The organism is Rhodobacter sp. Har01, assembly GCF_020564565.1.
Lineage (GTDB): Bacteria > Pseudomonadota > Alphaproteobacteria > Rhodobacterales > Rhodobacteraceae > Pseudogemmobacter.
This window is the reverse complement of record NZ_JAJCTD010000001.1, coordinates 1,110,339-1,165,006: the sequence shown is the minus strand read 5'-3', so window position 1 is coordinate 1,165,006 and position 54,668 is coordinate 1,110,339. Positions and strand designations below refer to the sequence as shown.

53 protein-coding genes, 1 tRNA gene and 1 pseudogene (2 of these 55 cut by a window edge) are annotated in these 54,668 nt (G+C 68.8%); 26 read left to right on the top strand and 29 right to left on the bottom strand.

Features of this window, described 5'->3' with window-relative positions; all coding sequences use genetic code 11:
* Both LHP98_RS05675 and LHP98_RS05670 read right to left on the bottom strand, forming a co-directional pair.
* Window positions 1–91, bottom strand: partial view of a hypothetical protein gene (locus tag LHP98_RS05675; RefSeq protein WP_227251495.1) — the 5' portion only. The gene continues 350 nt to the left of window position 1, outside the view; only the first 91 of its 441 coding nucleotides appear in the window; it begins with the start codon at window positions 89–91; its stop codon lies off the left edge, out of view.
* A pseudogene (locus LHP98_RS05670) lies at window positions 88–639 on the bottom strand (DNA-methyltransferase); the annotation flags it as partial. The pseudogene LHP98_RS05670 and the gene LHP98_RS05675, both read right to left, overlap by 4 nt.
* Window positions 640–680: 41 nt before the next feature.
* Between LHP98_RS05670 and LHP98_RS05665 the strand changes: the two are divergent.
* Together LHP98_RS05665 and LHP98_RS05660 are read left to right on the top strand one after the other, a co-directional pair.
* Entirely contained in the window at window positions 681–2,510 is a 1,830-nt protein-coding gene (locus LHP98_RS05665) for an ATP-dependent nuclease (protein ID WP_227251494.1), read from the top strand.
* A 17-nt stretch (window positions 2,511–2,527) separates the two neighbouring features.
* Entirely contained in the window at window positions 2,528–3,238 is a 711-nt protein-coding gene (locus LHP98_RS05660; RefSeq protein WP_227251493.1) for a competence protein CoiA, read from the top strand.
* A 474-nt stretch (window positions 3,239–3,712) separates the two neighbouring features.
* On the opposite strand, the gene LHP98_RS05655 is transcribed toward LHP98_RS05660, so the two are convergent.
* Window positions 3,713–3,802: transfer RNA gene (locus tag LHP98_RS05655), tRNA-Ser, on the bottom strand.
* Window positions 3,803–4,022: 220 nt separating this feature from the next.
* On the opposite strand from LHP98_RS05655, the gene LHP98_RS05650 reads away from it, so the two are divergent.
* From LHP98_RS05650 to LHP98_RS05615, 8 genes are all read left to right on the top strand, one after another.
* Window positions 4,023–4,895, top strand: coding sequence for a DUF2059 domain-containing protein (locus tag LHP98_RS05650; RefSeq protein WP_227251492.1), 873 nt, complete (start codon window positions 4,023–4,025; stop codon window positions 4,893–4,895).
* Between the two features lie 220 nt (window positions 4,896–5,115).
* On the top strand, window positions 5,116–5,622 hold the full coding sequence (gene rplU, locus LHP98_RS05645; protein ID WP_264473582.1) for a 50S ribosomal protein L21: 507 nt from the start codon (window positions 5,116–5,118) through the stop codon (window positions 5,620–5,622).
* A 6-nt stretch (window positions 5,623–5,628) separates the two neighbouring features.
* Window positions 5,629–5,898, top strand: a complete 270-nt coding sequence (rpmA, locus tag LHP98_RS05640) for a 50S ribosomal protein L27 (protein ID WP_227251491.1) — start codon at window positions 5,629–5,631, stop codon at window positions 5,896–5,898.
* A gap of 126 nt (window positions 5,899–6,024) precedes the next feature.
* Window positions 6,025–6,582 carry a GNAT family N-acetyltransferase gene (locus LHP98_RS05635; protein WP_227251490.1) on the top strand — a complete coding sequence of 186 codons (558 nt, stop codon included), beginning with the start codon at window positions 6,025–6,027 and terminating at the stop codon, window positions 6,580–6,582.
* Window positions 6,583–6,738: 156 nt separating this feature from the next.
* A complete protein-coding gene (gene obgE / locus LHP98_RS05630) occupies window positions 6,739–7,764 on the top strand; it encodes a GTPase ObgE (protein ID WP_227251489.1) in 1,026 nt (341 codons plus the stop codon).
* Entirely contained in the window at window positions 7,752–8,894 is a 1,143-nt protein-coding gene (proB, locus tag LHP98_RS05625) for a glutamate 5-kinase (RefSeq protein ID WP_227251488.1), read from the top strand. Before obgE ends, proB begins: the two co-directional genes overlap by 13 nt.
* Window positions 8,895–8,953: 59 nt before the next feature.
* Window positions 8,954–10,213, top strand: coding sequence for a glutamate-5-semialdehyde dehydrogenase (locus LHP98_RS05620; protein ID WP_227251487.1), 1,260 nt, complete (start codon window positions 8,954–8,956; stop codon window positions 10,211–10,213).
* 195 nt (window positions 10,214–10,408) lie between these two features.
* Window positions 10,409–11,701 (top strand): DUF3422 family protein, encoded by a 1,293-nt coding sequence (locus LHP98_RS05615; RefSeq protein WP_227251486.1) that lies wholly within the window; start codon window positions 10,409–10,411, stop codon window positions 11,699–11,701.
* A gap of 3 nt (window positions 11,702–11,704) precedes the next feature.
* Here LHP98_RS05615 and LHP98_RS05610 read toward each other — a convergent pair whose 3' ends face one another.
* From LHP98_RS05610 to LHP98_RS05590, 5 genes are all read right to left on the bottom strand, one after another.
* Window positions 11,705–12,628 (bottom strand): ABC transporter permease, encoded by a 924-nt coding sequence (locus LHP98_RS05610; protein ID WP_227251485.1) that lies wholly within the window; start codon window positions 12,626–12,628, stop codon window positions 11,705–11,707.
* Window positions 12,621–13,628 carry an ABC transporter permease gene (locus tag LHP98_RS05605; protein WP_227251484.1) on the bottom strand — a complete coding sequence of 336 codons (1,008 nt, stop codon included), beginning with the start codon at window positions 13,626–13,628 and terminating at the stop codon, window positions 12,621–12,623. Before LHP98_RS05605 ends, LHP98_RS05610 begins: the two co-directional genes overlap by 8 nt.
* A gap of 99 nt (window positions 13,629–13,727) precedes the next feature.
* Window positions 13,728–15,431 carry a peptide ABC transporter substrate-binding protein gene (locus LHP98_RS05600; RefSeq protein WP_227251483.1) on the bottom strand — a complete coding sequence of 568 codons (1,704 nt, stop codon included), beginning with the start codon at window positions 15,429–15,431 and terminating at the stop codon, window positions 13,728–13,730.
* Window positions 15,428–16,483 carry an ABC transporter ATP-binding protein gene (locus LHP98_RS05595; protein ID WP_227251482.1) on the bottom strand — a complete coding sequence of 352 codons (1,056 nt, stop codon included), beginning with the start codon at window positions 16,481–16,483 and terminating at the stop codon, window positions 15,428–15,430. The genes LHP98_RS05600 and LHP98_RS05595 overlap by 4 nt, the downstream gene beginning before the upstream one ends.
* A 98-nt stretch (window positions 16,484–16,581) precedes the next feature.
* Window positions 16,582–17,613: an ABC transporter ATP-binding protein gene (locus LHP98_RS05590; RefSeq protein ID WP_227251481.1), complete on the bottom strand. Its 1,032-nt coding sequence runs from the start codon at window positions 17,611–17,613 to the stop codon at window positions 16,582–16,584.
* Between the two features lie 241 nt (window positions 17,614–17,854).
* Between LHP98_RS05590 and argE the strand changes: the two genes are divergently transcribed.
* From argE to LHP98_RS05560, 6 genes are all read left to right on the top strand, one after another.
* Window positions 17,855–19,012, top strand: coding sequence for an acetylornithine deacetylase (gene argE, locus LHP98_RS05585; RefSeq protein WP_227251480.1), 1,158 nt, complete (start codon window positions 17,855–17,857; stop codon window positions 19,010–19,012).
* Window positions 19,009–20,352: an NAD(P)/FAD-dependent oxidoreductase gene (locus tag LHP98_RS05580; protein WP_227251479.1), complete on the top strand. Its 1,344-nt coding sequence runs from the start codon at window positions 19,009–19,011 to the stop codon at window positions 20,350–20,352. The genes argE and LHP98_RS05580 overlap by 4 nt, the downstream gene beginning before the upstream one ends.
* Before the next feature lie 153 nt (window positions 20,353–20,505).
* Window positions 20,506–20,685: a hypothetical protein gene (locus LHP98_RS05575; protein WP_227251478.1), complete on the top strand. Its 180-nt coding sequence runs from the start codon at window positions 20,506–20,508 to the stop codon at window positions 20,683–20,685.
* Window positions 20,686–20,831: 146 nt separating this feature from the next.
* On the top strand, window positions 20,832–21,635 hold the full coding sequence (locus LHP98_RS05570; RefSeq protein ID WP_227251477.1) for a class I SAM-dependent methyltransferase: 804 nt from the start codon (window positions 20,832–20,834) through the stop codon (window positions 21,633–21,635).
* Window positions 21,632–23,332, top strand: a complete 1,701-nt coding sequence (locus LHP98_RS05565) for a glycosyltransferase family 4 protein (RefSeq protein ID WP_227251476.1) — start codon at window positions 21,632–21,634, stop codon at window positions 23,330–23,332. Before LHP98_RS05570 ends, LHP98_RS05565 begins: the two co-directional genes overlap by 4 nt.
* On the top strand, window positions 23,329–24,063 hold the full coding sequence (locus LHP98_RS05560) for an SDR family oxidoreductase (RefSeq protein ID WP_227251475.1): 735 nt from the start codon (window positions 23,329–23,331) through the stop codon (window positions 24,061–24,063). The genes LHP98_RS05565 and LHP98_RS05560 overlap by 4 nt, the downstream gene beginning before the upstream one ends.
* Window positions 24,064–24,084: 21 nt before the next feature.
* On the opposite strand, the gene LHP98_RS05555 is transcribed toward LHP98_RS05560, so the two are convergent.
* Entirely contained in the window at window positions 24,085–24,438 is a 354-nt protein-coding gene (locus LHP98_RS05555) for an ArsR/SmtB family transcription factor (RefSeq protein ID WP_227251474.1), read from the bottom strand.
* Between the two features lie 127 nt (window positions 24,439–24,565).
* Here LHP98_RS05555 and LHP98_RS05550 point away from each other — a divergent pair, with 127 nt between their 5' ends.
* Complete coding sequence (locus LHP98_RS05550; protein ID WP_227251473.1) at window positions 24,566–25,516, top strand: PHP domain-containing protein; 951 nt, start codon at window positions 24,566–24,568, stop codon at window positions 25,514–25,516.
* A gap of 73 nt (window positions 25,517–25,589) precedes the next feature.
* On the opposite strand, the gene LHP98_RS05545 is transcribed toward LHP98_RS05550, so the two are convergent.
* The 4 genes from LHP98_RS05545 to hutI all read right to left on the bottom strand — a co-directional run bounded on the left by LHP98_RS05545 (window position 25,590) and on the right by hutI (window position 30,758).
* Entirely contained in the window at window positions 25,590–26,243 is a 654-nt protein-coding gene (locus tag LHP98_RS05545; RefSeq protein WP_227251472.1) for a flavin reductase family protein, read from the bottom strand.
* Between the two features lie 72 nt (window positions 26,244–26,315).
* Window positions 26,316–27,980 carry a urocanate hydratase gene (gene hutU / locus LHP98_RS05540; protein WP_227251471.1) on the bottom strand — a complete coding sequence of 555 codons (1,665 nt, stop codon included), beginning with the start codon at window positions 27,978–27,980 and terminating at the stop codon, window positions 26,316–26,318.
* Between the two features lie 59 nt (window positions 27,981–28,039).
* A complete protein-coding gene (gene hutH, locus LHP98_RS05535; RefSeq protein ID WP_227251470.1) occupies window positions 28,040–29,569 on the bottom strand; it encodes a histidine ammonia-lyase in 1,530 nt (509 codons plus the stop codon).
* Window positions 29,559–30,758: an imidazolonepropionase gene (hutI, locus tag LHP98_RS05530; RefSeq protein ID WP_227251469.1), complete on the bottom strand. Its 1,200-nt coding sequence runs from the start codon at window positions 30,756–30,758 to the stop codon at window positions 29,559–29,561. Before hutI ends, hutH begins: the two co-directional genes overlap by 11 nt.
* Window positions 30,759–30,831: 73 nt before the next feature.
* Between hutI and LHP98_RS05525 the strand changes: the two genes are divergently transcribed.
* A complete protein-coding gene (locus LHP98_RS05525; protein WP_227251468.1) occupies window positions 30,832–32,184 on the top strand; it encodes a formimidoylglutamate deiminase in 1,353 nt (450 codons plus the stop codon).
* A complete protein-coding gene (locus LHP98_RS05520) occupies window positions 32,181–32,867 on the top strand; it encodes a GntR family transcriptional regulator (RefSeq protein ID WP_227251467.1) in 687 nt (228 codons plus the stop codon). The genes LHP98_RS05525 and LHP98_RS05520 overlap by 4 nt, the downstream gene beginning before the upstream one ends.
* Window positions 32,868–32,880: 13 nt before the next feature.
* Here LHP98_RS05520 and LHP98_RS05515 read toward each other — a convergent pair whose 3' ends face one another.
* From LHP98_RS05515 to ssb, 9 genes are all read right to left on the bottom strand, one after another.
* Window positions 32,881–34,062, bottom strand: a complete 1,182-nt coding sequence (locus tag LHP98_RS05515; protein ID WP_227251466.1) for a cytochrome P450 — start codon at window positions 34,060–34,062, stop codon at window positions 32,881–32,883.
* Window positions 34,059–34,979: a DMT family transporter gene (locus LHP98_RS05510; RefSeq protein ID WP_227251465.1), complete on the bottom strand. Its 921-nt coding sequence runs from the start codon at window positions 34,977–34,979 to the stop codon at window positions 34,059–34,061. Before LHP98_RS05510 ends, LHP98_RS05515 begins: the two co-directional genes overlap by 4 nt.
* Before the next feature lie 60 nt (window positions 34,980–35,039).
* On the bottom strand, window positions 35,040–35,783 hold the full coding sequence (tpiA, locus tag LHP98_RS05505; protein ID WP_227251464.1) for a triose-phosphate isomerase: 744 nt from the start codon (window positions 35,781–35,783) through the stop codon (window positions 35,040–35,042).
* A gap of 149 nt (window positions 35,784–35,932) precedes the next feature.
* On the bottom strand, window positions 35,933–36,292 hold the full coding sequence (locus tag LHP98_RS05500) for a HesB/IscA family protein (protein WP_227251463.1): 360 nt from the start codon (window positions 36,290–36,292) through the stop codon (window positions 35,933–35,935).
* Window positions 36,293–36,341: 49 nt separating this feature from the next.
* Window positions 36,342–37,487, bottom strand: a complete 1,146-nt coding sequence (locus LHP98_RS05495; RefSeq protein ID WP_227251462.1) for a DUF1501 domain-containing protein — start codon at window positions 37,485–37,487, stop codon at window positions 36,342–36,344.
* 9 nt (window positions 37,488–37,496) lie between these two features.
* Window positions 37,497–39,131, bottom strand: coding sequence for a DUF1800 domain-containing protein (locus tag LHP98_RS05490; RefSeq protein ID WP_227251461.1), 1,635 nt, complete (start codon window positions 39,129–39,131; stop codon window positions 37,497–37,499).
* Between the two features lie 243 nt (window positions 39,132–39,374).
* Window positions 39,375–39,728, bottom strand: coding sequence for an SUF system Fe-S cluster assembly protein (locus tag LHP98_RS05485; RefSeq protein WP_227251460.1), 354 nt, complete (start codon window positions 39,726–39,728; stop codon window positions 39,375–39,377).
* Between the two features lie 76 nt (window positions 39,729–39,804).
* Window positions 39,805–40,752, bottom strand: a complete 948-nt coding sequence (locus LHP98_RS05480; protein WP_227251459.1) for an acyltransferase family protein — start codon at window positions 40,750–40,752, stop codon at window positions 39,805–39,807.
* 47 nt (window positions 40,753–40,799) lie between these two features.
* The gene (ssb, locus tag LHP98_RS05475; protein WP_227251458.1) at window positions 40,800–41,345 is read right to left on the bottom strand and encodes a single-stranded DNA-binding protein; all 546 of its coding nucleotides are present in this window, start codon (window positions 41,343–41,345) and stop codon (window positions 40,800–40,802) included.
* Window positions 41,346–41,579: 234 nt separating this feature from the next.
* On the opposite strand from ssb, the gene LHP98_RS05470 reads away from it, so the two are divergent.
* Window positions 41,580–42,197, top strand: a complete 618-nt coding sequence (locus tag LHP98_RS05470) for a lytic transglycosylase domain-containing protein (RefSeq protein WP_413687445.1) — start codon at window positions 41,580–41,582, stop codon at window positions 42,195–42,197.
* Window positions 42,198–42,234: 37 nt separating this feature from the next.
* On the opposite strand, the gene accC is transcribed toward LHP98_RS05470, so the two are convergent.
* Both accC and accB read right to left on the bottom strand, forming a co-directional pair.
* On the bottom strand, window positions 42,235–43,581 hold the full coding sequence (accC, locus tag LHP98_RS05465; RefSeq protein WP_227251457.1) for an acetyl-CoA carboxylase biotin carboxylase subunit: 1,347 nt from the start codon (window positions 43,579–43,581) through the stop codon (window positions 42,235–42,237).
* Between the two features lie 11 nt (window positions 43,582–43,592).
* Complete coding sequence (accB, locus tag LHP98_RS05460; protein ID WP_227251456.1) at window positions 43,593–44,084, bottom strand: acetyl-CoA carboxylase biotin carboxyl carrier protein; 492 nt, start codon at window positions 44,082–44,084, stop codon at window positions 43,593–43,595.
* Between the two features lie 302 nt (window positions 44,085–44,386).
* On the opposite strand from accB, the gene LHP98_RS05455 reads away from it, so the two are divergent.
* From LHP98_RS05455 to LHP98_RS05440, 4 genes are all read left to right on the top strand, one after another.
* Window positions 44,387–45,694, top strand: coding sequence for an NAD(P)-dependent oxidoreductase (locus tag LHP98_RS05455; protein WP_227251455.1), 1,308 nt, complete (start codon window positions 44,387–44,389; stop codon window positions 45,692–45,694).
* Window positions 45,695–45,760: 66 nt separating this feature from the next.
* Window positions 45,761–46,294 (top strand): DedA family protein, encoded by a 534-nt coding sequence (locus LHP98_RS05450; RefSeq protein WP_227251454.1) that lies wholly within the window; start codon window positions 45,761–45,763, stop codon window positions 46,292–46,294.
* Between the two features lie 63 nt (window positions 46,295–46,357).
* Window positions 46,358–47,656, top strand: a complete 1,299-nt coding sequence (gene preA / locus LHP98_RS05445; protein WP_227251453.1) for an NAD-dependent dihydropyrimidine dehydrogenase subunit PreA — start codon at window positions 46,358–46,360, stop codon at window positions 47,654–47,656.
* Between the two features lie 384 nt (window positions 47,657–48,040).
* A complete protein-coding gene (locus LHP98_RS05440; RefSeq protein ID WP_227251452.1) occupies window positions 48,041–50,251 on the top strand; it encodes a tetratricopeptide repeat protein in 2,211 nt (736 codons plus the stop codon).
* 81 nt (window positions 50,252–50,332) lie between these two features.
* On the opposite strand, the gene LHP98_RS05435 is transcribed toward LHP98_RS05440, so the two are convergent.
* Window positions 50,333–50,638, bottom strand: a complete 306-nt coding sequence (locus LHP98_RS05435; protein WP_227251451.1) for a hypothetical protein — start codon at window positions 50,636–50,638, stop codon at window positions 50,333–50,335.
* Between the two features lie 84 nt (window positions 50,639–50,722).
* Window positions 50,723–51,337 (bottom strand): TetR family transcriptional regulator C-terminal domain-containing protein, encoded by a 615-nt coding sequence (locus LHP98_RS05430; protein ID WP_227251450.1) that lies wholly within the window; start codon window positions 51,335–51,337, stop codon window positions 50,723–50,725.
* Window positions 51,338–51,446: 109 nt separating this feature from the next.
* Here LHP98_RS05430 and LHP98_RS05425 point away from each other — a divergent pair, with 109 nt between their 5' ends.
* Window positions 51,447–51,749, top strand: coding sequence for a cupin domain-containing protein (locus tag LHP98_RS05425; RefSeq protein ID WP_227251449.1), 303 nt, complete (start codon window positions 51,447–51,449; stop codon window positions 51,747–51,749).
* A 76-nt stretch (window positions 51,750–51,825) separates the two neighbouring features.
* On the opposite strand, the gene LHP98_RS05420 is transcribed toward LHP98_RS05425, so the two are convergent.
* The 3 genes from LHP98_RS05420 to LHP98_RS05410 form a co-directional block, all read right to left on the bottom strand.
* Window positions 51,826–52,302, bottom strand: coding sequence for a heme-degrading domain-containing protein (locus LHP98_RS05420; protein WP_227251448.1), 477 nt, complete (start codon window positions 52,300–52,302; stop codon window positions 51,826–51,828).
* An 8-nt stretch (window positions 52,303–52,310) separates the two neighbouring features.
* Entirely contained in the window at window positions 52,311–52,877 is a 567-nt protein-coding gene (locus tag LHP98_RS05415; RefSeq protein WP_227251447.1) for a hypothetical protein, read from the bottom strand.
* 108 nt (window positions 52,878–52,985) lie between these two features.
* Complete coding sequence (locus LHP98_RS05410) at window positions 52,986–53,684, bottom strand: TetR/AcrR family transcriptional regulator (protein ID WP_227251446.1); 699 nt, start codon at window positions 53,682–53,684, stop codon at window positions 52,986–52,988.
* A 146-nt stretch (window positions 53,685–53,830) separates the two neighbouring features.
* Between LHP98_RS05410 and LHP98_RS05405 the strand changes: the two genes are divergently transcribed.
* Window positions 53,831–54,668 carry the 5' portion of a Zn-dependent hydrolase gene (locus tag LHP98_RS05405; RefSeq protein ID WP_227251445.1) on the top strand. The gene runs 413 nt beyond the window's last position, so 838 of the gene's 1,251 nt are visible here — the first part of the coding sequence; its start codon is at window positions 53,831–53,833; its stop codon lies beyond the right edge, outside the window.

Sequence of the window (54,668 nt, the reverse complement as noted above, 5' to 3'; positions counted from 1 at the left end):
CGGCGATCTGCTCGGCGTTGAGGACCGCGGCGAGGGTCTCCACCTCCGTCCGCTGGGCATCGGTGAGAATGACTGCAGGCCGGCCCGTCATGCTGCCGCCTCCGTCAGGCGTTCGCCCCGGACTTCGACGAAGCTGCGGCCGTCGCCCTCCAGCACCGCCACGCCGCCCGCGAAGGCCTGCCAGCGTTCCACCGCGACATCGACATAGGCCGGGTCCAGTTCCAGCGCGAGGCAGACCCGCCCCGTGGCTTCGGCGGCGATGATACACGTCCCCGATCCGGAGAAGGGTTCATAGATCGCCTGGCCCGGGGCGGAGTTGTTGAGGATCGGCCGGCGCATGCATTCGACCGGCTTCTGCGTGCCGTGCACGGTGGCGGCGTCCTGGTCGCGGCTCGGGATCGACCAAAGCGTGGTCTGCTTGCGGTCGCCGCACCAGTGGCTCTTTCCCTTGGCCCGTACCGCATACCAGCAGGGCTCGTGCTGCCAATGGAAGTCGCCGCGGCCCAGCACCAGGCGTTCCTTGGCCCAGACGATCTGCGCCCGGATGTCGAAGCCGCTGGCCTTGAGGCTCTCGGCCACCGTCGTGGCATGCAGGGCGCCGTGCCAGACATAAGCGACCTCGCCGGGGAACAGCGCCCAACCGTGTATGAGATTGGAAGTATTCAATCCCGAGGCAGGCCATGAAGCTCAGCAGATTTCGCATAAGCAATTATCGCAATGTCATCGACAGCGGCTGGATCGAAACGACCAGCGTCACCGCATTCGTGGGGCAGAACGAGGCCGGCAAAAGTAATCTCTTCGAGGCGCTACACCGCCTGCATCCCTACGACGACGCCGACCATGACCCCGACGAGGACTGGCCAGTTGATGACTGGAAAGGACGAAAGAACGCAAAGGGCAATGTGGTTAGTCGGGCGCTTTACGCCTTCGAGGACGACGAGGCGACCGAGCTCTTCGAGTTCGCCACAGTGCCGCCTGAAGGCGGGGCCGACGGCGAGGGAGGCGAAGGCGTCGTTGTTGCTGCAGTGCCGGAAGGAGCGCAACTCTTTGCGCAACATCGTTATGGATATGCTTCCGCGTTTTACGTCGCGGACAGTTCTGGCGAGATTTTGGAGCACGAGAAGCTCAATCTTTCGACGGAAAAGGTGAGAGAGTGGTCACTGGAAAACGTGCCGAAGTTTGTCTTGATCCAAGACTACGAATTTTCCGGTGCGCAGGTGGAGCTAGACCAACTCAAGGCCCGATGGGACAAAGTGGGCCGCGACAACCGCCATAAGCTGTCTTCTGCGGATCAGACGATCCTTATCGTTCTCGACCTCGCCGAGATCGACATCGACGACGTGGTCGAGAAAGGCAGCACATCGGACGGTCGGACGCTGCGGCAATTCGATACGCGCGCCGCCTCTGCATACCTGTCGAAGCAATTCCGCAAGCTTTGGCGGCAGAAAAAGGTGAGCTTCGACATCGCGGTTGATGGGACCACGCTGAACATCTTCACGGTCGATGACGCGATTGGCTTTCCTGTCCGACTAAACCGCCGGTCCACCGGCTTCCGTTGGTATGTGTCCTTTGCTTGGAAATTCACCCATGCGTCAGAGGGTGACTTCCAGAATTGCATTCTTCTGCTGGAGGAGCCTGGCATACACCTGCACTACAGCGGGCAGCGCGATCTGCTGGGGGTGTTTGAGCACCTCTCCGAGATGAATGGCATCCTCTACACTACCCATCTCTCCTCGATGGTCGATCAGGCCAATCCTGAGCGTGTGCGGATAATCGAAACGGACGAGGAGCACCATCTCAAGGTGACGCATGGGGTCGTGAGCAGCCAATCCGCGCCCATGGCAGTCATCGAAAGTGCGCTCGGCCTCACATCGGACCTGTCCGGTATGCTCGGCAACCGGAAGGTGCTGATCGTAGAGGGAGGCACCGATGCGCTTATCCTGAGCAAGCTGTCTGGTCTGCTGGCGAAGGAAGGCAAGGAAGGTCTTTCGGACCAAGTTTATATGTGGCCAGCGGAGACCTCCACGAAGGCGCCGATGTATGCCGCGTTCGCCATCGGTCAACGGTGGGACGCTGGTGTGCTTCTCGACACGGACGAAGCGGGAAATCAGGCGCACGAAAAGATCAAGAAGATGGACCTAAAGGAATACTCAGACGAGACGGGTCACGAGTTCCGGGTCCTAATGATCGGTCAGGCGTCCGGTGTTAAAAAGACCGATGTCGCCATCGAAGACCTGTTTCCCGATGACTGGTTTCTCGACTGCGCAAACCGTGCCTACGGCGTTGCTTTGACGCTTGCCGATCTACCTGAAGACGGCACCACGCTGATTGCAAAGCGGGTAGAAGCCGCGCTTACGATGAAGCACTCTCGAGAACTGAAAAAGAAAGACGTTCTCACTGAGATGCTCCGCGACTTCGACAGCTGGAAGAAGGTCAGCGACCTGCCGAAGGGCACAGCGGCAAATGCCGAGCGGCTGTTCAAGAAGATCAATGGCGCGTTCGGCGTATAGCTTAGCGGATCACTGGGATGAAGTTCGCAGCCGCAGACGGAGAACGGATCGAGGCAACCCCGGGGGCAAAGGGCGAATGTCCCGGCTGCGGCGCGGAAATGGTTGCGCGCTGCGGCACGCAGAGGGTGTGGCACTGGGCGCACCGTGGGCGACGGCATTGCGACCACTGGTGGGAGAACGAAACCCAGTGGCACCGCGATTGGAAGAACCACTTCCCGGCAGACTGGCAGGAGATCACGGCGCGCGACGAGCACGGCGAGCTGCACATCGCCGACATCAAGACCGACAAAGATCTGGTGGTGGAGTTCCAGCATTCCTTCCTCAACCGGGAGGAGGCACAGAAGCGGACGCAGTTTCACAACCCGATGTTCTGGGTCGTGGATGCGACCCGGAGGGCGACCGACGCTCCCAACTTCATCGAAGCCCTAGAATACGCTCGGCACCATCCGACACCGGACGGAATGGTCTACGAGGTGAACATGCGCGCTGCGCGGCTGCTGAAGGAGTGGGTTACGGTCGGCGTGATCGTCGCGTTCGACTTCGGGACGGATGACGTCTGGGTCCTGCGGCGCGTTCACGGAGACTGGGTTCTCGGCTTCTTCTATCCGAAGGCCAAGGTCGTGGCGCACATAAGCGAGGGCACAGTGCTGCCGGACATCCTCTATGGCAAGCTGCCGGTTCGCCGACCGCTAGCTCGCGGCTGGAAGCGCGTTGGACAGAGATTTTGAACTACGGGCCGCTACCCGGTGTTCTCGCTTCTCCTATTGCGGCATCCACCTCCGGTCATTGACAGCGCATCATTGCCACTTCGGAGGTGGTGGTGAACGGCAACTTTGCACAAATTGCTGCTGATGCGATGCCGCAGCCTCACAGGCCGCTTCCCGCCCTTCGCGTATGCGCGGGCTCAGCAATCACACCTGCAGAGCCCCTTTGGCGAAAGTTCGTTTTCCGTTCCATCTCAGCAAACGCCCCCGACGTCGAAGTGTTCAGCTTACCGTTCTTGAAAGCAGCATGCTTTCAATGACATATAGGCTGATCACCAAATTGACGCAGTCATCAGGTCCGGAGAACCTGCGCCCCGAGAGAACGCTTCGGGGCCTCCTGGCGACGGGGCCGGTGCTCAGCCCGTCCCGCATAACCCTTGAAAGCAACGGAAAAATTCGGCCGCTGCCGGATGGGGAGAACGCTTTCGCGAGGGCAAGTGGCGGAGAGGGTGGGATTCGAACCCACGGTGGGCGCAAACCCACAACGGTTTTCGAGACCGCCCCGATCGACCACTCCGGCACCTCTCCGCGCTTGTCCGCTGGTCGTCGTGAGCGGGGCATTTAGCCGCCCGCGCGGGCAAGCGCAACCCCGTTTCTTGCGGCCGCGCCGCCTTGGCTGCGCCGGGATTGCGCGGGTGTGATGCGGGTGTGATGCAGGTGTGATGCGGGCGTGATCCGGACGGGGCTTGGCGGCGGGCGTCCGGGCACCTAGGCTTTGCCGCATCCATCCCCGGGGCCGGAGACCGAGATGCGCCATTCCATCCGCCTGCTCGCCCTTTGCGCCCTGGTACTGGCCCTGCCGACGCAGGTCGGGTCTGAAACGGCCTCTCCAGCGCCCGCGGAAGCTGCGGCCGCGGCCACCGATGCGGCCGGACTGGCGGCGCTCCTGCAACTGGACCCGACCTTCGCCGTGCTGATCGACGAGGCCGGTCCGCAGGCCGCCGATCTTGAGGCGCAGTTCTTTCCGGGCCGGGGTGGCGCCGAATGGACCGAGGCGGTCCTCGCGCTGTATGACCCCACGGCACTGCGGGTGCGTTTCGACACCGCCTTTGCCGAGGCCCTGCAGGGGCAGGAGGCGACGATCCCCGCCGCCGCCGCCTTCTTTGCCTCGGAGCTTGGGCAGCGCATCCTCGCCCTGGAAATCGACGCCCGCCGTGCCCTGATCGACGTGGCCGTGGAAGAGGCGGCCGAGGTTGCAGCGCAGAACCTGCGCGACCGCCGCGACCCGCGGCTGCGGCTGATCCGCGACCTGATCGCCGCCGGCGATCTGGTCGAGACCGGTGTCGCGGGCACGCTCACGGCTCAGCTGGCCTTTTCCGACGGCCTGGCCGAGGGCAGCCCGCCGGGCCTGGTCCGGCCGCGCCAGGACCGCATCCAGGACATCTGGTCGGACGAGGCCGCGGTACGGGGCGAAACCGGGGCCTGGCTGATCCGCTTCATGGTGCAGGCCTATGCGCCGCTCAGCGAAGAGGACCTGCGCGCCTACGTCCGCTTCAGCGAAACGCCCGAAGGCCGCGCCGTGACCGCCGCCCTGAGCCGGGCGATGGAGGCTGCACTGGTGCCAGTGTCGCACGATCTCGGGCGGCTGACCGCGCGCTTCGCCTCCAGCCGGCAGATCTGAGGCCGGTCCGAAGCGCAGGGCCTGGCGGTCGGCCACAGGCGCTTGACTTCGCCGAAGCCTGGCCCGATAAGCCCGCATCTTGCCCGGGGTGCGAATCCCGGGCGGGTTACGTTTTGACACTCGCCCCTTGCAGGGGCGCGCTGTCCGAAGGCGGGGCGAAAGCCCCCGGGAACGCCGGAAACGGGGCCGCAGGACGCGAAGGAATGGAAGGGAACGACCCATGTTTGCGGTCCTCAAGACCGGCGGCAAGCAATACAAGGTGCAGGCGGGTGACGTGCTGCGCGTGGAAAAGCTTGACGCTGCCGCTGGCGACAAGATCCAGTTCAACGATATCCTGATGGTGGGATCCACCGTCGGCGCGCCCCTGGTGGCCGGTGCGGCCGTGCAGGCCGAGGTGATCGACCAGATCAAGGGCGAAAAGACCATCCACTACGTCAAGCGCCGCCGCAAGCATTCGTCGCAGCGCACCAAGGGCCACCGCCAGCACCTGACGCTGGTCCGCGTGACCGACGTGCTGGAAGCCGGCGCCGATGCCTCGGGCGTCAAGGCCGCGACCGGCACCGCCGACGCCCGCCGCACCGCGCATGAAGCGCCCGGCGCGGCCAAGGTCGCCAAGCCCGCCAAGGCCCCGAAGGCCGCCGAAGCCGTGGTCGAGGCCGCTCCGGCCGCCGAGGCCCCCGCCGAGAAACCGAAGCGCGCCCGCAAGGCCGCGGAAGCGAAGGAGTAATCTGCCATGGCACACAAGAAGGCAGGCGGTTCTTCCCGCAACGGTCGCGACAGCGCCGGTCGTCGCCTGGGCGTCAAGCTCTACGGCGGCCAGGCCGCCATTCCGGGCAACATCATCGTCCGTCAGCGCGGCACGACGTTCTTTCCGGGGCAGGGCGTGGGCATGGGCACCGACCATACCATCTTCGCCACCGTCGAGGGCAAGGTGACCTTCAAGAAGGGGCTCAAGGGCCGCACCTTCATTTCGGTCCTCCCTGTCGTCGTGGCCGCCGAGTAAGCCGAACCGTTACCTGCGGAATGTAGGGGGGATCGGCCGGAAGGCCGGTCCCCTTCCTCATTTCCGCCACTTCGCTGTGGCAAGTCGGCGGTCCGGCCCCCACATGCGCTTCAAAGGAGGGAAGCCATGGTTCTTGATACTGTACCGGCCGCCAAGGGCCAGATCGCCGCGGGCCGTTTCGTGCTGCGCCCGGTGCGGGCCTCGGATGCCGGCCTGATCGCCCATCACGCCGGCGACCGCCGCGTGGCCGAGGCGACGCAGAACATTCCCCACCCGTTTCCCCCCGGCGCGGCCGAGGCCTATGTGGCCCGGGCGATCACCCATGAACGGCCAGGCTCGGTCTGGGTGATGGACGGCACGGCGACGGGGCTGAGCGAGGTGCTGGGGGTGATCAGCCTCAAGCCGATGGAGGCCGCAAAGGGCAAGGGCGGACAAAGCGAGGTGGCCTACTGGGTGGCGCCGGCGTTCTGGAACACCGGCATCGCCTCCGAGACCGTGCGCGCGCTGATCGCGGCCAACCCCTTGCAGGACTGCACCTATTTCGCCGAAGTGTTCCAGGACAACCCCGGCAGTGCCCGGGTGCTGACCAATGCGGGCTTCCAGTATCTGGGCGATGCCGAGGCCTTCTCGGTGGCCCGCAACGCCCGTGTGCCGACCTGGACCTACGTTCGCAAGCTGGGCTGAAGGCGCGCCCGGCCGGGGCAGGGGCCGGAATTCGAATTCGAATTCCGTCCACGATTTCCGACTTCGGAAATCGCCTTGCCTGCCGCCGTCGCGAAGCTTGAGCCTGCCCTTGCGATCCTGTATCGCCCTTGCATCCCAGCGAAAGCCCGTGCCCCGATGAAATTCCTCGATCTTGCCAAGGTCTATATCCGCTCGGGCGGCGGCGGGGCCGGCTGCTCCAGCTTCCGGCGCGAGAAGTTCATTGAATTCGGCGGGCCGGATGGCGGCGACGGCGGCCATGGCGGCGCCGTCTGGGCCGAGGCGGTGGAAGGGTTGAACACCCTGATCGACTATCGCTACCAGCAACATTTCTTTGCCAAGAGCGGCCAACCCGGCATGGGCAGCCAGAAGACCGGCCGCTCGGGCGAGGACGTCGTGCTGAAGGTGCCGCTGGGGACCGAGATCCTGGACGAGGACGAGGAGACTGTGCTGGCCGACCTGACCGTCGTGGGCCAGCGCGTCTGCCTGGCCGAGGGCGGCAATGGCGGCTGGGGCAACCTGCGCTTCAAATCCTCGACCAACCGCGCGCCGGCGCGGGCCAACCCCGGCCAGCCGGGGATCGAGCGCACCATCTGGCTGCGGCTCAAGCTGATCGCCGATGCGGGCCTTGTCGGCCTGCCGAATGCCGGCAAGAGCACCTTCCTGGCCGCGGTGTCGAACGCCCGGCCCAAGATCGCCGACTATCCCTTCACCACGCTGGTCCCGAACCTGGGCGTCGTCGGCATCGACGGACATGAATTCGTCATGGCCGACATCCCCGGCCTGATCGAAGGCGCCTCCGAGGGGCGGGGCCTGGGGATGCAGTTCCTGGCCCATGTCGAGCGCTGCAAGGTCCTGCTCCATCTGGTGGATGGCACGTCTTCGACAATCACCAAGGATTTCAAGACCATCGTGACCGAACTTGAGGCCTATTCCGAGGTGCTGGGCGACAAGGCCCGGATCGTGGCCCTGAACAAGACCGACGCGATGGATGCCAAGCAGATCAGCGACCGCCGGCGGGCACTGGAAAAGGCCTCCGGCGGCCCGGTGCATGTGATCTCGGGCGTGTCGGGCAAGGGCCTGCCCGAGGTGCTGCGCGCGCTTTACGCCCAGATCGTGCGCGAAGAGCCCAAGCTGGCAGAGGCGCGGCCATGGCAGCCCTGACCGAAAACCGCGCCCCCGACATCCGCGCGCCCGACATCCGCGCCGCCAAGCGTCTGGTGGTCAAGATCGGCTCGGCCCTGCTGGTCGACCGCAAGGCGGGGCTGAGACAGGCCTGGCTTTCCGCACTGGCGATGGACGTGGCCGAGGCCAAGGTGCGTGGAACCGATGTGGTGCTGGTCTCGTCGGGCTCGATCGCGCTGGGGCGAAAGGTTCTGGGCCTGGGCGATGGCGTGCTGACGCTGGAGCAGTCGCAGGCGGCGGCGGCCGTGGGCCAGATTCGTCTGGCCCGCGCCTATGAGGAAGTGCTTGCCCCGCACGGCATCACCACCGCGCAGGTTCTGGTGACGCTTGAAGATACCGAGGACCGCCGCCGCTACCTGAACAGCCGCGCGACCATGGAAACCCTGCTTGCCTTGGGCGTGGTTCCCATCGTGAACGAGAACGACACTGTCGCGACGGACGAGATACGGTTCGGCGACAACGACCGGCTCGCTGCGCAGATCGCGGTGACGGTGGGGGCGGACCAGTTGGTCCTGCTCAGTGACGTGGACGGGTTCTACACCGCCAACCCCAAGGAAGACGCCACTGCCACCCGCTTCGACCTGGTGGAAACCATCACCCCCGAGATCGAGGCGATGGCGGGCGACCCGATCAGCGGCCTGTCCAAGGGCGGCATGAAGACCAAGCTGCTGGCCGCCAAGACCGCCGTTGCCGGCGGCTGCGCCATGGCGATCATGGAAGGCAGCACCCTGCGGCCGCTGACCGCCCTGGCCCAAGGCGCGCCCCGCACCTGGTTCGTGGCGCATTCCGACCCGCACCTGGCCCGCAAGCGCTGGATCAACGCGATGAAGCCCAAGGGCGAATTGCTGCTGGACGCCGGCGCCGTCTCCGCCCTGCGCGCCGGCAAGAGCCTGCTGCCCGCCGGCGTGACCCGCGTCACCGGCACCTTCGGCCGGGGCGAGCCAGTGGCGATCCTGTCGCCGGAAGGGGCGGTTCTGGGCAAGGGCCTGGTGCGCTATACCAGCGTAGAGGCCAAGCTGATTGCAGGGCACCGCTCCGGCGAGATTGCCGCGATCCTGGGCTATGAGGGGCGCGCGGCACTGGTGCATCGCGACGACATGGTGGTCTGAGGCGGCGGCCCCGGGGCGCTGCCCCGGACCCCGGGATATTTTCGCAGAGAGGAAGGACCATGGACGGACAATTCTCTGATCTCATGGCCGGGATCGGCACCAAGGCGCGGGCGGCGGCGTCCGAACTGGCCTGTGCCTCGTCCGAACGCAAGGCGGCGGCGCTGGTCTCGGCCGCGGCAGCGGTGCGCGCGCGCGAGCAGGAGATCCTCGACGCCAACTGCCTCGACCTGGACTTCGGCCGCGACGAGGGCCTGTCGCCCGCCATGATGGACCGACTTCGGCTGGACAGCCACCGGCTGCGCGGCATTGTCGATGGCCTGCTGGCGGTGGCCCAGCAGAAAGACCCGGTCGGGCGGGTGCTGGCCGAATGGGACCGGCCGAACGGCCTGCACATAGCGCGCGTCGCTACCCCTCTGGGCGTGGTCGGCGTGATCTATGAAAGCCGTCCCAATGTCACCGCAGACGCCGGCGCCCTGTGCCTGAAGTCCGGCAATGCGGTCATCCTGCGCGGTGGCAGCGAGAGCTTCGAGACCTCAAGCGTGATCCACGACTGCATGGTGCAGGGCCTGCGCGAGGCCGGCCTGCCGGACACCGCCATCCAGCTGGTCCCCACCCGCGACCGCGAGATGGTGACGGCGATGCTGCGCGCGACCGAATTCATCGACGTGATCGTGCCGCGCGGCGGCAAGGGCCTGGTGGGTCTGGTACAGCGCGAGGCCCGGGTGCCGGTCTTTGCCCATCTGGAGGGCATCTGCCACGTCTACGCCGACCGCGACGCCGATCTGGAAAAGGCCCGCCGGGTGGTGCTGAACGCCAAGACCCGCCGCACCGGCATCTGCGGTGCCGCCGAATGCCTGCTGATCGACTGGCAGTTCTACACCAAACACGGGCCCGTGCTGATCGAAGACCTGCTGAAGGCCGGGGTCGAGGTGCGCACCGAGGGCGAGTTGCTGAAAATCCCCGGCACCACCCGCGCCGCGCCCGACGATTTCGGCCGCGAATTCCTGGACATGATCATCGCCGCGAGGCTGGTCGATGGCGTCGACGAGGCCATCGCCCATATCCGCCGCTATGGCTCAAGCCACACCGAAGCGATCCTGACCGAGAACGACGCCACCGCCGCGCGGTTCTTCGAACGGCTCGACAGCGCGATCCTGATGCGCAACGCCAGCACCCAGTTCGCCGATGGCGGCGAGTTCGGCATGGGCGCCGAGATCGGCATCGCCACCGGCAAGCTGCACGCCCGCGGCCCGGTGGGGGCCGAGCAGTTGTGCAGCTTCAAATACCTGGTCACCGGCGACGGCACGATCCGGCCGTGAACCGGGGCCGTGAACCGGCGCCAGAACCGGGGGCGAGAACCGGGGCCAGTGTCGGGGCAGGGGGCAGGTCAGCGGCCGAGGCCGGCTTTGCATTCTGGCAACACCCTTGCGGCATACCCGCGCATCGAAAGAAAAAACTGGCCGGGACCGAATCCCGATCCTACCTCCGACGCATAGCCGCTCAGGAACCCGCCCATGCCGCCGATCGAGGACCATCCGAAACGCTATGCCACCGTGAACGAGCTGCATGCGCGGCCGTTCCCGTCGTTGCCGGTGCCCTGCACCGCTGTCTTCCTGGCGATCAAGGAACCGGTCGATGCCGCCTCGCGCGACCGCGCGCTGGACCGGACGCATCTCTTGGATCTGCTGACCCGTGAGGGCGGCCAGCATCCCGCCCCCGAGGCCACGCATTTCTTCGGACCCTTCGGCCGCGGCACGCTGAAATGGGAAAGCCATACCGAGTTCGTCACCTACACGGCCTTCACGCCCGGCGTCTCGGCCCGGCCGTTCGATCCGGCCGAAGCCCTGGTCTTCCCCGAGGACTGGATGGCCCAGGCACCGGGCAAGCGGCTGACCTCGGCGCTCATCCGGGTCGAGACGATGCCCGAGGACGAAGCCGAAATGCTGCGCAAGGCCGACGAGTGGTTCGTGCCGGAAAGCCTGGCGATGTCCTGGGTGGTGGATCGCGGCGCCGTGGTGGCCTGCGATTTCCGCATCGACGCCAGCGGGCAGATGCGCCTTGCCGTCTTCGTCAGGCCCGGGATCAGCGGCCGGCGGGTGGGCCGGATCGTCCAGCGTCTGTGCGAGATCGAGATCTACCGGGCGATGTCGATGCTGGGCCTGCTGCGTGCCCAAAACCTGACCACGTTGCTGAACCAGCTGGACCCGCGATTGACCGGCCTGGTCTCGGACCTTGACCACCGCGAGCCCTCGCCCGAGGTGGCGCTGCATGCGCTGTTGGGGATCTCGGCGGAACTGGAAAGCATGTCGGTCAAGTATACCTTCCGCTTCGGGGCAACGGCGGCCTATGAGGCGATCCTGACCCAGCGGATCGAGGCGCTGCGAGAAGAGCGGATTGAGGGCCGGCAGACCTTTGCCGAGTTCATGATGCGCCGCTATGACCCGGCGATGCGGACGGTGAAATCCACCGACAAACGGCTGCACGAAATGGCCGAACGGGCGCAGCGCGCGGCCGAGTTGCTGCGTACCCGGGTGGATGTGGAACGCAGCGCGCAGAACCAGAAGCTGCTGGAAAGCATGGACCGCCGGGCCGATCTGCAGCTGCGGCTGCAGCGCACCGTGGAAGGGCTTTCGGTGGTGGCGATCAGCTACTACGCGGTCAGCCTGGCGGCCTATGTGGCCACGCCCTTGGGCACTCTGGCGGGCCTGTCCAAGGAAAGCATGACGGCGGCCCTGGTGCTGCCGGTGGTGCTGCTGGTCTGGCTGATGGTCCGCCGGGTCAAGGACCACCTGCACGACGGCGAATAGACCTCAGCGGCCGCGGATGCGCGGGTCCAGCGCGTCGCGCAGCCCGTCGCCGATGTAGTTCACGCTCAGCACCGTCAGCGAGATCGCGATGCCCGGAAAGATCACCCGGCTGGGGTAGGTGGTCAGGTTGACATAGCCCTCGTTCAACAGGCCGCCCCAGGTGGGGAAATCGGGTGGAAAGCCCAGGCCCAGGAAGGACAGCACGGATTCGGTGATGATCGCGCCGGCGATCCCCAGCGTCGCGGCCACCATCACGGCCGATACCACATTCGGCAGGATGTGCCGGGTGATGATCCGCCGCGACGGCGTGCCGATCGAGCGCGCCGCCAGCACGAATTCGCGTTCCTTCAGCGCCAGCACGTTGCCCCGCACGATCCGGGCCGAGTGCATCCAGCTGGTGACCCCGATCCCCAGCACCACCAAGAGGAAGGTGCCCAGTTCCGGGCCGAAGACGCCCTTCACCCTTTCGCCGTAAAGGAACATCAGCACCAGCAGCAAGGGCAGCAGCGGCAGCGACAGGAACAGGTCGGTCAGCCGCATCAGCACGCCGTCCATCCGCCGGAAATAGCCCGACAGCACGCCCACCGTGGTGCCGATGAAGATCGACACCAGCATCGCCACCAGACCCACCGCCAGGCTGACCTTTCCGCCCAGCATCATCCGCGCCAGCATGTCGCGGCCGACCTGGTCGGTGCCCAGCGGGTGCGCCCAGGACGGGGGCTTGTTGCGGCCCAGGATCATCTTCGCCGCGTCGGGGTCGATGTAGGTGCCGTCAACCCGCCAGACCAGCGGGCCGATCACCACAAAGGCCACGATCAGCGTCAGCACGAACAGCCCTGTCATCGCCCCCTTGTGGTGGCGGAACTGGTCCCAGACGTCGCGCCACTGGCTGCGCGGGGCCTCGATGGATTGCACCACGTCAGTCATAGCGGATCCGCGGGTCCAGGATGCCGTACAGGATGTCGGCGATCAGGTTGAAGGTCACGATCAGGATCGCGGTGATGAAGGTGATGGTCTGCACCATCGGCAGGTCGTTGGCGTGGATCGCACCGATCAGTGCCGCACCTATGCCGTTGATCTTGAACACCTGCTCGGTCACGATGGCGCCGCCGAACACGCCCGGCAACCCCAGCGCGATGATCGTCACCACCGGGATCATCGAATTGCGCGCGACGTGCTTCAGCACCACCACCCGCTCTCCCATGCCCTTGGCACGGGCGGTGCGCACATAGTCCTGGCCCAGGTTCTCCAGCATCGACGACCTTGTGTAGCGGCTGATCTCGGCCGCGTTGTAAAGGCCCAGCACGGCCACCGGCAGGATCATCTGATGCACCTGCGCCCACAGGCTGCCCCAGTCGGTGATCTTCAGCGTGGTGTCGTAGATCGACGGGAACCACTGCAGCTTGACCGCGAAGATCACGATCAGCACCACGCCGGTAAAGAAGGTCGGCACCGAATAGCCCACCATCGACACGAAGGTGCCCAGCTGATCGACCCAGGAATACTGCCGGTAGGCCGAATAGATTCCGATCGGCAGCGCGATCAGGATCGCCACCGCATAGGCCGTGCCGATCACCGTCAGGGTCTGCGGCAGCCGTTCGGCGATGATGCTGAACACCGGCGAGCGCGAGGAATAGCTGATGATCCGCTGCGCACCCTGCGCCAGATCGGTGCCGAACAGGTGGTCGATGGCATATTGCGGCTCGATCCAGAAGAACTGCTTCAGCCACAGGAAATAGCGTTCGTGCAGCGGGGCGTTGACGCCCAGCGATTCCAGGATCTTCGCCCGCGTCGCGGCATCCACCGTCAGCGGGATTTCCGAAGCCGGAGACCCCGGCGCCAGATCGACAAGGAAGAAGATCACCAGACTGATCAGCAGAAGCGTCGGAATCGCGATCAATAGCCGTCTGAGCACATATGTCAGCATGGGCGGCGCCTCGGGTCAGCAGTCGGGTCTGGGCAAGCGGGGATGCAAGACGGGGTGCAGGGGAACCTCCCCCGCACCCCGCAACGTCACGGTGTCAGATCACTTGATCCGGAACCAGTCCTGGGCGTTCCACAATTCGGTGTCCCAGGTGTTCAGAACCACGCCGCCCAGCGTGTTCGAGGCCGCCGACAGACGGCCGCGGTCAACCAGCGGCACCACGACATAGCTGTCCTTGGTCAGCATCTCGTTCAGCTTCTTGGCGATCTCGGCGCGCTTGGCCATGTCGGCCGTCTTCGCCAGATCCGCCACCAGCGCGTCATAGGCCGGGTCGCAGAAGCGGTTGATGTTCTCGCCCTGCCACTGGTTTTCCGGGCCCGGGATCTTGTCGCACAGGTATTGCGCCAGGTAGGGCTCGGGATCGGTGCCGTCGAAGTTGTTGGCGTACATCTCGACGTCGGCATAGAACTTCTGGAAGGTGTCGGGGCTGCCCGCGTCACCGCCGAAGAACACCGAGGCGTCGACCGTCTTCAACTCGACTTCCACGCCGATGGCTTCCCACCACGACTTGATGACGGCCTGGAAGTCCTGCCGCACCGGGTTGACGCTGGTCTGGTACAGCAGGTGCAGCTTCTTGCCATCCTTGTCGCGGATGCCGTCGCCATCGGTGTCGGTCCAGCCGGCCTCGTCCAGCAGCGCCTTGGCGCCTTCCACGTCCTGCTTCAGGCAGTCGGTGTTGTCGGACGCGAACATTTCCGGCGCCGGCACCAGGTTGCAGGTCGCCCGGCCCGCCGCGCCATAGCCGATGTCGACCAGGGTCTGCCGGTCGATCGCCATCGACAGCGCCTTGCGCACCCGGATGTCGCTCAGGAACGGATGCGGATGCTTCACGGTCGAGCGCTCACCCTCGGCCAGTTCGGGCGAGGGGTCGGTCATGTTCATCTCGATCCGCTCGACCAGGGTGCCGAAGCCGTTCAGCAGAACGCCCTTGCCGGCCGCCGCCATCTGGGCCTGCTGCTCGGGGTTGATCTGGGTGTTCCAGGCATAGTCGAACTCGCCGGTCTCCAGCACCGCGCGGGCCGCGGCCTGCGCGTCGCCGCCGCCCTTGATCGTCATCGTGGCGAAGGCGGGCTTGGCCGGGTCGCGGTAGTTCGGGTTGGCTTCCAGCTGCACCACGTCGTTGACCTTGAAGTCCACCACCTTGAACGGGCCGGTGCCGATCGGCATGAAGTTCTGGTCGTTGCAGGCCGAGGCCGCGGCGCCCAGGCAGTTGGCGAACTGCGCCGCCTGCAGGACGGGCGAGGTGCCGCCGACGAAGGCCTGGTAGGGGTTCGGCTTCGGCCCGTCGAAGGTGATGATGACGGTCAGGTCGTCGGGCGTGTCGATCGCCTTGATGCCGACATAGCGCGCGGCCTGGGCGCAGCCGCCCTCGGGGTGGGTGCAGTATTCGTAGGTGAACTTGGCGTCCTTCGAGGTGACCGGCGTGCCGTCCGACCACAACAGGCCCGCCTTCAGCTTCCAGGTGATCTGGGTCAGATCGGCGCTGATGCCGCCGTTTTCCACCGTCGGGACGGTCTCGGCCAGGCGGGCGATCACCTCGCCCTTTTCGTTGAACCCGGCCAGGCCTTCCAGGATCAGCGAGGCGGTTTCCACGTCCTTGGTGCCGGACGACAGGTAGGGGTTCAGGATCGACGGCGCCTGCCAGTACAGGACGTTGACGTTGCCGTCGGCGCCGCGCTCGGCAAAGGCGGCCGGCGCAAAGGCCAGCACGGCCGCGGCGCCCAGAAGGGCGGTTTTCATCTTCATGTCGAAGCTCCTTGTTGATTGCGCTCTGTTGCCTCGGGCCCGCCGGTTGATCTGGCGGCCTTGTTGTTGTCGTAGAGGTGGCACGCGACGAAGCGCCCGGGTTCCACCTCGGAAAGCTCTGGCTTGACCTGCCGGCACAGCTCGAACACCTGCGGGCAGCGAGTGCAGAAGTTGCACCCCGTGGGCGGGTTCGCCGGCGAAGGGACATCGCCCTTGAGGATGATCCGCTTGCGCCGGGCGGCGATGACCGGGTCGGGCTCGTTCACCGCCGACAGCAGCGCCTCGGCATAGGGATGCAGCGGCCGGGCATAAAGGTCCTTCGCCGGCGACAGCTCGGCGATGCGGCCCAGATACATGACCGCCACCCGGTCGGCCAGGTGGCGCACCATCGACAGGTCGTGGCTGATGAACAGATAGGTCAGGCCAAGCCGGTCCTGCAGGTCTTCCAGCAGGTTCACCACCTGGGCCTGGATCGACACGTCCAAGGCGGCGATGGGTTCGTCGCAGACGATGAATTTCGGGTTCAGCGCCAGGGCGCGGGCGATGCCGATGCGCTGGCGCTGGCCGCCGCTGAATTCATGTGGGTAGCGGTTGGCAAAGCGGCGGTTCAGCCCGACCTGATCCATCAACTCGTAGATGCGGGCGGTCTTTTCGGCGCGGCTCAGGCGGGTGTGCTCGTCCAGCGGCTCGCCGATGATGCCGGCCAGGGTCATCCGCGGGTTCAGGCTGGCCTGCGGGTCCTGGAACACCATCTGCATGGTGGGGCGCTTCTGACGCAGCTTTTCCGCCGACAGATGGGCCACGTCCTCGCCGTCGATGATGACGCGGCCGGCGGTGGGTTCGTACAGCCGCAGCAGGGCGCGGCCGACGGTGGATTTGCCGCAACCGCTTTCGCCGACCAGACCCAGGGTCTCGCCCTGGGCAATGTCGAAGCTGACGCCGTCCACCGCCTTGACGTCGCCGGTATGGCTGCGGAAGACGCCCGAATAGATCGGAAAGTGCATCTTCAGCCCGTCCACCCGGACCAGCGGCTGGCGCGCCAGGTCAAGCATGCCAGGTCTCCGCGCAAACCGCCGCCTGACGCGCCGGTGCGGGCGCCGCCCCGGGCCGGCCCGGCGATGCCACCCGCGAAGGCACAAGAGCAGCCCGCTCAGGCATGCGCGACCTCCTGCGGCCGCGCCGCAGCCGGGGCCTGCCAGTGGCAGGCGACATCATGGCCCTGGCCCAGGGTCTTGCCGTCCACCGGTCGGCGCAACGGGTTTTCCCGATCGCAGCGGTCATGGCGGAATTCGCAGCGGTCGCGGAACGCGCAGGCCGCGGGCACGGCCGCCAGCATCGGCGGCTGGCCCTCGATGACCTTCAGCCGGGCCTCGCGCTCGCCGCTGATCTTGGGAATCGTCTGCAACAGGGCGCGGGTGTAGGGGTGCTGCGGGTTGGCGAACAATTCGCGCACCGGCGCCTGTTCCACCACCTGGCCGCCATACATCACCATCACCCGGTCGGCGATGCCGGCGATCACGCCCAGATCATGGGTGATCCAGATGATCGCCATGCCCAGCTTGCGGCGCAATTCCTTGACCAGTTCCAGGATCTGCGCCTGAATGGTCACGTCCAGCGCGGTGGTCGGTTCGTCCGCGATCAGCACGTCGGGGTCGCAGGACAGCGCGATGGCGATCATTACCCGCTGCCGCATCCCGCCCGAGAACTGGTGCGGATAGGCCCCCAGCCGCTTTCTTGCATCCGGAATGCCCACCAGCTCCAGCAGGTCCACCGCCCGCGTCTCGGCCGCGGCCTTGTCCAGCCCCATGTGCCGCCGCAGGGCCTCGGTGATCTGCATGCCCACCGTGAACACCGGGTTCAGGCTGGTCATCGGGTCCTGGAACACGAACCCGACCTTGCCACCCCGCACCTCGCGCAACTCGGCATCGCTGATCTTCAGCAGGTCGCGCCCGTCCAGCAGCACCTCGCCCGACCGGATTTCCGCCGGCGGCGCAGGCAACAGCCGCAACAGCGACATCATCGTCACCGACTTGCCCGAGCCGCTTTCGCCGACCACGCCCAAAAGCTCTCCGCGCCGCAGGTGAAAGCTGACGTCGTTCACGGCATGGACTTCTCCCGCCCGGGTGCGGAAAACGGTCTTCAGGCCCCTGACTTGAAGGACAGGCTGCGCCCCATCGGGCATGAAGTACTCCCCAAGGATTTTCTTGTTCTTGTTTTCGTTGCGGTTTTCGGGTCCGTGCCTTGCGGTCCGTCCCACCGTATCGGACGACTGTTCCCGATTTTGCCAAGCGGTTCAATCCCGATTTCCGCAGTCGCCGCTGCGACTTTTCCCGGCAGAATGTCACCTCTGCCGGTCAGATCGCCAGATATTGACACTTGCCGCCCCGCCGGTGACCCTTGCCACAAGATATGGAGGCGCCGCCATGGACGACCTGACGCCACGTCAGATTCTCGACCGACTGGTCAGCTTTCCCACCGTCTCGACCACATCGAACCTGGCCTTGGTCGACTGGCTGGAAGGCTGGCTGACCGCGAAAGGAGCGCGCTGCTTCCGGCACTGGAACGAAGACCGCCAGAAGGCCGCCCTGATCGCCCATGCCGGGCCGTGGGAACCCGGCGCCGTCGTCCTGTCCGGCCACTCCGACGTGGTCCCGGTCGCGGGCCAGCCCTGGACCAGCGATCCCTGGACGGTGACCGAGCGTGACGGCCGGCTTTACGGCCGCGGCACCTGCGACATGAAGGGCTTTGTCGCGCTGGCCGCCTGGGCGGTGGGCCGCGCCGCGCGAGGCGGCACGCGGCGCCCGCTGCAACTGGCGCTGTCCTATGATGAAGAGATCGGCTGCACCGGCGCGCCGCCGATGATCGCCGCCATGCAGGGCCTGGTGCCGAAGGGCAGCGCCGCCATCATCGGCGAACCCTCCGGCATGAAGATCATCACCGGCCACAAGGGCGGCACCGGGTTCCACGTCCATGTGAAGGGTTACGAGGTGCATTCCTCGCTGCTGCCCGACGGCGTCTCGGCGGTGATGGAGGGCGCGCGGCTGATCCAGTGGGTGAACGACGAGAACGCCCGCCTCCAGGCCGCGGCCCCCAGCCCGTTGGCGGCCACCTTCCACCCGCCTTTCACCACGCTGCACATTGGCCAGATCCACGGCGGCACGGCCAACAACATCACCGCAGCCGACTGCCGGTTCTCGCTGGAAATGCGGGTGATCCCGGACGAGGACATCGAGGCCCGCGCGGCCGCCTTCGCCGCCCGGGCCCAGGCGCTGGACGCCGCGTTGAAGGCGAAACGCCCCGAGGCCGGGGTCACGCTGGACCGCTTCTTCGCGGTCCCGGCGCTGATGCCCGAACCGGGCGGCGAGGCCGAGGCCCTGGTCCGCGCCCTGACCGGCGACAATGCCACCGGCGTGGTCAGCTACGGCACCGAGGCCGGGCAGTTCCAAGAGGCCGGCTATTCCGCCGCGATCTGTGGTCCCGGCGACATCGCCCAGGCCCACCAGCCCGACGAATACCTTGAACTGTCCGAATTCCAGGCCGGGCAGCGGCTCATGGAAAACCTGCTCTCATCCTGCGCATGACCTTCCCGATCACCGACCGCACGCCGATCCGCTTTCCCGGCCCGCCGCCCGCCGACGCCGACGTGGTGGTCATCGGCGGCGGCGTCATCGGCGTGATGACCGCCTGGTTCCTGCGCGACCAGGGCCTGCGCGTCACCCTGTGCGAAAAGGGCCGCATCGCCGGCGAGCAATCCAGCCGCAACTGGGGCTGGGTCCGCCAGCAGGGCCGCGACCCCGCCGAACTGCCGATCATGGTCGAATCGATGCGGATCTGGCAGCGGCTGGCGCAAGAGATCGGGCCGGGCCTGGGCTTCCGGCAGACCGGTGTGCTTTACCTTGCCGACAGCGTCGCGCAGATGGCCCGCTACGAGGGCTGGTTGCCGCATGCGCGGGCGAACGGCGTGGACACCCGCGCGCTGTCGGCCGCGCAGGTCGCGGCCTTGCTGCCGCAGGCGGCCCGGACCTGGACGGGCGGCCTCTGGACCGCCTCGGACGCCCGGGCCGAGCCCTGGGTCGCGGTTCCGACGCTGGCCCAGGCGGCGGCCCGGCGCGGTGTGACGCTGGTCGAATCCTGCGCCGTCCGGGCGCTGGACATCGCCGCAGGCCGGGTCGCCGGAGTGGTCACCGAGCAGGGCCGCATCCGGGCGGGCCGGGTGGTCGTCGCCGCCGGGGCCTGGTCGCGGCTGTTCCTTGGCGCGCATGGCGTGCGCCTTCCGCAGCTTTCGGTGCTGGCCACCGTTGCCGCCACCGCAGCGCTGCCCTCGGTCTTCGACGGTGCCGCCACCGATTCCGCCTTTGCCTTCCGCCGCCGCGCCGACGGCGGCTATACCCTCGCGCCCTCGGACCACCACGATTTCTTCCCCGGCCGCGATGCCCTGGCCAGCTTGCGGGCTTTCTGGCCTGTGGTGCAGCAGGACTGGCGCCACACCGTTCTGCACCCCTTCGCGCCGAAGGGCTTTCCCGACGCCTGGAGCACCCCCCGCCGCTGGTCGCCCGACGCAGCCACGCCGTTCGAACGCTGCCGTATCCTGAATCCCGCGCCGAACGGCCGGATCATCCAACGCCTGCGCGACGACTTCGCCCTCCGCTTCCCGGCGCTGGGCCGGCCGCCGCTGACGGCCGCCTGGGCCGGCATGATCGACACCCTGCCCGACGTGGTGCCGGTGGTGGACCACGTCGCCGCGATCCCCGGCCTGACCGTCGCGACCGGGATGAGCGGCCATGGCTTCGGCATCGGCCCCGGCATGGGCCGGGTGGTGGCCGCGCTGGTGACCGGCACCGACCCCGGCCACGACCTGTCCCGCTTTCGCCTGGCGCGGTTCAGCGATGGAACCAGGCTGCGCCCCGGCCCCAGCCTCTAGGGGCCACGGCGCCGCTGGCCGGTCCGACCCGCCCGCAGCCCAAGGCCACGTCCTGACCGCATGGCGGCTATGCTGCGGGCGCACTACCCGATCATTCTGCGCTGCGGCATGATGCGCCGAAGGGGGGACATCCTGCCGAAAAGGGGATATCCCATGTTCACGTCGCCGAAATCCGTAGCGCTCTGGAACCGACTTGTCGCCCTGTCCGAAAGCCGGCCGCAGGCGCAGGCGCTGCTGCGGCTGGGCGGTCTGTCGGACGAGGACCTCGCCAGCCGGGGGCTGACCCGCGAAGGCGAAGTGCATCGCGTCATGGGGGCAAGGTTCTACATCTGACGATCGGCACGCGGCGCCCCCAGGCTCGCCGGTGCCGCAGTCCCCGCATCGGCAAACTGCGGCCCGCCGCTGCCGTCCGCCGCACGCCTTTCGCTTTACGCACCTGCCGCAAGCCCCTAACCATGGGCGGCAAAGGGCAGGGGGACATGGCCGACACACCCAGCGAACTGACCCGCGCCGCAACCGAAGGACTGCGCCGCCTGCTGGACGGGCCGCCGGCGCCGGCGCGGCTGAACGCCGCCCTTCGCCACCTTGCCAAGTGGCGCTCGGCGGTGCTGGACGCGACGCTGGCCGCGCAATCGGGCCGGGCGGTGCTGTCGGGGCCGTTTGCCGGCATGGACTATCCGGTGAAGGCAGCCGAAGGTGCGCGCGCCGCGCGGCTGCTGGGCTGCTACGAGGCCGGCCTCGCGCCGGTGATCGAGACCATCGTCGCCCGTGGCTATCCGCTGGTGATCGACGTCGGCGCGGCCGAGGGCTACTACGCCGTGGGCCTGGCCCGCCGCATGCCGCAGACGCGGGTGCTGGCGCATGACAGCGACGACCGCGCCCAGGCGCTGTGCCGGGCCTTGGCACAGGCCAACGGCGTGGCCGACCGGGTGCAGGTGGCGGGGCGGCTGGATCACCGGGACTTTGCGCTTTGTACCGCCCAGCCGACCGTGGTGATCTGCGACATCGAAGGCGCCGAGGACGATCTGCTTGACCCCGTGGCAGCCCCTGGCCTGCGGGCCGCCGACATCCTGGTAGAGGTGCACGAAGGTGTTCGCCCCGGCCTGCTGGTCCGGCTGGCGGACCGCTTTTCCGCGACCCACCGCATCACCCGGCTTGACCGCCGCCTGGCCGCCGAGGCGCTGCCGGCCTGGACCGAGGCGCTGAACGACCTCGACCGGCTGCTCTTGCTGTGGGAATGGCGCGCTTCGCCCACGCCCTGGCTGTGGATGGAAAGGGCATGACCCGGGCCGCCGCCGCCAGCGCCAGCGCCAACGCTGCGATCTGGTATGCGCCCGACGGCTATGACCCGGCGGCAAGGGGCATCAACGGGCGCCGGGTGGCCGGGGAAAGCTTCCTGCGCGGCTTTTTCGCCCATGCCGATGTGCAGGAATTCGTCTGCCTGACCCACTTTGCTTCGGACGAGGCGCGGTTCTGCGACGTCGCTGCCCGGCAGGGGGTGACGCGGCCGATCCGCGGCGTCCGGCTTGACCAGATGCGCGGCATCGCCCCGCTGCAGGTGATCAGCTTCCCCAGCCCCAACTTCGCCACCGAATGCTGGCGCCGGGCGCCGTTCGGCGGGGCCGCCCATGCGATCTGCGGCATCACCCACACCACCGCCACCAAGGCCGTGATGCAGGGCCTGTTCGACCTGCGCGCGGCCCCGCAGATGCCCTGGGACGCGGTGATCTGCACCTCGCAGGCGGTGGCCGCCTCGCTTGCCGCGCAGATGGACCTGACCGACGCCTATCTTGGCGACCGCTTTGGCCGTCCGCCACCGCCGCGGCCGCTGATGCCGGTCATCCCGCTGGGGGTGACCTGCGACGACTTCACCCCCGACCCGGCCGCCGGCGCGGCCCTGCGAGGGCAGCTCGGGCTGGCCCCGGGCGAGATCGCCTGCGCCATCGTCGCCCGGCTTTCCGCGCATGAGAAGTTCGACCCGCTGCCGCTCTATCTGGCGCTCGCCCGCGCCCAGCGGACGCTGGGGCGGCGCTTCCACCTGCTGCTCTGCGGCCAGTTCCGCGACGACCCGTCGCGTCGCGCCTTCACCCGCGGGGCCGCCGAGATGATGCCCGAGGTCGGCTTTCACCTGCTCGACGGGGCCAGCGCCACCGCCCGCAAGGCCACGCTTTCGGCCGCCGACCTGTTCCTGTTTCCCATCGACAATGTGCAGGAAACCTTCGGCCTTGCACCGATCGAGGCCATGGCGGCGGGCCTGCCGCTGATCGTCTCGGACTGGGACGGGATGAAGGACACCGTGCCCCCCGAGGTGGGCATCCGCGTGCCGACCGAAATGCCGGCGACGGAGCTGACCGCCTATCTGGGCCAGCGCCACTTCGGCGGCACCGACAGCTACGCGCAATATGCCGGCCAGCTTTCGGCGCTGACCCGGATCGACCTTGCGGCCCTGACCCGGGCGCTGGTCGCGCTGGGCGGCGACGCGGACCTGCGCGCCCGGATGGCGGCGGCGGGTCGGGCGCGGGCGCGCAGCCTGTACGACTGGGCGGCGGTGATGCCGCAGATCCAGGCGCTTTGGGCCGAGCAGGCCGCGCGGCTGACGCTGGCCCGCGCGGCGGGCAGCGCCCCGCCGCCGATGCCGGCAACCCGGCTGCCGCCGGCGCCCGCGCCGGGCGTCTTCTTCGCCAGCTATCCCAGCCGCACCGGCCCCGACCCCGGCCGCCGCTACCGCGCCGCGCCGCGCGATGATCGGCCGGACCTGTCGCAGACGCTTGACCTGCGCGACTACGAAGCCACGCGCCGCCTGATCGAGGCCCGCCCCCACATCGCCGCGCTGCTGGCGGCGCTGGATGGCGCCGGCCCGGCCGGTGCCCGGCTCGAAGACCTGGGCAGAACCGCCGGCCTGCCGCAGCGGGCCGCCGCCCGGGTGCTGATCTGGCTGATGAAATACGGCTTTGCGCAAGAGGCGGACAGCGATCCATGACCAAGACCATCCTCGTCACCGGCGCCGGCGCCGGCATCGGCCGCGCCACCGCGCGCGCCTTCCTGGCCGCCGGCTGGCGCGTCGCCCTGCTGGGCCGGCGCGAAGGCCCCTTGCGCGAAACCGCGGGCGAAGCCGCCGCGCTGATCCTGACCGGCGATGTGGGCGTGCCCAAGGAGGTGGACGCCGCCTTCGCCCGGGTCGAGGCCGCCTGGGGCCGGCTGGACGTGCTGTTCAACAACGCCGGCCTGTCGCTGCCCGGCCGGCCGATCGACGAGATCGCGGTCGAGGACTGGCTGCGGCTGTGCCAGACCAACATCACCGGCATGTTCCTCTGCGCCCGCGCCGGTTTCGGCCTGATGCGGCGGCAGGCGCCGCAAGGCGGGCGGATCATCAACAACGGCTCGGTTTCGGCGCATGTGCCGCGGCCGGGCACGGCGCCCTACACCATGTCGAAACACGCCGTCACCGGCTTGACCCGCAGTCTGGCGCTGGACGGCCGCCGCTTCGGCATCGCCTGCGGCCAGATCGACATCGGCAACGCGCTGACCGGGCTGGCCGAAAAGTTCCTGACCGGCGTGCCGCAGGCCGACGGCAGCATCCGCCCCGAGCCGGTGTTCGATGCAGGCCATGTCGCGGCGGCCGTGCTGCACATGGCCAGCCTGCCGCCAGAGGTGAACATCCCCTTCCTGACGATCATGGCCCGAGACATGCCCTATATCGGGCGCGGCTGACCACAGCGGGCTTCGGCGGCGTCAGTCCGCCGGCTTGCAGAACATGTCGTAGATCAGCGTGATCGAGCGCAGCACCTTGGGGTCCTGGATCGAGTAATAGATCGCCTTGCCGTCGCGCCGCGTGGCCACCAGCCCCTCCAGGCGCAGCCGCGCCAGTTGCTGGCTGACCGCCGCCTGGCGCGAATCGAGCAGGTGCTCAAGCTCGGTCACCGACTTTTCGCCGGAACTGAGGTGGCACAGGATCATCAGCCGCCCTTCATGCGCCAGCGCCTTCAGGAACCCGGCCGCCGTGGTTGCCTGGCGCAGCATCTCGTCCGGCGGCAGCATGCCGCAGGTCTCGTCTTCGCTGGACAGGTCCGCCTGGACTACGTTCATCGCAACACACCTTTGAATATGTGCGGGTGATTCATAGCATGGCGCAGGTCCGCTTGCGAGTGCGGCCTTGCCGCGCCGTGGCGGCCTGGGCAAGGATCGGCGTGCCCGATTCCCCCTTGAGGACGCCATGACCCGCCACTCCGCCTTTTCCGCGCCTGGCCGCTTCTGGCGCGGCAATCTGCACACCCATTCCGACCGTTCGGACGGGGTGCTCAGCCCCGAAGAGGTCTGCCGCCGCTACCGCGCCGAGGGCTACGATTTCCTGGCATTGACCGATCATTTCATCGGCATGTACGGCTTTCCCCTGGTCGATACCGTGCCAATGCGCAGCGACGGCTTCACCACGCTCCTGGGGGCGGAACTGCACTCTGGCGCGCAGAAGAACGGCGAGTTGTGGCATATCCTGGCCGTCGGGCTGCCGGCGGACTTCGCCGCGGCAAAGACGATGAGCTTTGTCCCCGAACCGGGCCAGGAGACCGGCCCCGAGATCGCCGCACGGGCGGTGGCCGCCGGCGCCTTCGTCGCCATCGCGCATCCGCAATGGTCCGGCCTGACGCTGGAAGACGCGCGCAGCATCCGGGCCGCACACGCGGTGGAGATCTACAACCACGGCTGCGCGGCGGGCTGCGACCGTGGCGACGGGGCAGGGATCGCCGACCTGCTGCTGACCGAGGGCCGCAAGCTGTCGCTGATCGCCACCGACGACGCGCATTTCTCGGAACCCGACCATTTCGGTGGCTGGGTCATGGTGAAGGCCGAGGCGAACGAACCCGAGGCGCTGCTGGCGGCGCTGAAGCGGGGGGATTTCTATTCCTCGCAAGGCCCCGAGATCCGCGATGTGCGGATCGAGGGCAACACCGCCATCGTCGAATGCTCGGCCGCGACATCGGTGGTGGCGATGGGCTGGGGCACCGGGGCCAAGGGGGTGCACGGCCATTCGATAACCCGGGCCGAGGTGCCGCTCGACCGGCTTCTGGGCAGCCCCTGGCTGCGCATATCGGTGATCGACGCGGCCGGCCGGCGGGCCTGGTCGAACCCGATCTGGCGCGCGGCCGGGGTCAACCCGCGCCTGGGCTGACCGGCCGGGCGCCGGAATTCGAAGTCGAATTCCGTGCACGATTTCCGTCTTCGGAAATCGTTTGCGGGCGCGGTCAGGGCTTGCCCTCAAGCCCCGCCGCCGCAGCCGGCGAGGCGCCCGGGATCGGCATCGGGAAGGTGTCGCGCACCACGGTGTAGTCGTGGTAGCCGACCCGGGCCAGCGGAGCGATGCGGGCATAGTCCAGCTTGCCTTCGGGGGTCAGCATCTCGTCCTGCACATGGATGCGCATGACCTCGCCATAGACCACGTCCACCCAGCCAGCCTGCGACTGCCCGCGCAGTCGGTGAGTCGACAGGTAGCGGCATTCGAAATGCGCCGGGCTTTCGGCGACGCGCGGGCCGGGGGCATCCAGGCAGGGGGCCTTGGTCAGGCCGGCCCGCTCGAATTCATCCGTGCCCTCGGGCCATTCCATCGCGGTGATGTTCATCGCGTCCTTCTGCGCGAAGGTGCACATGTTCCAGACGAACCAGCCGGTCGCTTCGGCGTTCAGCACGGTGTGCTTGCGGCGGCCGTCGGAATACGGGTTGGCGGCGAACATCACCATCGGCGGGTCGAAGCTCAGGTTCTGCCACTGGCTGTAGGGGGCGAGGTTGGCCACGCCCGCGGCCGAGACGGTGGAGAGCCAGCCGATCGGGCGCGGCACGGTGCAGGCCTTGAACGGGCTGAAGGGCAGCGGGCAGGCCTCGCGACCGGGGGCATAATGCATGGCGTGGTCCTTTGTGGCGGGCCGCCGGGGGCGCTGCCCCCGGACCCCCGGGATATTTTTGGACAGATGAAATTACAGGCCAGGAAGCCGAAGGTCGTGGTGGCGGGCGCAGGCGATGGCAGTTTCGTAACCTGCGTCGGCGTGGCGCATGACGCCGGTGGCGGGGTCGTTCCACAGCACCCGTTCCAGCCGCCCTGCGGCCTGGGGCGTGCCGTCGGCCACGATCACCATGCCGGCGTGCTGGGAGAAGCCCATGCCCACCCCGCCGCCGTGATGCAGGCTGACCCAGGTCGCGCCGGAGGCGGTGTTGAGAAGCGCGTTCAGCAACGGCCAGTCGCTGACCGCGTCCGAGCCGTCCTGCATCGCCTCGGTCTCGCGGTTGGGGCTGGCGACCGAGCCGCTGTCGAGGTGGTCGCGGCCGATCACGATGGGGGCCTTCAGCTCGCCGGAGGCCACCATCTCGTTGAACATCAGCCCGGCGCGGTGGCGGTCGCCAAGGCCGATCCAAGCGATGCGGGCGGGCAGGCCCTGGAAGGCGATGCGCTCGGCCGCCATGTCCAGCCAACGGTGCAGATGCGCGTTGTCGGGAAACAGCCGCTTCATCGCGGCGTCGGTCTTGTGGATGTCTTCCGGGTCGCCCGACAGCGCCACCCAGCGGAACGGGCCTATCCCGCGGCAGAACAGCGGGCGGATGTAGGCGGGCACGAAGCCGGGGAAGGCGAAGGCGTTTGTCATCCCTTCGTCCTGTGCCACCTGGCGGATGTTGTTGCCGTAATCCAGCGTCGGCACGCCGGCGTTCCAGAAGCCCACCATGGCTTCGACCTGGGTGCGCATCGAGGCGCGGGCGGCTTTCTCGACCGCCGCCGGGTTGGTTTCCTGCCTTGCGCGCCAGTCGCCGACGCTCCAGCCTGCCGGGCAGTAGCCGTGCAGCGGGTCATGCGCCGAGGTCTGGTCGGTGACCATGTCGGGCCGAACTCCGCGTTGCAGGAGTTCGGGGAAGACTTCCGCGGCGTTGCCCAGAAGGCCCACGGATTTCGCCTCTCCCGCCGCGGTCCAGCGGTCGATCATCGCCAGGGCTTCGTCCAGGCTGCGGGCCTTGGCGTCGAGGTAGCGGGTGCGCAGGCGGAAATCGATGCGGGTCTCGTCGACCTCGACCGCCAGGCAACAGGCGCCGGCCATCACCGCGGCCAGGGGCTGTGCGCCGCCCATGCCGCCTAGCCCGCCGGTCAGGATCCAGCGGCCTTTCAGGTTGCCGCCATAGTGCTGGCGGCCGGCCTCGGCGAAGGTCTCATAGGTGCCCTGCACGATGCCTTGGGTGCCGATGTAGATCCAGCTGCCGGCGGTCATCTGGCCGTACATCATCAGGCCCTTGCGGTCCAATTCGTTGAAATGCGCCCAGGTCGCCCAGTGCGGCACCAGGTTCGAGTTGGCGATCAGGACGCGGGGGGCATCGGCATGGGTGCGGAAGATGCCCACCGGCTTGCCCGACTGCACCAGCAGGGTTTCCTCCGGGCCGAGGTCGCGCAGGGCGGCGCAGATGCGGTCGAAGTCTTCCCAGGTGCGGGCGGCCCGGCCGATGCCGCCGTAAACCACCAGCTCATGCGGGTTTTCGGCCACGTCGGGGTGCAGGTTGTTCATCAGCATCCGCAGCGCCGCCTCGGTCTGCCAGCTCTTGGCGCTGATCTCGGGGCCGGTGGGGGGATAGATGTCGCGGCTGTTGTGGCGCGGGTCTTGCATCGGGGTCTCCTGTCGCGGGCCGCCGGGGGCTTCGCGCCCCCGGACCCCCGCGGGGTATTTCAGCCAAGATGAAGGGCAAGGCCGGCGGCTTGCGCCAGCCGGCCTGCGGCGACGAGGGCGGCGGCGCGGGTCAGGTCGGGGGCAAGGTAGCGGTCGTCGGTGAGGGCGGGGATTTCGGCGCGCAGCGCGGCGAGGGCGGCCCGGAGGGGCGCGGAGGTCTGCAGCGGCGCGCGGAACTCGATCCCCTGGGCCGCACAGAGGGCCTCGACGCCCAGGATGACCTGCAGGTTCCGGACCATCGGTTGCAGCCGCCGGGCGCCATGGGCGGCCATGCTGACGTGGTCTTCCTGGTTGGCACTGGTGGGGGTGCTGTCGATCACCGTCGGGTGGGCGAGGTGCTTGTTCTCGCTCATCAGCGCCGCGGTGGTGACCTCGGCGATCATCAGGCCCGAGTTGAGGCCGGGGTTGGGGGTCAGGAAGGCGGGCAGGTCGAATGACAGCGTCGGGTCCACCATCAGCGCCACGCGGCGCTGCGCGATGGCGCCGATCTCGGCCAGGGCCAGGGCGATCATGTCTGCTGCGAATCCAACGGGTTCGGCGTGGAAGTTGCCGCCCGAGACGATGCGGCCGTTCGACAGCACCAGCGGGTTGTCGGTGGCGGCGTTGGCTTCGATTTCCAGCTTGCGGGCGGCCATGCGCAGCACGTCCATCGCGGCGCCGGTCACCTGCGGCTGGCAGCGGATGCAGTAGGGGTCTTGCACGCGGGTATCGCCGTCGCGGTGGCTTTCGCGGATTTCGCTGCCGTCCAGCAGGGCGCGCATCGCCGCCGCCGCCTCGATCTGGCCGGGATGGCCGCGGAGCGTGTGGATTTCCGGCTGCAAGGGCGCGGTCGAGCCCATGATGGCGTCGGTGGTCAGGGCCGAGATCACCAGCGCCTCGCGCGCGGCGGACCAGGCCTGGAACAGGCCGGCCAGCGCGTAGGCGGTGGAGAACTGGGTGCCGTTGATCAGGGCAAGGCCCTCTTTCGGGCCAAGGGTCAGCGGGGAAAGTCCAGCTTCGGAAAGAGCTTGCGCGCTGGGCTTCGTGCAGCCGCCGACCTCGGCCTCGCCATGGCCGATCATCACCGCGGTCATGTGGGCCAAGGGCGCCAGGTCGCCGCTGGCGCCCACCGAGCCCTGGTCCGGCACCACGGGCGTCACGCCGCGGGCGAGCATCTGTTCCAGCATCGCGACCACCGCCGGGCGCACGCCCGAGGCGCCGCGGCCAAGGGACAACAGCTTGAGCGTCATCATCAGCCGCGTCACGTCGCGCGGCATCGGGTCGCCGACCCCGCAGCAGTGGCTGAGGATCAGGTTTTTCTGCAGCTTTTCCGTATCCTGTCGGTCGATCTTCAGGCTGGCCAGTTTGCCGAAGCCGGTGTTCACACCATAGACCGGGGTATCGCCGGCGGCAGCAACGGCGATGCGGGCGGCGGCGGCCTCGATGCCGGGGCGGGCGCTGTCGGCCAGTCGGGCGGGCAGGCCGTCTCGGAACAGGCGTTCCAGTTGGGACAGCGTGGTTTCGCCGGGGGTCAGGATTTCAGGCGTCAAGGCGGCCTCCGAAGATGCGGGCGTGCAGCTTCGGCCCGCCGATGCGCCAGGCAATTTCCGCCGGATGGGTGGCGTCCCACAGGCAGAGGTCGGCCCGCTGCCCGGGCGCGATGCTTCCGCGGTCGGTCAGGCCCAGGGCGCGGGCGGCCTGGACGGTCGCGCCCAGCAGCGCCTCGGCCGGGGTCAGGCGGAACAAGGTGCAGGCCATGTTCATCGCCAGGGGCAGGCTGGCCATCGGCGAGGTGCCGGGGTTCAGGTCGGTCGCCACCGCCATCGCCACGCCGGCAGCACGGAAGGCGGCGACGGGGGGCAGTTGCGTCTCATGCAAGGAGTAGAAGGCGCCGGGCAGCAGCACCGCCACGGTGCCCGCCACGGCCATCGCCGCCACGCCGTCCGGCCCGATGTATTCGACATGGTCGCAGCTGAGCGCGCCTTCGGCGGCGGCAAAGACCGCGCCCTTCCGGTCGGACAGCTGCTCGGCATGCAGCTTGACCGGCAGGCCGAGCCCGCGCGCCTCAGAGAAAAGCGGCGCAAGTTCCTGGGAAGAAAAGGCAATTCCTTCGCAGAAGGCATCGACCTGGTCGACCAGAGCTTCGGCATGCGCCGCCCGAAGCGAGGGGATCGCGACCTCGGCGATGTAGTCCGCAGCGCGGCCCTTGTAGTCGGGCGGCACCGCATGGGCGGCCAGATGCGTGGTGACGACGTGGATCGGACGCAGCCGCTCCAGCGCACGGGCGGCGCGCAGCATCTTCAGTTCGTCTGCGACGGTCAGGCCGTAGCCCGACTTCACCTCGATGGTGGTGGCACCGCTGGCGATCATCTGGTCCAGCCGCGGCAGGGTGGCGGCGATCAGGTCGGACTCGCTGGCCGCACGGGTGGCCGCGACGGTCGAGAGAATCCCGCCCCCCGCCCGGGCGATCTCTTCGTAGCTTGCGCCGTTCAGACGGGCCTCGAACTCGGCCGCCCTCGACCCCGCCCAGACCGCGTGGGTGTGGCAGTCGATCAATCCCGGCGTGACCAGCCGGCCATCGCAGGAATGCCGCTCAATATCTTGATACTCATCTGGAATGCGGTCCGAAGCCCCGACCCAGAGGATGCGCCCGTCGCGCAGGACGACGGCGCCCGAGGGGATCAGGCCAGTGCCGCCCTGCATCGTCGCCACCACCGCATCGGTCACAACCAGTGCCATTCCGGCTTGCCTTTCCCAGTCGCTTTCGCCTAATATGTCTATACATAATAGCCGCTGTCAAGCGAGGTCCGTCATGCTGCTTCATGCCGAGCAGGCGCTGCTTCCCGAAGGCTGGGCGCGCGACGTTCGGGTGCGGATTGTGGCCGGGCGGATTGCCGAGGTCACGCCCGGCGCCGCGCCGGAAGGCGAGCGGGTGGCCTGCCTGCTGCCGGCGCTGGCGAACCTGCACAGCCACGCCTTCCAGCGCGCCATGGCCGGAATGACCGAGGCCCGCACCGCCGGGCAGGACAGTTTCTGGACCTGGCGCGCGCTGATGTATCGCTTCCTCGACCGGCTCACGCCGCCGGATGTCGAGGCGATCGCCGCGCAGGTCATGGTCGAGATGGCCGAAGCCGGATACGCCGCCGTGACCGAGTTTCACTACCTGCACCACGCCCCGGATGGCAGCGCCTATGCCGACCGGGCCGAGATGGCGGGTCGTATCGCGGCGGCGTCGGCCGAGACGGGTCTGGGTCTGACGCTTCTGCCGGTGATCTACGAACGCGGCGGCTGCGACGGTCGGGCGCTGACCGGAGGGCAAAGGCGGTTCCACAATGATCCCGGTGGGTTCGGCGCGATGCTTGAAGCCACGTCTCGGCATCTGAAGGCGCTGCCGCCGGATGCCGCGTTGGGGGTCGCGCCGCACAGCCTGCGCGCCGTCACACCCGAAACGCTGGCCCGGGTGGCGCAGATGACCCTCGGTCCGATCCACATGCACCTGGCCGAACAGCAGGCCGAGGTGGACGAGGTGCTGGCCGCCACCGGAGCCCGTCCGGTCAGCTGGGCACTGGATCAGCTGCCGCTGGGGCCGCGCTGGTGCCTGGTTCATTGCACCCAGATGACACCCCGGGAAACCGCGTGCCTGGCCGCCACCGGTGCCGTGGCGGGGCTCTGTCCGATCACCGAGGCGAATCTCGGCGACGGCATCTTCGACGCCACCGGCTGGCGCGCGGGCGGCGGCGCCTGGGGTGTAGGATCAGACAGCAACATTTTGATTTCGCTGGCAGAAGAGCTGCGAAGCCTGGAGTATTCCCAGCGCCTTCGCGACCGGGCGCGGGCGGTCCTCGCCGCCGCCGACCGTTCGGTCGGCCGCACGCTCTGGGACGAAGCCGCGCGGGGCGGTGCCCGGGCCGCTGGTCGGGCCTCGGGCGCCATCGCTGCGGGGCTTTGGGCCGATCTTCTGGCGCCCGACATGGCCGCGCCGGTGCTTGCGGGCCGCCGTGGCGACGAAATCCTTGATGGCTTTGTGTTTTGCGGCACCGCGGGCCTGGTGGACCGGCTCTGGTCCGCCGGCCGCCCACTGGTCCGCGCCGGCCGCCATGTCGCCCGCGACGTCATCGCCCAGCGGTTCCGCGCCACCCTGGCCGGCCTGCGGGACCGCACATGAGCCGCGGCTGGGACGACCTGCGCGCCGACCTTCTGGCCCGCATCCGGGCGCGGGAATGGCCTCCGGGCGCGCTGATCCCGGCCGAGGAACAACTGGCCCTGGCCTATGGCGTGGCGCGGGCGACGGTCAATCGCGCCGTGCAGGCGCTGGCCGAAGCCGGAGTGGTGGAACGCCGCAAGCGCGCCGGCACCCGGGTGGCCACCCTGCCGGTGCGCAAGGCCCGGCTCGACATCCCGGTGATCCGGCGCGAGGTCGAGGGGCGCGGCCAGACCTATGCCCACCGCCTGCTGACGCAGCGCCGCGAGGTCTTGCCGGCCGGTCCGGCGGCGCGGCTGGGCCTTGCGCCCGGCGTGCCGGCCCTGCGGCTGGAAACCCTGCATCTGGCCGAGGGCCGCCCCTATGCCTATGAACTGCGCTGGCTGAACCCGGCGCAGCTGCCGCCGGACCTGCCGGATTTCGCCGTCCTGTCCGCCAACGAATGGCTGGTGGCCACCGTGCCCTTCGTCTCGGGTGATCTCGTCTTCGGCGCCGAACCGGCGTCGCGGGCCGAGGCGGCGGCGCTGGACACCGACCCCGGCGCCCCGCTGCTGGTGATCGAGCGGACGACTCGCGGACTGTCCGGCCCGATCACCTTTGTCCGGCTCTGCCATCCGCCCGGCCACCGGGTGACGATGCACCTTTGACCCGGCCTCCGCCTCAGCGGGCGACGATCAGGCGCTGCACCCCGTGGAAATGGTAGAGGTCGGCATAGGCTGGCGTCTCGACCAGCCGCAGGCCCGGGCAGCGGCCAAAGATCAGCGGCAAGGCCAGAATCAGTTCCAACCGGGCCAGCGGCGCGCCGATGCAGAAGTGCAGGCCCGCACCAAACGTTGCCAGCGGCTTCGCCGGGCGCGATGGCAGGAACTGCTCTGGCCGGTCCCAGACCGCCGGATCCCGGTTGGCCATCGCCAGCAGAAGGCCGACCTGGTCGCCGCGGCGGAAGGTCCGGCCCATCACCTCGGCCTCTTCATAGGCCCAGCGGGTGAACAGATGCAGCGCCGGGTCAAACCGCAGGATCTCTTCGACCGTCGCCTCCACCCGGTCGGGCGCCAGCGCCGCGGCTCCGGTGCCGGTCTCCAGCAGCAGCTTCACCCCGTTGCCGATGGTATGCACCGTCGCCTCGTGGCCGGCGTTCAGCAACAGGATGCAGGTGGTGATCAGCTCGTCCGTGGTCAACCGCTCGCCCGCCTCCTCGGCCGCGATCAACTGGGTGATCAGGTCGTCGGCCGGCCGCTTGCGCCGGTCCTCGACATAGCCGCGCAGAAAGCCCACGAAGGCCTCGGTCGCCGCCACCGCGCGGTCTTCCATCGCCCGCGTGCGGCCGGCCATGTACATGCCCACCATCGCGTTCGACCAGCGCATGAGGTCGGGCGCCATTTCCTCGGGCACGCCCAGCAGGCGCGCGATGATGCGGACAGGCAACGGCTGGGCAAAGGCCGCCAGCAGGTCGAACGGCCCCTCGGGGAAGGCCGCGATCAGGTCTTCCGCCAGCCCCAGGATGTCGGGCTGCAACCCCGCGATCCGGCGGCTGGTAAAGGCGCGCAGCACCAGGTTGCGCAGCCGGGTATGGCGCGGCGGCTCCAGCTCCAGCATGGAATGCGCCTCGACCGCATAGAACGGCGCCAGATGCGCCGGGATCGCCGGCGCCAATTCGGGCGGCACCTCGCGGCCGAACCGGCGGTCGCGCAGGATGGCATTCACCGCCGCCGCCTTGCCGGTGCAGACCAGCCCGTAATCCTGCCACAGGAAGAACGGCCCCGCCGCGCGGGCCCGTTCATAGAACCGGTAGGGGTCCTGCACAAAGGCCGGATCGGTGGGCGCCTGCGTCAAAGCCTTCACGCGCGCCTCCACAGGGGAATGATGCCCTGGGCGATCAGCACCCCCAGGCCCACCAGCGCCGCCGCCCCGGCCTGCACCCAGTTCCAGGGCGACCCCAAGGCGAACAGGATGATCATCACGTAGAACGGGGCGGCATTGATGTGCAGCGCCGACAGGCCGATGCCCAGCCGCTCGACCGACATGATCCACATCACCTGGCTGATCCCCAGCGCCCCCACGCTGAACAGCAGGATCGCGCCCACCTCGCCCCAGCCCCAGCCGGAAAAGTCCGGCGGGGCCATGCCGGTGGCCACCTGCACCCCCGCCACCGCCCCCGCCGCCACCGCCGCCCCGGTCAGCGTCACCGCCGTCCGCCCCAGCGGGGTTTCACGCGGAAAGGCCGTCACCGTCAGCCGCGACCCCAGCGCAAAGGTGACGACCGAGCCGAAGCACAACAGCGCCCCGATCCCGAGGCTCATCCCGCCCGCCTTCAGGTCCAGCGCCGCCACCCCGCCGACCAGCGACAGCAGCAGCCCGATCACCAGCGCCGGCGTGACCCGACGCTTGTCCAGCAGCACCTCAAGCGCGATGCCCACCACCGGCAGGGTGGACGAGATCACCGCCGCCGTCACCGCTCCGCCCAGGGCCTGGCCCTTGATCAGGAACCAGGCGCCCAGGCCGATCAGGCTGCCCACCGCCACGCCCTTCAGCCAGTTCGCCCGCAGCAGCGGCGCAAAGCCCTCGGCCAGCACCCAGAACAGCACCACCGACCCCGCCGCCAGCGCCATCCGCAGCGCGTTCAGCTGTTCGGGGGGAAGCAGCGGAATCAGGTGGTCGGCCGCCGGCAACCCGGCCGCCCAGATCAGCATCGAGGCCATGCAGATCAGGTTCGCGGCCAAAAGGCCGGTCTGGGCCGGGGCGGCAGGGGAAGCACTCATCCGTCACGGCGTGCCACGGGCCGCCAGGGCCGTCTGGCCCGGCGGCGACATGGCTTGTCGTCAGGCGGCCGACAGCGCCGCGACGATGGCACCGAAATCGGCGGCCTTCAGGCTGGCGCCACCGACCAGCGCACCGTCCACATCCGGCACCGCGAAGATCTCGACCGCATTCGACGGCTTGACCGAGCCGCCGTAAAGCAGCCGCATCCCCGCCGCCTCGGCCCCGAACCGCGCGGTCAGTTGCGCCCGCAGGAATCCGTGCACCTCGGCAATCTCGGCCAGCGTCGGCGTGCGGCCGGTGCCGATGGCCCAGACCGGCTCATAGGCGATGACCGTATTCGCCGCCGTGGCGCCGTCCGGCACCGACCCGGCCAGTTGCCCGCCCACCACCGCCAGCGTCTGGCCGCCGTCGCGCTGCGCCTCGGTCTCGCCGACGCAGATCACCGCGACCAGGCCCGCCGCCCAGGCCGCCTGTGCCTTCGCCTGCACCAGGGCATCGCCCTCGCCATGGTCGGCCCGGCGTTCCGAATGGCCCAGGATCACATGGCCCGCCCCGGCATCCGCCAGCATCGCCGCCGAAATGTCGCCGGTATGCGCGCCCGCAGCCTTGGGGTGGCAATCCTGCCCGCCGATCTTCAGGACCGACCCCTTCGCCGCCCAGGCCATCTGCGCGATCAGCGTCGCCGGCGGGCACAAGAGCATCTCGCAGACCGGGTCCGGGTGCGCCGCCAGCAGCGCCTTCACCTCGGCCAGCGAGGCCGCCACCCCGTTCATCTTCCAGTTCCCCGCCGCCAGCTTGCGCATCCCGCCCTCCGTGCCAAAACCGCACCCTGCCTAGCGCGCCACCGCCGAAAGGAAAAGCCTCAAGCCCCTTCATCTTGGCCAAAATACCCTCGGGGGGTGAAGGGCCGCCAGGCCCGAGGGGGGCAGAAAGCCCCCCTGCGACGCCGGCCTCAGGCGGCTGGCTCGTCCTTGAACTTGATCGATTCCCCGCAGCCGCAGGCCTCGGCCACGTTCGGGTTGCGGAACTTGAACCCGGCGTGCAGCAGGTCGACCTCATAGTCGATCTCGGTGCCGATCAGGAACATCTGCGCCATCGGCGCGATCAGCACCCGGGCGCCGTCCTGTTCCACCACCTCGTCCAGCGGGTTCACCTCGGACACGAAGTCCATGGTGTATTCCATGCCCGCGCAGCCGCCCTTCTTCACGCCGATGCGCAGGCCCTGGCGCCCGTCGCGCGCCATCAGCCGGGCGATCTGCCGTGTCGCGGCCGGGGTCAGGGAAACGGCGGCCTTGCCGGGAATGCCGAACATGGGGAAAATCCTTTGTCTGCTTCAAAGGTAATCCGCCCGGGCCGCGGCTTCAAGCCCGCCGGCCATAGAGTCCCGGCGGCTGCGGCATCAGACCCGGAAACAGCGCCTGGGTGTCGGCAAAGCCCATGTGCCCCGCCATCACCTCGGCCAGAACGTCGCGATAATCCGTCGTCACGGCCAGGTCGGCGCCTTCCTCCAGCGCCTCGTTCGCCAGCCCCGGCCAGCGGCCCAGCAGCCGCCCGCCCCGGGCCTGCGGCCCCAGCACCATCATCGCTCCGGCCCGGCCGTGGTCGGTGCCGCCCGACTCGTTCGCGCGGAGCCGCCGGCCGAACTCGCTTTGCACCACCACGGCCACGTCGTTCTGGCGCGGCCCGAGATCGCGCCAGAACGCCATCAGCGCCCGCGACAGACCGCCGATCAGCGCCTCGATCTGAGCGGCCTGCGCGTCGTGCGTGTCCCAGCCGCCGTAATCCACCGTCGCCACCCGCAACCCCAGGTCCTGCTTGATCGCCTGCGCCACCGTCATCAGCGGTTCGGTCAGCGCGCTGTCCTCGGGGTAGGGCAGGTCCGGCACATAGGCGCGGGCCTCGCCGCGCCCGGCGTCCCAGAGCCGCCCCTGCAACAGGTCCGACATTGCCACCATCTCGGCCAGCGTCGCCGTCAGCGGCCCATGTGCCCCGAACCCCTCCTGCAGCCGCGCCCGCAGCGCCGGCGCCCAACCGTTGCCGGGCAGGAACATCAGGTCCGCCAGCGCCGGCGCCACCGCCGCCCGCGCGCCCCGCAGGCTTTCCGGCGCCGCCGCCCCCACCGCCAGCACCGGCAGCGGGCCGGCCGGCGCCTCCGCCGCCAACCACCGCGCCAGCCAGCCGCCCGCCGTGCCCCCCGCACCGCCCCTCTCGATCCGTGCCTCGGCGTCGAAATGGCTGCGCGTCGCCTCGGTCAGGCCGGTCGCATGCAGCAGCGACAGGTCGCCCGCCCCGAACAACTCATGCAACTCGGCCGCCGCCGGATGCAGCCGGAACTCCACATCCGCCAGCGCCGGCGGCAGCGCCAGCCCCGGCCGGTCGCCGCCGCGCAGCACCCGCAGCGCCTCGGGCCGCGCCGCGATGTAATCGGCATCCGCCGTCGGCGCGATCAGCGACAGCGAATCCGCCCCGCCACGCAGAAAGATCACCACCAGGATCGGTTCGCCCATCCCAACCCCCTACCGATACAGGAACGCCGGCGACAGCGCCGCCGAGACGCCCGACCGCTCGTCATCGCTTTCCGGCACCCAGGCCGGATCGACCCCGGCCGCCGCCAGCACCCCTGCGTCCAGAGCCACGCCCATCGCGCCGCCCCAGTGCGCCGCCATCGCCGCCACGTCGCGCGCGTCCTTTGGCAGCCGAGCCGACAGCGGCTTGGCCACCCAGCCGTTCCAACCCTCCTGCGCATACAGCGCCAGCTCGGCCAGCCGCAGCAGCACCACGCCCGAGGCCCAGGCCTCGGCCCGGTCCGGATGCCCCGTCGGCGGCGGATAGCTGTGCTGCAGCCAGCCCGCCCGGCTCAACTCCCAGGCCCAGCCGTTCTCGGTCGAGGCCACCTCGGCCCCGGTCGCCCGCAACAGCGCGGCCAGAAACTCGAACGGCCGCCGCAGCTTGCCGGGAGGGGTCGCGGCAAAGGCCGGGTCTGCCACCAGCGCCCGGATCACCTGCGCGATCTGGTCCGGCGCCCCCGAGGCGGCCAGGAACACCCCGGCCAGCCGCTCGACCAGGCCCGGGTCGGGTGCGTCCGCCAGCAGCCGCCGGGCCAGCTTTTCGCAGACGAACCGCGCCGTGCCCGGATGGGTCGCCAGCAGGTCCAGCACCGCCTCGCCATCCGCCAGCGCCGCCTGATGCGACGGAAAGGCCCGCCCCAGCACCCGCTTCTGATAGGGGTCGTGCCAGGCCTCGACATAGGCAAAGCGCCCGGTCTTCGGCGTCGCCTCGCCCTCGGCCACCCAGCGGCCATCGCCCACCGTCCAGCCGGTGAAACAGCGCGCCACCTCCCAGACATCCTCGTCCAGATAGCCCTCGGCCAGCCCAGCCGCCGCCCCCGGCACCGCATCCCAGGCCCGGTACCGGTCGTTCCAATAGCGCCCGGCGCCCAGCGTATGCAGTTCCAGCAGCTCGCGGGCAAAGTTCTCGTTGGCCGGGCTGGCGCGGCTTTCGTCGTTGGTCAGATAGACCAGCATCGACGGAGATTTCGCCACATGCCCCAGCAGCTCGCGGAAATTCCCCAGCGCCTGCGCCCGCAGTCCGGCATCATAGGCCGGGAAGAAAACCGAAACGAATTCATCCTTCTGCGCATGGACGTTGAAGTGGTCGTGCCAGAACTGCGTCATCACCTCGCGCAACTGCGCCGAGGCATGCACGGCCCGGATCAGGCTGGCAGAGATCACCTCGTCCGCCGGGCGCGACCGCTCGGCATAGGCCATCGCCCGGTCCCAATCCAGCAACGGCAGCAATTCGGCCGGCTCGGCCGTCAGCGCCGCCAAGGGGCGCAGCTCGTCCGCCGCGGCCCAGCGCCCGTTGGCATCGCCGCCGGCCTCATAGGCAATCCGCAGCCGCGCCGTCGCCAGCCGCACTGCCAGCCCCGCATCCTCGGCCGGCATCGCCAGTTGCGCCTCCAGCCAGGCCTCCGGCCCGGACCCTGCGAACGCCTCCCGTGTCCCGGAGGTCGCGCCAAAGCTCAGCCGGTTCAGCCAGAGGTCGGCCTGCGTCCCCTCCGCCCGGGCCCGAGGCGCCAGCCCCGAGGCCAGCATCCCTGCCAGGGTCGATTGCAGAAACGCCCGCCGCGACAGCATCATCGCCTCCCGCATGACACCTGCGCAGGCTAGCGCGACTCGTCCCGGGCACGAATGCGGAAAACCGCAACCGCCTTGGCCCCGGCAGTTCCGCGCCGATGGCTTGCCCTTTTCCGACTGCTCCCGCGCAGGGCGCCCCGGTCGGGGCAAGCCACCCCGCCAGAGAAAAGGCGTCGCGCCGCGGCCGGGCGGCCGAGCCGGTTGGCGCTTGCGCCAGAGGCGAGATATCGGCTTGCGGCCGCTCTTTGCGGCCGCGCCTTACATGAAGCCCAGTTCCAGCCGCGCCTCGTCGGACATCATGTCCATGCCCCAGGGCGGGTCGAAGGTCATGTGCACCTCGACCTGCTTCACCCCCGGCAGCGGCTCGACCGCGTCGGCCACCCAGCCCGGCATCTCGCCCGCCACCGGGCAACCCGGCGCGGTCAGCGTCATGGTGATGTCGACCGCGTTCTCGGGGCTGATCTCGATCGTGTAGACCAGCCCGAGGTCGTAGATGTTCACCGGAATCTCGGGGTCGAAGACCGAACGGCAGGCCTCGACCACCTGATCATACAGCGGATGATCGGTGGTGGACGGGCGGATCAGCGGCGCACCTTCGACATTGGCATCCATCGGCATCGGTCCCCGCAGCGGTTGTTGACCGATTATATAGGGAATGCCGCCGCCAAGGTCCAGTGCGCCGACAACGTCAGAACAACCGCCGCGCCAGACCGGCCCGCCGCAGTGCCTCGGTCAGCGCCAGCGACCCGGTCACGGCCAGGACATAGACCATGGGCCGCGCCAGATCGGTATGCCGGATCAGCAGCGCCACAAAGGCCACATGCAGGAAGTAGATCCCGCTGGCGTGGTCGCCCAGGGCGCGGCTGGCGGTCACGCCGGGGGTCTGCAACGCCACCAGCGCCAGCGCCGGCGCGGCCAGCACCAGGCTGGCCATCGCGTCATGCGACACGCCGACGGGCAGCGCCGCGCGCAGCAGCGATTCCGCCAGCACCAGCCCGACCCCCACCGCGGCCAGCGCCAGGGCCGCGCCCCGGCCGATCCGCCCCGGCAGGTCTTCGCGCCGCATCAACAGGCCGAAGGCCGCATAGGGCAGGCACAGGAACAACGGGTTGCGAAAGGCCGACAGCGGGTCATGGAACACCGGGCCGGGGGTCAGCACGCCTTCGCCCATCGCCCAGCTGACCGCCGCCCCGGCTGCCGCCAGCGCCAGCGCCAGTGCCAGCAAGGGCCGCGTCGGCCAGCGCGCCAGCCCGACCAGCGCCGCCGCCGCCATCGCCAGCCCGGCCAGATACCACAGATGCCAATAGCCGAAGACGGCAAAGCGCAGCGCCTGCCAGGGCTGGAAATTGCGCGCAAAGCCGATCCAGAGCGGCAGGTACAGGATCATCCACAGGGCATAAAGCCCCGCCGCCCGCCGCACCGTGGCCCAGCCCTTGCCGGCCGCGATCGCGGGCTGCAGGTACCAGCCGTTGAAGACCAGAAAGACCGGCACCGCCAGCCGGTACAGGCCCTCGCCGGTCAGCAGGATGGCGGTGTGGCCGAACCCGGCAAAGGGGTTGGCGTGGATGCCCACCACCATCAGCGCAAGGACCAGCTTCAGCCCGTCCACCGCCCGGCTGCGGCCTGCGCCTGCCATCACGTCCGTCCCTTGCCGCGGCCTGTTCCTGATGCCTCAGGCTCCGGTCAGAACGGAATCTCGTCATCCATGTCGGACCGGCCGCCGCCGCCCCCGCCGCCGCTGCCCGAAGCGCCGCCGCCCCGCGCCGCGCCGCCGCCCGAGGCCCCGCCGCCATATCCGCCGCCCGAGGCGCCGCCGCCGTAGTCGTCATAGCCGCGGTCATCGCCGCCCCCGCCGCCGCCACCCCCGCCGCCTTCGCCGCGGCCGCCCAGCAGAGTCAGCTCACCGCGGAATTGCCGCAGCACCACCTCGGTCGAGTAGCGGTCGGCGCCCGACTGGTCCTGCCACTTGCGGGTCTCCAGCGCGCCCTCGATATAGACCGTGCTGCCCTTCTTCAGGTATTGCTCGGCGATCTTGGCCAGATTTTCGTTGTAGATCGCCACCGTATGCCACTCGGTCCGCTCCTTGCGCTCGCCGGTGGCGCGGTCGCGCCAGGTTTCGCTGGTGGCGATGCGCAGGTTCACCACCTTGCCGCCATTCTGGAACGACCGCACCTCGGGGTCGCGCCCGAGGTTGCCGATGAGGATGACCTTGTTGACCGAACCGGCCATGACGCTCTCCCTGATGGACGCCGTTTGCCGGGTCACATTCTCCCGGCAAGGTTAACCAATCCTCTACACGGCCCCGCTGCGCGCCGCAACCAAGCGCCGGGCCTCGGCGGCTCGGCAGCTTCCTGCCGGTCGGACACCCCGACCTTTGGCCGTCACCGGCGATTCCCCTCTGGAATCCGGCCCGGCTTTTCGTATAGTCCTTTCGCGACAAGTCGCCTTGGGGGACGTGGGACCTTGCAGCATCGGACCGGGAAGTCGTGGGTCGTCTCCGCTGCGGCCTGTCTGGCACTTGCGCTGCCGGCCGGGGCCGAGGGTCTGAAGCTGTCCGGCTCGTCGAAATCGCGCAACTCGATCTTCAAGTCGCAGACGGCGCTGCTCGACGACAAGCTGGCCAAGCAATACTCCGGTTCGGTCAAGCTGACGCCCAAGTACAAGTCCGGCAAGACCGACGATGCCCTGGCCGAGTCGGTGCCGCGCTACAAGGGCAGCTACAAGGGCAAGTATCTTGAGGTCGCCAAGGCCGTCGCGCGCAAGCATGGCGTGCCCGAGGATCTGTTCCTGCGGCTGATCCAGCAGGAATCCGGCTGGAACCCCGGCGCGGTCAGCCACAAGGGCGCCTCGGGCCTGGCGCAGCTGATGCCGGGCACCGCGCGCAAGCTGGGGGTCGACATCGCCGACCCCGAGGACAACCTGGACGGCGGCGCGCGCTACCTGCGGATGATGTATGACAAGTTCGGCAGCTGGAAGCTGGCCCTTGCGGCCTACAACGCCGGCCCCGGCGCGGTGGAAGAGCATGGCGGCATCCCGCCCTATGCCGAGACCAAGGCCTATGTGAAGGCCATCCTCGGCTGACCGCCGCCGGGCCGCGGCGACCGTGGGTGCAGCGGCCTCAGCTGAACTGCTTGGCCAGCCACTTCTCCAGCCAGTGGATGTTGTAGTCGCCGTTCTGGATGTCCGGCTCGGCCAGCAGCGCGTCGAACAGCGGCACCGTGGTCTCCACCCCGTCCACGATCAATTCGCCCAGGGCCCGGCGCAGCCGCGACAGCGCCTCGGGGCGGTCGCGGCCGTGCACGATCAGCTTGCCGATCAGGCTGTCGTAATAGGGCGGGATGGTGTAGCCGCCATAAAGCGCCGAATCCATCCGCACCCCCAGGCCGCCCGGCGCGTGGAAGGTGCGCACCTTGCCGGGGCAGGGGGCAAAGGTCGGCAACCGTTCCGCGTTGATCCGCACCTCGATGGCGTGGCCGTTGATCTCCAGCTCGTCCTGCCCGAACGACATCGGCAGGCCGGCCGCCACCCGGATCTGTTCGCGCACCAGATCGACGCCGAAGATGTATTCGGTCACCGGGTGTTCGACCTGCAGCCGGGTGTTCATCTCGATGAAATAGAACTGCCCGTCCTCATACAGGAACTCGACGGTCCCCGCGCCGATATAGGCGATCTTGGCCACGGCATTGGCGCAGACCGCGCCGATCTCGGCCCGCATCTTGGGCGTGATCACCGGACCCGGAGCCTCTTCGAACACCTTCTGGTGCCGGCGCTGCAAGGAACAATCCCGCTCGCCCAGGTGCAGCGCATTGCCCTTGCCGTCACCGAAGACCTGAATCTCGATGTGGCGCGGCTTCTGCAGGTATTTCTCGATATAGACCTCGTCGTTGCCGAAGGCGGCCTTGGCCTCGGCCCGGGCGGTGCGGAAGGCGATCTCCAGTTCTTCCGCCGACTTCGCCACCTTCATGCCGCGGCCACCGCCGCCGGCGGTGGCCTTGACGATGACCGGAAACCCGATGCCTTCGGCCACGCCGATGGCGGTCTCGAAATCCGGCACGCCGCCGTCGCTGCCCGGCACCACCGGAATCCCCAAGGCCTTGGCGGTTTCCTTGGCGGTGATCTTGTCGCCCATGATGCGGATATGCTCCGCACTTGGCCCGATGAAGGTGATGCCGTGGTCTTCCAGCGCCTGCGCGAAGGCGGCGTTCTCGCTCAGGAAGCCATAGCCCGGGTGAACCGCCTGGGCGCCGGTGATCTCGCAGGCCGAAATGACCGCGGCCTTGCTGAGGTAGCTTTCCGAACTGGGGGCCGGGCCGATGCAGACGCTTTCGTCGGCCATCCGCACATGCATCGCATCGGCATCCGCCGTGGAATGCACCGCGACCGACTTGATCCCCATTTCCCGGCAAGCCCGGATCACGCGCAGCGCGATCTCTCCGCGGTTGGCGATCAGGATTTTCTCGAACATCCCGCGCGCCCTTATTCGATGATCATCAGGGGGGCGCCGTATTCGACCGGCTGGCCGTCCTCGACCAGGATGCGCTTGACCGTGCCGGCGCGCGGCGCCGGGATGTGGTTCATCGTCTTCATCGCCTCGATGATCAGCACCGTCTCGCCTTCGGCAACCTGGGTGCCCAGGGTGACGAAGGCACTCGCGCCAGGTTCCGGCGACAGATAGATCGTGCCGACCATGGGCGAGGTCACCGCGCCCGGGTGCTGGCTGGGGTCTTCCGGGGGTGCCGCCGGGCCGGCCGGGGCTGCGGCGGCGGGGGCATGGGCCATAGGCGCCTGGGCATAGACCGGGGCCGGGGCCGCGTGGATCACCGTCGCCTGCTTGACCACGCGCACCTCAAGGCTGTCGTCCTCGCCGTATTCGCGTTTCACCGCGATCTCGGTCAGCTCGTTCTTGTTCAGAAGCTCTGCCAAGGCCGAGATGAAGGCCACGTCCGTGTCGGGGGTCTGTTTGCTCATGCCGTCCTCTGTTGGCGGTTCCTGCGCAACCTGCTGTGCCGTGCGCCCGAAGGCGCCCGTCAGGGATGCCCGCTTATAGGGCAGGTCACGCGGGGTGAAAAGCGCCGATCATTCCTGCCGGTTTTGCGGGCAATCCGTCGCACCCGTGGGCCAAAGTGCGGGCCAAAGTGCGGGCCAGATTGCGGGACGGATTGTGGGGCAGGGGAGAGAAATTTGCCCGGCGCAGAAAATTTACCGTTTGATAAATTCCCGACCTGTGCCACGCTCGGCCCAAGACACGAAGCCAGGGAGGCCCGACCCCGATGCCGAACAGCCCGCTGACGCCTGGGATCGTGCCCGCGCGCCTGCCAGCCGCCGCCTACGCCGCGAACTTCTCTGACTCGGAGCCCGCGCTCGACGCACATGAGGCGCGGGTGGCGGCCGACCGCTGCTACTTCTGCCATGATGCACCCTGCATGACGGCCTGCCCGACCGGCATCGACATCCCCCTTTTCATCCGCCAGATCTCGACCGGCACGCCCGAAGCGGCCGCGCTCACGATCTGGTCGCAGAACATCCTGGGCGGCATCTGCGCCCGCGTCTGCCCGACCGAGACGCTGTGCGAAGAGGTCTGCGTGCGCGAAGTGGCCGAGGGCAAGCCGGTCGAGATCGGCCGGCTGCAACGCTTTGCCACCGATGTGGCGATGGCGAAGAACCGGCATCCCTTCTCGCGGTCCCCCGCCACCGGGAACAAGGTCGCCGTTGTGGGCGCGGGCCCGGCGGGCCTGGCCTGCGCCCACCGGCTGGCCATGAAGGGCCATGCGGTGACCGTGTTCGACAAACGCTCCAAGCCTGGCGGGCTGAACGAATACGGCATCGCCAGCTACAAGGCGACCGGCGGCTTTGCCGCGCGCGAAGTGGACTGGCTCTTGCAGATCGGCGGCATCACCGTGACCTGCGGGGTGAAGCTGGGCCGCGATGTCCAGCTTTCCGACCTGATCCGCGATTTCGACGCGGTTTTCCTGGGTCTGGGCCTGCAAGGGGTGAACGCCCTGCGGGCCGAAGGCGAAGACCGCCCCGGTGTCGCGAATGCCGTCGATTTCATCGCCGAACTGCGGCAGGCGGCGGACCTCTCCAAGCTCCCGGTCGGCCGCGACGTGGTGGTGATCGGCGGCGGCATGACCGCCGTCGATGCCGCCGTGCAGTCGAAACTGCTGGGGGCGGAAACCGTCACCATCGTCTACCGCCGCGGCCAGGACCAGATGGCCGCCTCGCGCCACGAACAGGACCACGCCGTGCAGGCTGGCGTGCGCATCCTGCACAACGCGGCCCCGCTGCGGGTGACGGCCGAAGCTGTGGACTTCGCCTATACCGAAGCCGGTCCGCAGGGCCTGAAACTGCTGGACCAGGGTTTCGCGCTGAAGGCCGACCAGGTGTTCAAGGCCATCGGCCAGACCCTGGCGGACGTGCCTGCCGGGGTGACGGTCGAGGCCGGCAAGATCACCGCCACGCCCGCGAAGGTCTGGGCCGGCGGTGACTGCGCCGCGGGCGGCGAGGACCTGACGGTGACCGCCGTGGCGCAGGGCCGCGACGCCGCCGAGGCGATCCACGTCGCCCTGACGGCCCTCTGATGCCCGCGGTTTTTCCTTGCCTTGCGGCCCTGCCTCGGCCATTCGGGCCGAAACCACGGGGCACGCATGCAGGCCTGGATCGACACGATCATCGCGTTCATCGAACGCCACCACTTCTGGGCGCCCTGGATCATGGTCGTCTTTGCGGCGGCCGAGACCACGGCCTTCCTGTCGATCCTGGTCCCCTCGACCGCGATCCTGGTGGCCGTCGGCGCGCTGGCCGCGACCGGCGCGATCGACTTCCTGCCGCTTTGGGCCGGCGCCACCGCAGGGGCGCTGATCGGCTCGACCTTCTCGTTCTGGCTGGGGTTGCGCTATGGCAGCACGATCCTGCGCATGCGCCCGCTGTCGAACCACCCCGAGATGGCCGAAAAGGCCCGCGCCGCGTTTCACCGCTATGGCCCCGCGACCGTCTTCGTCGGCCATTTCGTCACCGTCTTCCGCCCGGTGGTGTTCCTGCTGGCCGGGATGAGCGGCATGACCCTCGCCCGCTTCGCCTTCTGGAATACCCTGGGCGCCACCGCCTGGGCCTTCCTGATTCCCAAGCTCGGCCAGTTCGGCGGCGACCTGATCGGCTGGCTCTGGTCGCTTTTCGCCTGACCGCCCCGCGCGACCGCGGACAACCCCACAAAGATCTCCCCGCCCCTCGCAAGGAGGCCCGCCATGGCTGACCTGACCTCGTCGTTTGTCGGCATCAAGTCGCCGAACCCGTTCTGGCTGGCCTCGGCCCCGCCCACGGACAAGGAATACAACGTCACCCGCGCGTTCCAGGCCGGATGGGGCGGCGTGGTGTGGAAGACGCTCGGCTCGGACGGCCCGCCCATCGTCAACGTGGGCGGCCCGCGCTACGGCGCGATCTGGGGCGCCGACCGCCGGCTTCTGGGCCTGAACAACATCGAGTTGATCACCGACCGCCCGCTGCAGGTGAACCTCGACGAGATCAAGCGCGTCAAGCGCGCCTGGCGCGACCGCGCCCTGGTGATCTCGCTGATGGTCCCTTGCGATGAGGAGTCGTGGAAGGACATCCTGCGCCGCATCGAGGATACCGAGGCCGACGGGGTGGAACTCAACTTCGGCTGCCCGCACGGCATGGCCGAACGCGGCATGGGCTCGGCCGTGGGCCAGGTGCCGGAATACATCGAGATGGTCACGGCTTGGGTCAAGAAGCACAGCCGCATGCCCTGCATCGTCAAGCTGACGCCGAACATCGCCGACATCCGCAAGCCCGCCGAAGCGGCCCGGCGCGGCGGCGCCGACGCCGTTTCGCTGATCAACACCATCAACTCGATCACCGCCGTCGACCTTGACGCCTTCTCGCCCGAGCCGATGATCGACGGCAAGGGCACCCACGGCGGCTATTGCGGCCCCGCGGTCAAGCCCATCGCCCTGAACATGGTGGCCGAGATCGCCCGCAACGCCGACACCCGCGGGCTGCCGATCAGCGGCATCGGCGGCGTCACCACCTGGCGCGACGCGGCCGAGTTCATGGCCCTGGGCGCGGGCAACGTGCAGGTCTGCACCGCGGTGATGACCTACGGCTTCAAGATCGTGCATGAAATGATCTCGGGCCTGTCGCAGTATCTCGACGACAAGGGGATGGCGCTCTCGGACCTGATCGGCCGCGCGGTGCCCAATGTCACCGACTGGCAGTACCTCAACCTGAACTACGTCACCAAGGCCCACATCGACCAGGCCGCCTGCATCAAGTGCGGCCGCTGCTATGCGGCCTGTGAGGACACCAGCCACCAGGCCATCGCCATGTCGCCCGACCGCGTGTTCACGGTGAAGGATGAGGACTGCGTGGCCTGCAACCTCTGCGTCAACGTCTGCCCGGTCGAGGGCTGCATCACCATGGTCCCCATGGCCAAAGGCGCCACCGACCCGCGCACCGGTCGCAAGGTCGCCGACTACGCCAACTGGACCACGCACCCCAACAACCCGATGGCACGGGCGGCCGAATAGGGCGCCCGCTCCCAACCCCACGCCCGACGCGCCGGTGCTCTGCCTCCGGACAGAGGGCCACGCCCGCCCCGGGTCGGGCGCGGCCCAAAGGCTTCGGACCTCCGGGCAGACCCCACCGCCAGAGCCTCGAGGCCCCAGGAGCCCCGTTTCTCTGTTTGTCGGATTTGCCCCAGGCAAATCCGACCGCGCCCGACCCGCCCCCCCAGGGCGGGCGCGATTGCGCCCACCCCGCGGGCCGGCCGCGGCCGGATTTGCGCCGACCGTCACGCCCGGAAGGCCATCGCCAGATACACCACGCACAGCACCCCCGCCGCCACCTCCTTTCCCCTTGATCCGCAACACCTTTCCCCACATATTCACCCTCCGGTGGTGAGGGGGGCGGCCATGTGGGCTGAGGTTTCGTCGCGCGCGGCCCACGCCGCCAATCTCCTCGTTTCCGTCGCGGCCTGCGTCGCCGATCCGTCCGGTCTTGCCGTCACCGGCGCCGCCGCGACCGGCATTCTTTCCCTTAAGGACATCTTCAAGGCCTCCACGCCCGAGGCAAAGGCGCTGGTCAAGGCCATCACCGCCGAGCTTGACGCCGCGCTGGAAATCCCGCAGTTCCACATGCCGGCACGCGGCCCGGCGCTTCTGCCGCAGATGCTCGAAGCAGCCCTTCCCGCCCCGGCCGACATTCTCGGCCGGAACCTTGATACCGATGCCGTCCTCGGCCTCATGCTCGACAAGCTGACCGATTCCGAACACCGTCAATCCGAAATGGTCGCGGCGTTCTGCAACTGGGTCCGCCCCAGCCTCTCGCGCCTGCTGGCCGACCGGACCTTCGTGCAGACCCTTGCCCCGCTGATCGCCCGCGAAACTCTGTCGCGCCTTGCCGAACTGGCCGATGCGCTTGTCGGCCTATCGCAGACCTACGGCACGCTGGCACGCTCGCTCGATGACCTGCGCCACCTCCACCGCTCGCAACTCGAGGTGCTGGCGCTCCGCTTCGGCCTTGCGCCCGCACCCGGTGCCGATCCGCGCCAACTTGTCGGCCTCTTGGAACAAAAGGCCGAAGACCTCCGCGTGCTTTCCGCGGACTCCGCCGCCATGCGCGGCCTTTCCGACCGACTGGACAACATCCTTGCTGCCGTCGAGGCCGACATCGCCGCCCTGCGCTTTGCTGATGCCAAGGAGAAGCTGGAAGCCGCGCGCGAGGTGCAGGCCGAAACCCTGCGCAAGCCGCTGGAAATCAACGCCGCCCTGATGGAACGTCAGGCGCAGATCGCCCTGCTGGAAGGCCAGGCCGACCAAGCCTTCACCCTGTTCTCCGCCGCCGCCGACAGCTTCGCCGCCCTCGACCCGGTCCAGGTCGCCCGCCGCCGCCGCACCTACGCCGTTCGCCTGAGCGACCACGGCACCCGCTACGGCGGCCCGGCCCTCCCCCTCGCCATCCGCCTGCTGGACCGCCTGCTGGAAGACCTCCCGCGCGATGCCTCGCCGTGGGATTGGGCGGCCGCCCAGAACAGCCTTGCAATAGTCTGCGGGACTCTGGGCGAACGCACCGAAGGCCCACCCGGCACCGCGCTTCTGTCCCGCGCCGTCGCGGCCTATGAGAACGCCATGCAGGTCTTCACCCGCGCCGATCATCCGGTGGACTGGGCGATGACGATGCAAAACCTCGCCAACGCGCTTCGGGCACAGGGCGAGCGGACAGCAGGCGAGGCCGGCACCGCGCTCCTGTCCCGCGCCGTCGCGGCCTACCAGGACGCCTTGCAGGTCTACAACCGCGCTGATCTTCCGGTGGACTGGGCGGCGACGATGCAGAACCTCGCTGCTGCGCTGTGGGCGCAGGGCGAGCGTACGGCGGGTGAGGCGGGCACTGCGCTCCTGTCGCGCGCCGTCGCGGCATTCGAGGACGCCTTGCAGGAGTTCACCCGCGCCGATCATCCAGTGCATTGGGCGACGACGATGCAGAACCTCGCCACCGCGCTTCGGGCACAGGGCGAGCGGACGGCGGGCGAGGTCGGCACCGCGCTCCTGTCCCGCGCCGTCGCGGCCTTTGAGGACGCCTTGCAGGTGCGCACCCGCGCCGATCATCCGGTGGACTGGGCGCTAACGATGCAGAACCTCGCCAACGCGCTTCTTCGGCAGGGCGAGCGGACGGCGGGCGAGGCGGGCACCGCGCTCCTGTCCCGCGCCGTCGCGGCCTATGAGGACGCCTTGCTGGTGTTCAACCGCGCTGATCTTCCGGTGAACTGGGCGACGACGATGCAGAACCTCGCCAGCGCGCTTCGGGCGCAGGGCGAGCGGACGGCGGGCGAGGCGGGCACCGCGCTCCTGTCCCGCGCCGTCGCGGCTTATGAGGACGCGTTGCAGGTGCGCGCCCGTGCCGATCATCCGGTGCAATGGGCGATGACCCAGGAGAACCTTGCGATCTGTCACGAGGCTTGGGCGCAGCACCCTGCCTGCGACGACCCCGGGGCGCATCTGCGGCGGGCGCTGGAGCACGTCGATCTGGCGCTGACGGTCTACGACCCCGACCACACGCCCTTTTACCACGAAAAGGCCGCCCGCCTGCGCGAGGGCCTACTGGCCGCTCTTGGGGCCAAATCCTGACAAAGGGTTAAACCGAGGCGGTAACCCCTTGGAATCCTTTGCGGCCCGACCTGTCCCATCATGGGACACCCCTTGCGGCCCTCAGGGGACCGGGTCGTTCAGCGGGTTCAGCCCGGCGGCGAGCGAGGCCATCATGTAGGCCCGCTGCGCCGCCTCGGCCCGCGCCCGCGCCGATTCGATGGCATAGCTCTTCTCGGCCAGGTTGCCCACGCCCTCCGACGCCCCCGCCGAGGGCGCCACCGGCCGTTTCGTCTCGGCCGCCGCCGCAGGCTCAGCCCGCGCGCCGTTGTGGGCGGCCGTGCCGCCCGAAGAGTTCTGTCCTGCCGTCAGATGCGGCGATGTTCCCAACGTCAGCACCGTTGGCCGGACGGATGAGATCGGTCCCATTCCCGTCACCTTCCAATGGTGCCCCCACCAAACACGACCATACCGCCAAAGCGGCCGGTTTCCCACAGGATAGTCTTTAAAAGCTTAGCGGCCCGGCGGGGTCAGCAGGCGGCGGAACAGGGTGTCGAGGAAGGCCCCGGCCTCGGCAAAGGGATCATGCCCCGGGCCCAGCACGGCCCGGACCTGGAAATCGAAGTCGGCATAATGCTGGGTCAGCGACCAGACCGAGAAGATCAGGTGCACCGGATCGACGCGGGCGATCCGGCCCTGATCCATCCAGCGGCCGAGCAGCGCCGCCTTCTCGTCCACCAGCCGCTTCAGGTCGCCCTCCAGCGCCTCGCGGATGCGCGGGCCGCCCTGCAGGATCTCGTTGGCGAACAACCGGCTTTCGCGCGGATAGTCGCGCGACAGATCAAGCTTGCGCCGGACATAGGACAGCATCTCCTCGACCGGCTCCCCGTCGGGGTTCATCGCCCGCAGCGGATCAAGCCAGCTGTCCAGCAGGCCGGTCAGAAGGGTGCGGTGCACGGCCTCCTTTGACGGAAAATAGTACAGAAGGTTGGGCTTCGACAGCCCCGCCACCTCGGCGATCTGGTCCACCGTCGCGCCGCGGAAGCCATGCGCCGAGAACACCTCGAGCGCGGCTTCGAGAATGGCCTCGCGGTTCTTGCGCTGGATGCGGCTGCGCTGGACGGTCATGGTCGCCTTTCTGTCCGGGCGGTGATGCTAGCGCGGGCCTCTGCCTGCGGTCAAACCCTTGCGGTGCCGGCCGCGCCAAGGTTCACTGGCCGCAAATCAGGAGGATGACATGGCCGAGGACTGCACGGCGACGGTACTGGTGGACGATGCCCGGGTCCGGGTCACCCGGTTCGACTTCGCGCCGGGGGCGCAGACCGGCTGGCACCGGCACGGGCATGACTATGTGATCTGCGCCCTGACCGATTGCGCGATGCGGCTGGAGGCGCCGGATGGCACGGAGCGCGAGGTGCTGGTGCCCGCCGGCAGCGCCTATCGCCGCGACGAGGGGGTCGAGCACAACGTCATCAACGCCGGCGCCGCGCCGATGAGCTTTGTCGAGGTCGAGCTCAAGGAACCCGCCCCGGCGGCGTGACGGCCGGGCGAAGGGCGCGGAATTCGTGCGAATTCCGGTCTCGATTTCCGGCTTCGGAAATCGCCTTCGGAAGCGGTCAGAGCGTGGCCAGCACGGCCTTGATGCCGGCCACCGCCAACCGGTGATCCTCGACCTGCGGCAGGCCCGAGACGGTGACGCAGGCGACAACGCCGGTGCCGTCCACCTGGATCGGCACCGCGCCGCCGTTGTCGGCATGGGTCTCGGAGGAAAGGCCGTGGCGGGCCAGCGTCTCGGCCTTTTCCCGGTTGCGCAGCCCGACCAGCAGCGAGGGCAACTGGAACAAGAGCGCAGTGGCCGACTTGCGCGCCACCCAGCGGTCGTTCAGCGGCGCCGCGCCGGGCAGGGCGGCGTGGAACAGCACCCGGTCTGACGTGCGGATGTCGACCACGATCGGCAGCCCTGCCGCCAGCCCGCGGCTGACCAGATCCTGCCCCAGCGCCAGCGCCACCCGCTCGTCGAACTGCGGAAACACCAGGCGTGCATAATCCGCCGCGATCGCTTCGGGGTCCGGGCCGGCCGCCGGGTCGGTCATTGGGTCAGTCATTGAATCGTCACGTCGGTGGTGAAGGTCGATTTCTGCCCGCCATGGCGGTCGCGGAAGGTGAATTCCAGCGTGTAGGCGCCGGCCGGCGCCTCGCCCATGCTGACGGTCATGTTGGCGACGAACTCGCGCGCCGGCCCCCAGACCTGGTGCGACACCGCCATGAAGTCCGGCGCCTCGACCAGCACCGTGCCGGCCGGGTCCAGCACCCGCAGGTCGATGTCGAAGGCGATCTCCAGCTTGCCGCCGCCAAGGTCGCCGAAGCCATAGCCCTCCGGCTCGGCATAGACGAAGATGTCTTCGCCGCGGCCGTAGGTAGAATTCGGCCGCGCCTCGTAAGAGCCATATCCGGAGGCCGGCGCGGCGGTCAGGATCAGCCGGTTGAAGTGCAGGCCTGGGGCGAACCAGGCCTCGGTCAGCAATGTTCCGTTCGCCGCCTGCCAGGCCGCGAAGTCACCGGCCGCAACCGCGGCCTCGACGGCGGCGGCGGCATCGGCGACCGGGCCGGCCTGGACGGGAAGGGTCAGGGAAACGGCGGCCAGCGCGGCCAGAAGCGGAAGACGCATGCGGAAGATGCCCTTTCGATGGCGGGGCGCGCAGCCCGGGGGACCAAACCCGTCCACCCTAGCAGAGGTGCTGGGTTTGAAAAGGATGGTTTGCCGGGTCGGAACCGGTCAGCGACCGGTTTGGCGGGCGGTGCGGCGCCGCGGCGGGGCCAGAACGTCCGGCAGGGCGCCGATGCCGCGCAGGATGATCGCCTTGACCTCGGCGGTCGCAGCCTTCCACTGCCGGTCGCTCAGCGGCTTGCCGGCGTTCAGCGTCTCGATCTGGTGGCCGAAGTCGGCGTAGTGCTGGGTGGTGGCCCAGATCATGTACATCAGGTGCCGCGGGTCGATCGGCGCCATCAGGCCCTGGTCGATCCAGCGCCGGATGGCGGCGATGCGGCCCTCGGTCCAGGCCCGCAGGGTGCCCTCCAGATAGTCCTGGATCACCGGCGCGCCGTGCATCACCTCGCTGGCCCAGACCTTCGATCCAAAGGGATGCTCGCGCGAGATGCGCATCTTGGCCTCGATATAGGCGCCGATGCCGCTGGCCGGGTCCGGCGCGCTGTCAAAGCTGTCGGCGGCGCGCAGCCAGATCTGGAAGATGTTCTCGACCACCCGGCGGTAGAGGTCCTCCTTGGTGGCAAAGTAGTAATGCAGGTTGGCCTTGGGCAGGCCCGCCATATCGGCGATCAGCTGCATGGTGGCGCCGCCGAATCCGGCCTCGGCAAACACCTTCTCGGCGGCCTGCAGGATCAGCCGCTCGTTCTCGCGCCGGATATCCGTGCGACGGCCCGCCTTGGTGCGCGAATTCTGGGCAGTCTCGTCCATCGGCAGGCCATCGGGGGAAAGGGAAACTTGTTGACCGGCTGGTCAGGTTGTGCTGCGCTTCGATCCGACCATAGGGTCAGGTCGAGATTCGCCGCAAGCACAGTCGGCATGCGCCCGCCAGAGGCGCCGCGACAGGGAGAAGCCAGATGCCGTCACCCGGGGAAAACCTGAGGATCAATCCCGCGCGCCTGTGGGACAGCCTGATGGAAATGGCCCAGATCGGCCCCGGCGTGGCGGGCGGCTGCAACCGGCAGACCCTGACCGATGCGGATGGGCAGGGGCGGCACCTTTTTGCGGGCTGGTGCAAGGCGGCAGGCATGACCATGGGCGTTGACACCATGGGCAACATGTTCGCCACCCGGGCGGGGACCGACCCCGACGCGCTGCCGGTCTACATGGGCTCGCACCTCGACACCCAGCCCACCGGGGGCAAGTATGACGGCGTGCTGGGGGTTCTCGGCGCGCTCGAGGTGGTGCGGACGATGAACGACATGGGCGTGCAGACCCGGCACCCCATCGTGGTGACCAACTGGACCAACGAGGAAGGCGCCCGCTTCGCCCCCGCCATGCTGGCGAGCGGCGTCTTCGCCGGCATCCACACTGAAGGCTACGCCAAAGCGCGGACTGACCTTGACGGCAAGGTCTTCGGTGAAGAATTGCAGCGCATCGGCTGGGTCGGCGACGAAAAGGTCGGCGCCCGCAAGATGCACGCGATGTTCGAATTGCACATCGAACAGGGGCCGATTCTTGAGGCCGAGGGCCGCGATATCGGCGTGGTGACCCATGGCCAGGGCCTGTGGTGGCTGGAAATCACCCTGACCGGGAAAGAGGCCCACACCGGCAGCACCCCGATGGCGATGCGGGTCAATGCCTCGTTGGGGATGGGGCGAATTCTGGAACGCGTCCAGCAGATCGCCATGAGCCACCAGCCGAACGCGGTGGGCGGCGTCGGCCAGATCAAGGTGACGCCGAACAGCCGCAACG

Bases quoted from the DNA above. Each gene is read 5' to 3' on its own strand.
- LHP98_RS05575 (WP_227251478.1), top strand. From the start codon at position 20,506: ATGTTCACGTCGCCGAAATCCGTAGCGCTCTGGAACCGACTTGTCGCC.
- LHP98_RS05440 (WP_227251452.1), top strand. From the start codon at position 48,041: ATGTGGGCTGAGGTTTCGTCGCGCGCGGCCCACGCCGCCAATCTCCTC.
- tpiA (WP_227251464.1), bottom strand. From the start codon at position 35,783: ATGCGCAAGCTGGCGGCGGGGAACTGGAAGATGAACGGGGTGGCGGCC.
- LHP98_RS05605 (WP_227251484.1), bottom strand. From the start codon at position 13,628: ATGCTGACATATGTGCTCAGACGGCTATTGATCGCGATTCCGACGCTT.
- LHP98_RS05480 (WP_227251459.1), bottom strand. From the start codon at position 40,752: ATGGCAGGCGCAGGCCGCAGCCGGGCGGTGGACGGGCTGAAGCTGGTC.
- LHP98_RS05510 (WP_227251465.1), bottom strand. From the start codon at position 34,979: ATGAGTGCTTCCCCTGCCGCCCCGGCCCAGACCGGCCTTTTGGCCGCG.
- LHP98_RS05525 (WP_227251468.1), top strand. From the start codon at position 30,832: ATGCTGCTTCATGCCGAGCAGGCGCTGCTTCCCGAAGGCTGGGCGCGC.
- obgE (WP_227251489.1), top strand. From the start codon at position 6,739: ATGAAATTCCTCGATCTTGCCAAGGTCTATATCCGCTCGGGCGGCGGC.
- hutU (WP_227251471.1), bottom strand. From the start codon at position 27,980: ATGCAAGACCCGCGCCACAACAGCCGCGACATCTATCCCCCCACCGGC.
- LHP98_RS05485 (WP_227251460.1), bottom strand. From the start codon at position 39,728: ATGGATGCCAATGTCGAAGGTGCGCCGCTGATCCGCCCGTCCACCACC.
- LHP98_RS05610 (WP_227251485.1), bottom strand. From the start codon at position 12,628: ATGACTGACGTGGTGCAATCCATCGAGGCCCCGCGCAGCCAGTGGCGC.
- LHP98_RS05435 (WP_227251451.1), bottom strand. From the start codon at position 50,638: ATGGGACCGATCTCATCCGTCCGGCCAACGGTGCTGACGTTGGGAACA.
- LHP98_RS05455 (WP_227251455.1), top strand. From the start codon at position 44,387: ATGCCGAACAGCCCGCTGACGCCTGGGATCGTGCCCGCGCGCCTGCCA.
- hutI (WP_227251469.1), bottom strand. From the start codon at position 30,758: ATGGCACTGGTTGTGACCGATGCGGTGGTGGCGACGATGCAGGGCGGC.
- LHP98_RS05450 (WP_227251454.1), top strand. From the start codon at position 45,761: ATGCAGGCCTGGATCGACACGATCATCGCGTTCATCGAACGCCACCAC.
- LHP98_RS05570 (WP_227251477.1), top strand. From the start codon at position 20,832: ATGGCCGACACACCCAGCGAACTGACCCGCGCCGCAACCGAAGGACTG.
- LHP98_RS05590 (WP_227251481.1), bottom strand. From the start codon at position 17,613: ATGCCCGATGGGGCGCAGCCTGTCCTTCAAGTCAGGGGCCTGAAGACC.
- LHP98_RS05665 (WP_227251494.1), top strand. From the start codon at position 681: ATGAAGCTCAGCAGATTTCGCATAAGCAATTATCGCAATGTCATCGAC.
- LHP98_RS05415 (WP_227251447.1), bottom strand. From the start codon at position 52,877: ATGCGTCTTCCGCTTCTGGCCGCGCTGGCCGCCGTTTCCCTGACCCTT.
- LHP98_RS05420 (WP_227251448.1), bottom strand. From the start codon at position 52,302: ATGACCGACCCGGCGGCCGGCCCGGACCCCGAAGCGATCGCGGCGGAT.
- accC (WP_227251457.1), bottom strand. From the start codon at position 43,581: ATGTTCGAGAAAATCCTGATCGCCAACCGCGGAGAGATCGCGCTGCGC.
- LHP98_RS05425 (WP_227251449.1), top strand. From the start codon at position 51,447: ATGGCCGAGGACTGCACGGCGACGGTACTGGTGGACGATGCCCGGGTC.
- LHP98_RS05565 (WP_227251476.1), top strand. From the start codon at position 21,632: ATGACCCGGGCCGCCGCCGCCAGCGCCAGCGCCAACGCTGCGATCTGG.
- accB (WP_227251456.1), bottom strand. From the start codon at position 44,084: ATGAGCAAACAGACCCCCGACACGGACGTGGCCTTCATCTCGGCCTTG.
- LHP98_RS05545 (WP_227251472.1), bottom strand. From the start codon at position 26,243: ATGCATTATGCCCCCGGTCGCGAGGCCTGCCCGCTGCCCTTCAGCCCG.
- ssb (WP_227251458.1), bottom strand. From the start codon at position 41,345: ATGGCCGGTTCGGTCAACAAGGTCATCCTCATCGGCAACCTCGGGCGC.
- LHP98_RS05615 (WP_227251486.1), top strand. From the start codon at position 10,409: ATGCCGCCGATCGAGGACCATCCGAAACGCTATGCCACCGTGAACGAG.
- LHP98_RS05550 (WP_227251473.1), top strand. From the start codon at position 24,566: ATGACCCGCCACTCCGCCTTTTCCGCGCCTGGCCGCTTCTGGCGCGGC.
- LHP98_RS05635 (WP_227251490.1), top strand. From the start codon at position 6,025: ATGGTTCTTGATACTGTACCGGCCGCCAAGGGCCAGATCGCCGCGGGC.
- argE (WP_227251480.1), top strand. From the start codon at position 17,855: ATGGACGACCTGACGCCACGTCAGATTCTCGACCGACTGGTCAGCTTT.
- LHP98_RS05430 (WP_227251450.1), bottom strand. From the start codon at position 51,337: ATGACCGTCCAGCGCAGCCGCATCCAGCGCAAGAACCGCGAGGCCATT.
- LHP98_RS05660 (WP_227251493.1), top strand. From the start codon at position 2,528: ATGAAGTTCGCAGCCGCAGACGGAGAACGGATCGAGGCAACCCCGGGG.
- LHP98_RS05560 (WP_227251475.1), top strand. From the start codon at position 23,329: ATGACCAAGACCATCCTCGTCACCGGCGCCGGCGCCGGCATCGGCCGC.
- LHP98_RS05555 (WP_227251474.1), bottom strand. From the start codon at position 24,438: ATGAACGTAGTCCAGGCGGACCTGTCCAGCGAAGACGAGACCTGCGGC.
- LHP98_RS05495 (WP_227251462.1), bottom strand. From the start codon at position 37,487: ATGGGCGAACCGATCCTGGTGGTGATCTTTCTGCGTGGCGGGGCGGAT.
- rpmA (WP_227251491.1), top strand. From the start codon at position 5,629: ATGGCACACAAGAAGGCAGGCGGTTCTTCCCGCAACGGTCGCGACAGC.
- LHP98_RS05595 (WP_227251482.1), bottom strand. From the start codon at position 16,483: ATGCTTGACCTGGCGCGCCAGCCGCTGGTCCGGGTGGACGGGCTGAAG.
- LHP98_RS05600 (WP_227251483.1), bottom strand. From the start codon at position 15,431: ATGAAGATGAAAACCGCCCTTCTGGGCGCCGCGGCCGTGCTGGCCTTT.
- LHP98_RS05500 (WP_227251463.1), bottom strand. From the start codon at position 36,292: ATGTTCGGCATTCCCGGCAAGGCCGCCGTTTCCCTGACCCCGGCCGCG.
- LHP98_RS05520 (WP_227251467.1), top strand. From the start codon at position 32,181: ATGAGCCGCGGCTGGGACGACCTGCGCGCCGACCTTCTGGCCCGCATC.
- LHP98_RS05580 (WP_227251479.1), top strand. From the start codon at position 19,009: ATGACCTTCCCGATCACCGACCGCACGCCGATCCGCTTTCCCGGCCCG.
- proB (WP_227251488.1), top strand. From the start codon at position 7,752: ATGGCAGCCCTGACCGAAAACCGCGCCCCCGACATCCGCGCGCCCGAC.
- rplU (WP_264473582.1), top strand. From the start codon at position 5,116: ATGTTTGCGGTCCTCAAGACCGGCGGCAAGCAATACAAGGTGCAGGCG.
- LHP98_RS05650 (WP_227251492.1), top strand. From the start codon at position 4,023: ATGCGCCATTCCATCCGCCTGCTCGCCCTTTGCGCCCTGGTACTGGCC.
- LHP98_RS05490 (WP_227251461.1), bottom strand. From the start codon at position 39,131: ATGCGGGAGGCGATGATGCTGTCGCGGCGGGCGTTTCTGCAATCGACC.
- LHP98_RS05410 (WP_227251446.1), bottom strand. From the start codon at position 53,684: ATGGACGAGACTGCCCAGAATTCGCGCACCAAGGCGGGCCGTCGCACG.
- LHP98_RS05620 (WP_227251487.1), top strand. From the start codon at position 8,954: ATGGACGGACAATTCTCTGATCTCATGGCCGGGATCGGCACCAAGGCG.
- preA (WP_227251453.1), top strand. From the start codon at position 46,358: ATGGCTGACCTGACCTCGTCGTTTGTCGGCATCAAGTCGCCGAACCCG.